This window comes from Vibrio sp. Isolate22, from assembly GCF_022398115.1.
Taxonomy (GTDB): domain Bacteria; phylum Pseudomonadota; class Gammaproteobacteria; order Enterobacterales; family Vibrionaceae; genus Vibrio.
On record NZ_JAKEUW010000030.1, the window covers coordinates 1 to 57,671 of the forward strand.

A 57,671-nucleotide genomic window follows, 5' to 3' on the forward strand; every position below is an offset into this window, starting at 1 on the left:
TGATACTCATGGATAGCCTCGGCTTCAAGACCGCAAAGGCATTTAGCCTCAGAGTTAGGTTTAAGAGTCAGTGTAATAAGTGATGCTGTCTGGTGAGACTTTACTATTTTAAAGCCTTCCCAGAATGAAGATAGGAAAGTATGATTCGGCATGAAAACGGTAGTTTGTGTATGATTTTTGTTTGGCGACTAAACCATATCACTTACTACCGTTTTTGTTTTTAGTTCCCGCTAATCCGCGATGAACCTATTTTTTCATGCATTAAGCACTAAAGATTTGAGATAGCTCTGTCGCACATAGGTGGTACTGACGAGGGCAGTTGCGCCATGTTGTTAGCATGCGACGGTATTTGTCTAGCATTGGCATTTGGCTATTGAAGTGGTGGTCCGCTTTATCGAACTGAGGGTAAAGTCCTTCAGAGTCAACAAGGAAACGTACGTAGTGTACGATTTGTGCTTCAGATGCAATGTCGAAACCTAGGAACTGCAGACGACGTTGATCAACCTCTTTACGCTCATCTTCTTCAAGCATTTTGTTCGACTCTTGCATTGCATGGTACATCTCCATGATGTCGATAATTTCGCGACATTCTGCTTCAGTTAAGCAACCAAACTCTTTGTTAAGCTCACGCATTTGGAGTTCGTAACCACGCTCTACAATCGTTTGTAGACGTTGGTATTTAGCAGAGTTCTCAGGATCCATTTGAGACATTAGGTAGTATTGATTTGATAGAATTAGACGCTGAGCATTGGTCATTTCCATGGGAGAAGCCTCACTAAAAAACTAAATGTTGTATTCTTTTGTTGAAGTAAGAGTAACAGCATTCCTACGAGTGGAAACATGATCTCAACACGGATTTAATATGATTTTTTGAATTGATAAACAAAAGTTGTAAAGAAAAATGAAGGGAATCTCTAGCCTATAAAAGAAAACGCCCCAATCGAAATTGAGGCGTTTGAAACAGGTTTTAAATACCGTTGGTATTAGTATTTTACGTTGGAGTGGTATTGGCTCAAAACCGCAACAATCTCATCCATTGTCTCTTTACTTGGCGGGTTTACGCCTTCAAGAGGGTAGTCTAAACCAAGAGCTTCCCATTTATGCGCGCCCAGTTTGTGGTAAGGAAGTAGTTCTACTTTTTCGATGTTGTCCATGTCTTTAATGAACTCACCAAGCAGGTGTGCATCTTCGGGTGTGTCTGTGTATCCAGGTACAATCACGTAACGGATCCAAGTCGTTTTACCAATCTTATGAAGGTAACGGGCAAAATCGAGAGTACGCTTGTTAGATACACCAATGAAATCATGGTGAATTTCATCACGCATATGTTTCAGATCGAGCATGACAAGATCAGCGGCGTCTAATACTTCATCAACCACTTCTGTGTGCTTACGAATATAGCCATTGGTATCAAGGCAAGTATGGATACCTTCAGCCTTAGCAGCTAGAAAGAAGTCACGGACAAACTCAGGCTGTAGCATTGCTTCACCACCAGAACAGGTGATACCACCGCCAGAAGCTTTCATGAAGTGACGGTAAGATTTCGCCTCGTTGATGATTTCTTCTACAGTGACTTCTTTGCCATCATGAAGGTCCCATGTATCGCGGTTGTGGCAGTACATACAACGCATTAAGCAGCCTTGAAGAAATACAATAAAGCGGATACCAGGGCCATCGACAGTACCACAAGATTCGTATGAGTGAATGCGACCAGTTGTAGACATGAGCTATTCTCGTAGAGGAATTTATGCCCTTTATTTTATTACAAAAACGGTACATAAAATAGGGTCAAATCGTAACGAGACCTTTAAAAATAAAGGCAATCACCACTGAAGATGATTGCCTTTACCAAACTTGAAAAGTAAATGTGAAAGCTTGAATGATTCGCTAGAAGAACGCGAACATTGTAATGCCACCGGTGGTGTATACAGATTCTCTCGCTTCTTTATAATCCGGAGTTTTTGCGGTTAGCGCGAAGGATGCACCAACGTATTGGTTGTACCAAGCCACACCCATGACAGCTGTTGCTTGTAGGTTCTCTAGAGTCACATCGTAGATAGCTGGATCTTCATTGTTTTTATTGGCGTATTCATCAACACCAGAGCGATCACCTTCAATGGTCAAGTCGTTGAAACGGTAACGACCTTCAAGGCCTGCATAAGTAAACCAACCGCTGTTCGATGCGCCAATCATACCTGGTCTAAATGGGTTTTCCGTGGTGATGTTAGCTGCACCAAAGTTACCACCTAGGTCAGTACCCCAACGGAACATAAAGCCTGTTGAAATATCACTTCTAAAGTTACCCACGTTAATCTCTGAAACGTTAGAAATCTCGAAATCAGTATTCGCCAACGCTTGATTACGCATGAGATTGAAGTGGCTTAGGTAACCAACGCTGCCTGCCCATTCATCATCAACTTGGTATTCCCAACCCAGAGGCTCATCTGATTTAGTGATTGAATGAACCAGTTTTTGAGCATCTTCAGAAAGCGCACGATCACCTGTTGTGCCAAACGTGATGTTAAAGCGCTGAGCTTGTTGCGGGTTCAAGCTGATGTAGTTGAATTCTGTATGTAAGTAACCTGCGTATGGGCGGTCATTCGCAAGCGGCTTTTCCACTTCAATGTCAGAAGGGGTATACATTTTGTGGCCAAGGGTGATTTCCCACTTATCTAAAGAGCTTGCGCCCCAGTAAGAAAGACTTAAAGGTTTTACCCAATCGTATGGGGTAATGCTTGACGATGTGTAACCCAGAAATAATCCATTGGTATAGTCTTGGTCGACACCAAAAATTCCATCATTGTCTAGTGCGAATGTGACGGTAGAGCGGTCGGACGCCAAAGATGAAAAAGAGAGAAGGATTAGGGGGAAACAACGAAGGTATTTCATGGAGCAGTTACTCTTAAATTATGAACCGCGATATTACCGTACTTTGCTTGAATTTGTGGAAAAAAAGTGAATAGAAAGCGCCTTTTTTGCTCAATCTAACATTTAGGGAGATGGAAGAAGTTGTTGGGATTGGTAACGAATATAAAAAAGCCTCGCACATTGGCGAGGCTAATTATTATTTACTGTCTATTTAGCGTGAGCTTATAGAGACTCAGTAAATGTACGTGCGATTACGTCAGCTTGTTGCTCTGCAGTTAGAGAGTTAAAGCGAACAGCGTAACCAGATACACGGATTGTTAGCTGAGGGTATTTCTCAGGGTGCTTAACTGCGTCTTCTAGAGTGTCGCGGTTAAGAACGTTCACGTTAAGGTGTTGACCACCTTCAATGCCAGCTTCGTGGTGGAAGTAACCATCCATTAGGCCTGCAAGGTTCGCTTTCTGACCTTCAGCATCTTTACCAAGAGCGTTAGGTACGATAGAGAACGTGTACGAGATACCATCTTGTGCATCAGCAAACGGTAGTTTACCTACAGACGTTAGTGACGCTACAGCACCTTTCTCATCACGACCGTGCATTGGGTTAGCACCAGGAGCGAAAGGAGCACCAGCACGACGACCGTCTGGAGTGTTACCTGTTTTCTTACCGTATACAACGTTAGATGTAATAGTAAGAACTGACTGCGTAGGGATAGAGTTACGGTAAGTCTTAAGCTTACGGATCTTGTTCATGAACGTAGAAACTAGTTCACAAGCGATATCATCTACACGAGCGTCGTTGTTACCGTATTTAGGGTAATCGCCTTCGATTTCGAAGTCAGTTGCGATGCCATCTTCGTCGCGGATTGGTTTAACAGTCGCGAACTTAATTGCAGATAGTGAGTCAGCTGCAACAGATAGACCAGCGATACCACAAGCCATAGTACGACGAACGTCACGGTCATGCAGAGCCATTAGAGACGCTTCGTAGCTGTACTTGTCGTGCATGTAGTGAATGCTGTTTAGTGCAGTCACGTATTGCTTAGCTAGCCAGTCCATGAATGTGTCTAGACGAGCCATTACGTCATCGTAGTTAAGAACTTCGTCAGTGATCTTGTCAGAAACAGGACCTACTTGAAGTTTTAGCTTCTCATCTACACCGCCGTTGATTGCGTAAAGCATTGTTTTCGCCAGGTTAGCACGAGCACCGAAGAACTGCATTTGCTTACCAACGATCATTGGAGATACACAACAAGCGATAGCGTAATCATCAGACTCTAGGTCAGGACGCATTAGGTCATCATTTTCGTACTGGATAGAAGAAGTATCGATAGATACCTTCGCACAGAAACGCTTGAAGCCGTCAGGTAGTTGCTCAGACCAAAGAACAGTGATGTTTGGCTCTGGAGAAGGACCCATAGTGTATAGAGAGTTTAGGAAACGGAAATTAGAACGCGTTACTAGCGTACGACCGTCGATACCCATACCACCCATAGACTCTGTTGCCCAGATTGGGTCGCCAGAGAATAGCTCATCGTACTCAGGAGTACGTAGGAAACGAACCATACGTAGCTTCATTACGAAGTGGTCGATCATTTCTTGAGCTTCAACTTCAGTGATCTTGCCAGCAGCGATATCACGCTCGATGTAGATGTCTAGGAAAGTCGAAGTACGACCTAGAGACATTGCAGCACCGTTTTGAGACTTAACAGCCGCTAGGTAAGCGAAGTAAGTCCATTGGATAGCTTCTTGAGCAGTTTGAGCTGGCTCAGAGATATCGAAGCCGTACTTAGCAGCCATCTCTTTGATTTGACCTAGAGCGCGGTGTTGCTCAGAGATCTCTTCGCGAAGTTGCATTGTTTCTGCTAGGTTTTCGCCGTTTTCGAATTGCTCTTGAAGAGAAGCAAACTGAGCTTGCTTGTCTTTCATTAGGAAGTCGATACCGTATAGAGCTACACGACGGTAGTCACCGATGATACGACCACGGCCGTAAGCATCTGGAAGACCAGTTAGAACACCAGACTTACGACATTTTAGGATGTCAGGTGTGTAGATATCGAAAACACCCGCGTTGTGTGTTTTACGGTATTCAGAGTAGATTTTAGAAACAGCTGGATCCAGAGTTTCACCGTATGCTTTACAAGAACCCTCAACCATACGAATACCACCGTTAGGGATGATCGCACGCTTAAGTGGTTTCTCTGTTTGAAGACCAACGATAGTTTCTAGATCTTTTTCGATGTAACCCGCATCATGAGAAGTGATGGTAGAGATAACAGAAGTATCGAAATCTACAGGTGCTTTAGTTGCGTTTTCCTGTTTGATACCTTCCATTACCGAAGCCCAAAGCTTGTTAGTAGCCTCAGTACCTTCAGAAACTAGGAAAGACTCGTCGCCTTCATACGGCGTGTAGTTCTTTTGAATGAAATCACGAACGTTTACTTCGCTTTGCCACTCACCTGCAGCAAAATCTTCCCAAGCTTTAGCAAATTGCTCTGCCATGACATACCTACCTTTTTAGTAGAAAAAACACGTACATTAACACTGTTGAGCCAGCGCCCCTCGTAAGGGTAGTACACTCTTATTAATAACAATATATATGAGCATATGTGCTTCATATGGTTATATATATTGTCACTACTTTTTATATGTTGTCTTTACTCTATGTAATCAAGACTACGCTAAAAAATTTCTGCAAACCTTAAACTAAATCAATAAATGCTAAAAAAAGTTGAAAAAATTTGAGTGACAGGGGTTGCCACCCAAACTTTTTTTTAATCCGGTTACTACTTTTGTGTAGTAAAGGAGATTATAGCCAAGCTTTTAGACCATATTGGCTTTCTAGCATACCAACTGCAAGCATTGCTACTAAACAGATAACCAAAACGCCAACTGGGATAACAATCTTGTCTACAAATGATAGACGCTTAGCACGCTCTTTATCACCAATTAGGCCGTTGTTATCTAGAAGCATAGTCAGTGCCCATGCTAGTACTGGGTTAACAACCGCTGAACCGAAGATACAGATACCAGCTGCTTGAGAGTCTTTTGAATCTTTAACCATCTGCATACCCGCTTCAAGTAGAGGTAGAGATACACCTACAAGTAGCGCAACACGCATCACTGGTGGCCATACTGCGACATCCATTGGGAAACCAAGAATCGCAACAATAATACATAGAGAGCCAAGCAAGATTGCGCCGCCAGGGATTGGACGTTTCGCGATAGCTGCTGGGATCATGTATGTACCCCAAGATGAAGTGATGTTACCACCACCAACTGCTGTACCTACCATTTGACGAACTGAACACATAGTCATTGTGTCATCAACATCCATCAGAACTTTTTCAGACTTTTTAGGGTAGTTCAGTTCTTGGAAGATACGGTGACCTAGGAAGTCTGGTGACCACATTGCTACCGCTAGGATTGCAAATGGTAGAGAAGCGATGAAGTGCTCAACGTTTGGTAAACCAAGCATCCAACCTTCTTCAGTAGAACCCCACCAGTAGATTGGGTTTAGGTTTGGAATGCCTGTTTCAGTTACGAATTTGATATCGAAACCTGCACCAAGAACTAAAGCAATAGCTAGACCAGTGAAAGCACAAACAGGGATTGCTAACCAACGCTTGTTCACTTTAGCAAGGAATGCGTATAGGCCGATAGTAACGGCAAGAACAATCAAACCAATGTAACCCATGCTACCAGCAGCAACAGTGTCAGACTGAAGACCAACAGCCCAAGTTTGAATAGAGTTGATTTGGCTCATGGTACCGGTTAGTCCCAAGAAGATGAGCAAGCCACCCGCAGTACCTTCAGAAGTCAGGTTGACGAGCTTAGACCCACCTTTTAGGAAGCTAAGGATAAGACCGAAGACACCGATAAGGATTGCCAATGCAAGAGGGTGAGCACCAGCAAGAGCGATGGTACCAATAAGAGGAATCATTGGGCCGTGGTTACCGGCGAGGTTTGCTTTAGGGTTGAAGAAACCAGAAGCAAGGATACAGAATAGCAGTGCAGGGATAAGCATTTCTACACGAGCAACTTCGATAGCAAACTCTTTACCAAGGTTTACGTGATCCCAAGCTTGAGTTAGACCTTCAGCCCAAGACATCATTACTGCAGAGTACATCGCGATGATACCAATGGTACCAGCCAGTGCAGGAACAAGGTCTTCGAGTTCAAAGCGGAAATCACGGCCTGGAAGGTTTAGACCAAAGCGACGAGGCTTCATGATTTGAAGTTCGTGATCTAGATAATCTGAGCGGTTCTCAAATTCAGAAGCAGGACGGTGTAGCTCTTTATAGCTTTTCTCTTCTACTTCAGAGTTCGCATTATTGACAACGTCTGACATAGATTCCTCATATTTTTATGTTAGTAATTCAAAATTGAATTCTATAATTTCGCGTAATTGTGTTATTTCTTAGTTATAACTCATTAACATTTTGTTGCACGTTATTGATGTGCCTTATGCAGCTAAGTTAAAAGAAATGTATGGCATTTTTGATGCCTTATTGTGTGTTGAGGAGTCTAACAAGCTTACCCTTTAGGGTGATTGATCTTGATCACTTTATGAGTGTATGTGAAAGAAAGCTACAGAATGCAGCGTTCCATTAACGTACCGTTGATAAATCGTGTAATTTTTTTTCACAAATTGACGTTTCCCTCCTTTTCTAAAGCATAGCTAATGGTGGGGTGCTCTGAATGACTGATTCTTATTGAGTTATTTCATTTTTACCTACCTTCCACGATACCCGGACCCACCGCTTACAATACAGTAGCCTTAAAATAATTGTGGCTCATAGAGTGTGTCGCATGCTGAATTCGTATTTATGGTTTTGTTGTTAACGACACTTCTTCGTTCACCAAACTTGTTTTTCTTGTGAGACGTTAGGCTACGAGAATCTCATTTTGGTTAACTTTATTTAAACAATGTAAGCGTTGGATTTATAGCTTATTGATAGAAGTCATTCATAAAATTGAGGTGAAAACGCTACCTTTTGCATAATAAGTCAGAGTGAAGTGCTATTTATTCCAAATTATTAGGTTAATAATTTGTTGCATGTTAATCCGTGTGGTGCTAGTTTGTATCGCATGAAAAGGTCGGAGTACCTTGCATTTTCACAAACTTGGGAGAGAAAGCGCATGAAAGATGTACCGGCGCTGGACATAAAGGATCTACACAAAACGTTTGGTCAAAATGAAGTTTTAAAGGGAATTTCACTTTCTGCGCATAAAGGCGATGTGGTATCGATTATCGGATCTTCAGGTTCGGGTAAAAGTACTTTCCTTAGATGTATCAACCTTCTAGAGACACCTACTGCAGGCGAGATTTGGGTTAATGGTGAATTAATTCAGATGAAAAATAACCGCCAAGGTGTGTCTGTCCCTGCTAATGAAAAACAAGTTCAACGAATCCGTTCTCGTTTGGCGATGGTTTTTCAGGGGTTCAATCTATGGTCTCACCTGACCGTTCTCGAAAATGTTATTGAAGCACCTGTTCATGTATTAGGTGTACCTAAAGCACAAGCTATTGAAAATGCAGAGCTACTGCTTAAGAAAGTAGGCCTGTATGAGCGTAAAGATTACTACCCAGGTCACTTATCTGGTGGACAACAACAACGTGCTGCGATTGCAAGAGCGTTAGCGGTTGATCCTGAAGTAATGCTGTTTGATGAACCAACATCTGCACTTGACCCTGAACTAGTTGGGGAAGTGCTTGGCGTAATGCGTGATCTAGCTGAAGAAGGAAGAACCATGCTTGTGGTAACACATGAAATGGCTTTTGCTCGTGACGTATCAAACCATGTGATGTTCCTACATCAAGGGTTAGTGGAAGAACAGGGCGACCCAGCTAAACTGTTTACGAACCCAGAGTCTGAGCGATTACAACAATTTATCTCCTCGATCTACTAATTGGTCTTGGCTGGTGAATGGCGAAGCAGAACAGAATTGAAACATTACTGCTAAGGTCAATGGCGGTGGTGTAAACAATGAAACACAACAACACAGCTCAATAAGCAAAACAATATTAAAACTAGCAAAACATAAAAACCTCAATCACAGGAGTAGGGATATGAAAAAGTGGTTATTAGTCGCGGCACTTGCTGCAACTGCGGCAACAGGCGTAGCTCAAGCGAAAGAATGGAAAACAGTACGCTTTGGTATTGAAGGTGCTTACCCTCCATTTAGCTGGACAGAAGCAGATGGCTCACTGAAAGGCTTTGACGTGGACATGGCTAACGCGCTTTGTACTGAAATGCAGGTGCAATGTAAGATCGTTGCACAAGACTGGGATGGTATTATTCCTTCTCTACTTGCTCGTAAATATGATGCGATCATCGCGGCAATGTCTATCACTGAAGAGCGTAAGAAGAAAATCGACTTCACTGGTAAATATGCACTTATCCCAAACAAGTTCATCGCTAAGAAAGGCGCTGGCCTTAACTTCGATGACCTAAGCGGTCAAAAAATTGCTGTTCAACGTGCAACAACTCACGATAAATATCTAACAGACAACTACGGCGACACGGTTGAAATCGTTCGTTACGGTTCTTTCGATGAAGCTTATCTTGATCTAGCAAACGGCCGTGTTGCCGCTGTACTAGGTGATGCTTCTGCTCTAGAAGAAGGTGTACTGAACAAAGCTGGCGGTGAAGCGTACGAGTTTGTTGGTCCATCACTAACAGATCCTAAGTGGTTCGGTGAAGGTTTTGGTATTGCTCTACGTAAGCAAGACAAAGACCTAACTAAGAAGCTAGATGCGGCAATCCTTTCTCTACGTGAAAAAGGCATCTACCAAGATATCGCGGCTAAATACTTCAACTACGACGTATACGGTCAGTAATCTCTAGCGTCAATTCTTAAGGGAGAGGCAATCCTCTCCCTGTCTTACCAACTTTTTCGCAGTTCTGTTGGAATTCATTATGTTTGATTTACAAGGATATGAAGTATCGATCCTGAAAGGGGCGTTGCTTACAATCGAAGTTGCTTTGCTGTCGCTCATTTTAGCTATGGTGCTCGGTATGTTAGGAGCCTTGGCAAAGCTTGCGCCATATCGCTGGGCTCGTGCTATTGCAACTCTTTACACAACCGTCATCCGAGGCATTCCCGATCTCGTATTGATGATGCTGATTTTCTTTGGTGGACAGATCCTTTTAAACAACAGTTTGTATTCCATCAATGAGTGGCTCAATGAATGGTTCTCATCCAGCGATCCTAACCATGAGTGGACTTCTTACTTACCAGATTATATTGATGTCAGCCCATTTGTTGCTGGTGTCTTAACCATAGGCTTCATCTTTGGCGCCTACATGGCAGAAACGTTCCGTGGTGCGATCATGGCTGTCGACAGCGGTGAAATGGAAGCAGCAAAGGCTTATGGTATGAGCCCTGTGTTAGCTTTCCGTCGTATTCTACTACCACAAATGATTCGTCACGCTTTACCTGGTTTTGGTAACAACTGGTTGGTTTTACTTAAAACCACGGCCTTGGTTTCCATTATCGGTCTAGAAGATATGGTACGCGTTAGCGCATTAGCAGCCGGTTCAACCAAAATGCCATTTACTTTCTACATGGCAGTGGCACTTATCTTCTTGTTCTTCACTAGTGTATCGACTGGTTTACTTAAACTTGTTGAACGCAAATTCAGTATCCACGCGAGGTAGTTATGGACTTTTCATTGATAATTGAAAGCCTGCCGATTTACCTTGGTGGTCTATGGACAACAGCTTGGATGGTTTGCGTCGCTTTGATTATTGGCTTGTTTGTTGCCATACCATTAGCTATTGCTCGTAACAGCCACAATATGTTGATTAACGCACCTGCGTGGTCGTTTATCTATTTCTTCCGCGGCACACCATTACTGGTACAGCTTTACTTAATTTATTACGGCATGGATCAGTTCTTCCCAGTGAAAGACACACTATGGGAAAACGCTTGGTTCTGTGCGTTGGTGGCATTCATCCTGAATACTTCTGCTTACACCGCTGAGATTATCCGTGGTGCAATCAACGGTTTACCGAAAGGTGAGGTGGAAGCGGCAAAAGCATACGGCATGAGTACACCGAAGACTTATCGTCGTATCATTTTACCAAGTGCTTTACGTCGTGCACTGCCGGCTTACAGTAACGAAGTTATCTTCATGCTTCACGGCTCTGCGGTAGCAGGTATCGTAACCATCATGGATTTAACAGGTGCAGCGCGTTTGGTTAACTCTCGTTACTACGCCCCATTTGAGTCTTTCCTAACAGCGGGTCTGTTCTATATGGCGCTAACGTTTATCATCATTGCGATCTTCAAATTCGCAGAGAAACGTTTCCTAGCTTACTTAAGACCCCTTAGCTAATTGCATTCTAAATAGTTAAAAAACGGCGCTCATTGAGCGCCGTTTTTTGTATCGACAGAAAAATCGGAGGTGGCTTTATGAGAGGTTTACTTAGGAGAGCCATCGATTGTTCAAAATAGTTAACTTGCTTCAAATTGCGTCCACATATTCATTAGAATAATTGCTTTAGATTTAACTATAGATAGACTCGGCGAAATTTTGTTGTTGTATGGAATAATGACGAAAAAGAGTAGCTTACTGTCTCACTTTGTTGTTTTTGTTATCGCGTTATCACTTTTAGGGTGTGGCGGTGGTAGCGGCAGTGAAAGTGTTCAAACTGGTTCTGGTGGTTCTGGTGGTTCTGGTGGTTCTGGTGGTTCTGGTGGTTCTGGTGGTTCTGGTGGTTCTGGTGGTTCTGGTGGTTCTGGTGGTTCTGGTGGTTCTGGTGGTTCTGGTGGAGGAGGTAATGACGGAGATGGAAGTAGTGATCCGGATATAACCCCAATCCCGCAAACTGCTGTGGAAAAAGCATTGGCGACAGGTAATGCTTCTTATGTCGTTAATCCCTCGGAGTTTGTTGAGGCAAGCCAAGCATTAGTTGCTCAATACAACGAAGACTACAATCAGATTAAACAAGCCTTATCTCAAAGCCCTGAAGGTGAGCCACTACGCAATCTCCACTGGGACCCAACCCATGGCACGGCCATCATCTTACCTACTTATGGCTTCAACGATGTTATCTTGAAAACGAATAAAGCGATGCAAGATGGCTACTCCGATCAAGAGTTGGTGGTTGGTGTTGCGGGTTATACTGCGACTAAAGGGCGTTATGCAGTACTTGCGAGTAACCCATTTAGAACGAAGCAACGTTTTCCTGATTCTGTTAATGAAGAGATGAACACTTGGCTGAAGAATCTGGTTACCTGGGTTTCAGGAACTGATGCGCCAAAAAATGTGGTGTTAGCTCAGCTCGATCAGTCTTATTACTTCCCGGATGATCAAGCGACAAGGAACTGGTTAACTGACAACATTAATGCCTCTGTGGTTGCCAACGCAGACGATGCTTGTGATGGCAGTCAATTAAGTCAGTGCCTTGAAGCCAATAGTCCTGATTTGGTGATTTTGTCTCAAAAATTGAACGCCGGCGATAGTATTGATGATGTTGTACAAGGGCTACGTTTAGCGTTTGATAAAAACATTCCGGTGCTTTACTTGCATCTCGATGGTGGTATGACGGACTTGGGTAATGCTTTGTTTGCTGAAATGCATATGGCTTATGTCGGTGACAATTATTGGCGCAAGCTTGGTCTGTCTAATTGGGATTCAACGCAGCTGATTAATCAGATACCGGATAATATTGTTCAACAGCAAGCGCTTTTACAAAGACTGAAAGACGACAGTTTCACCGTTGATTTAAGCACGTGTGATGACAAATCTTGCCCCGATGAATCCAATATGGATGAAGAGTTCTATACCGCAGCCAACAGCATTCGCGCACATCTAACGTCGCTGGATAGTAAAAAAATTGACCTGTTTGCAACGGATGATTATGAGTATGAAAAGCTGTTATTACTACTTGCTGACCATTACCGTCAAGATGTTCAGTACCCAATGGGCAAAGGTGTGACTGGGAGGATTGATTTTCTTCGTTCTTACTACAGTGATTACGTGGCATACAACAGTCGACTGTATAACGCGGCGCAACCAAGTTTAGGTAACTTTAGTACCAAGAGTTTTGATAACGTACCGCTCGTCACGAAAACCGTTGCCTTGGAGTCTAAAAGACATTTCCGATCCGCTGGTTTGTATGCCTTGCCGGGTAAGACAATCAAGGTGACTCGCTTAGACAATAACGGTGTGGCTACGTCTATTGCATTTAATACATTACGTAGCGGCGCGACACACGAGTTTTCGGGGAACGACGGTTACGCTCGGCCAAAGTTTTTAACCTCGGTAACCTATTCAGTGAAACCGGGAGAGACGATTTCTCTCACTTCAGCTTATGGCGGAACATTACAGGTTCACTTTGATACCAATGATATTGACGTGGAACTACGTTTTGAAAATGTCGCACAGCACCCCGTCTGGAGAAGTGAAGCGGACAATGACAGCTTTGTTGCACAGCTTGAAGAAGGAAACTTTGATTGGGCTGAGCTGATTACCCCAGGGTTTGAAGTTCACTCAAAGCTGGAAAAAATGAAGGAATCTATCGGTTCAGATGACTGGGCTCAGCCACATGACATGGCACTTGCAACGGAGCGTTATGTTCACAATTTTCCTCATGCGCTCGCTGGTTTTAAAGGCCCTGGGATTGATGAAATTGCTGAAATACAACAATACGGTGAAGACAAGGGCTGGCAGATCGAGACCATTGATATCGTAAAACACATGAACGCAGACCAAGCGAACTGTGGCTACGGTTGCTCAGGAAACCCTTATGATGCCTATTGGTCTTTTCATCCACTAGGGCATGGTGACCTTCATGAGTTGGGGCATGGCTTGGAGCGAGGCCGATTTAGATTTAGCGGTTGGGATGGACATTCAACAACGAACTACTACTCCTATTACAGTAAATCTCGTTACTATTTGGATACCAAGAGAGTGTCTTCTTGCCAGGGACTTGACTTTAAGGGGCAATATGAACTGCTACAAGAGAGCCGAAAACAGCCTGACCCCAATGCTTATATGGCGCAGCAGAATCAAACCAGTTGGAGTTGGGGAGCGCGTGTCTTTATTCAAATGATGATGTTGGCACAAGAGCAGGGCGTACTGGATTACGGCTGGCATATGTTAGGACGGCTTCACTTGATTGAACGTGAGTTTAACCGCCTTAAATCGAGTGATGAACTATGGAGTGCGAATAAACAAAACATCGGCTTTGATAACTACTCTCGCGATGAAGCAAACCAGATTTCCAATGATGACTGGTTGTTGATTGCATTAAGCTATGTGAATGAGCGCGACATGAGGAACTATTTAAACATGTGGGGCTTCAACTTCTCGGATAAAGCGAAGCAACAAGTAGCGACTATGAGTTTAGCACCAATGCCGTTAACCTATTTTGCAAGTTCAAACCAAGGGTATTGTGTTGATGAGTTTGCTAAGAGGCCAATTAGTGTGGATGGAGTGACGGCTTGGCCTCTTAACTAATCTAAAAAGGGGAACCGCGATAGTTCCCCTTTTCACTTAGCAATTCATTACTTAAACGTCGACCAAATTGGCGCGTGATCAGACGGCTTTTCGATACCACGCAGTTCGTAATCGATACCTGCTTCAGTACACTTCTCAGCAAGTTTTGGAGTAGCTAATACCACATCAATACGAAGGCCGCGGTTGTCTACAAAACCTTTAGAGCGGTAATCAAACCACGAATATTGATCGGTTACATCAGGGTGAAGCTGGCGGAACGTATCAACAAATCCCCAATCTAATAAGGTTTTCAGCCATTGACGCTCTTCTGGTTGGAACGAACATTTACCTGTTTTTAGCCAACGTTTCGCGTTTGGCTCACCGATACCGATATCTGCATCAATTGGGCTGATGTTGATATCACCCATAACAACAATCTGTTCGTCATTGCTGTGGTGATCGTTTAGGTAAGTCATTAGGTCTTTGTAGAACTGGCGTTTATATGGGAACTTAGTCTCGTGATTAATGTTGTCGCCTTGTGGGAAGTAACCATTTAGCACGGTTGTCTTTTCGCCATTATCATCTTCAAACGTCGCCATGATCATACGTTTTTGATGTTCTTCATTGTCTGTTGGGAAACCCTTCTGAACAGAGATAGGCTCTTGCTTACACAACATAGCGACACCGTAGTGTGCTTTTTGGCCGTGGAAGTAAACCTTGTAGCCCATTGCTTCAACATCAGCAATTGGGAAGGCCTCGTCGTGCACTTTGATCTCTTGTAAACCAATCACGTCAGGTTGGTGTTTGTCGATAACCGCTTGCAGTTGGTGAAGGCGAGCTCTTAGGCCATTGATGTTGAAGCTAATTACTTTCATTTATTTTTATACCTCTCGTAAACCTTTGCCTATAGTGCAGCAAAGATTATTTGATTTGGTGAGTTTCATAGTTAATCGTATTTAACCATGCTTAATAATGTATGTCGCCATTTGTAGAGACAAAATGGCGACATAAAACGACGTGGGTACTTGCGTTGAATCTATTGAGTCTTGAGCAAATCTAAAAAGAATGCGTATTCCAGTGTGTCTTCTTTTAATCGTTTAAATCGACCTGATGCACCACCGTGACCTGCTTCCATGTCGGTTTTGAACACAAGTACATTGTTGTCTGTTTTCATCTCACGCAACTTCGCTACCCACTTCATAGGTTCAAAGTATTGTACTTGCGAATCATGCAGACCGGTTGTCACTAACATGTTCGGGTAGTTTTGAGCTTTGACGTTGTCGTATGGCGAGTAACTCAACATGTAATCGTAGTAGGTTTTATTGTTTGGATTACCCCATTCGTCATACTCGTTAGTTGTAAGAGGAATTGATTCATCAAGCATGGTCGTTACCACGTCAACAAATGGAACATGAGCGCCAATGCCTCGATATAACTCAGGTGCTTGATTGATGATTGCACCCATCAACAGACCGCCAGCCGAACCGCCAACTGCAAATACTTTGTCTTTCGCGCCATAACCTTCTTCAACTAGGCCTTTGGTGACATCGATGAAGTCATTGAACGTGTTTTGTTTAGTCAGCTTTTTGCCATCTTCATACCAAGGGCGTCCCAACATCTCTGAACCTCGAATATGCGCGATAGCATAAACGAATCCGCGATCAAGTAGGCTAAGACGAGCTGAGCTAAAAGTTGGTTCGATTGTGTGCCCGTAAGACCCGTAGGCATATTGGTAGAGAGGGTTAGTACCGTCTTTCTTGAATAGATCTTTGCGATAAACCAAAGAGACTGGTACTTGCTTACCATCGCGAGCCGTGATCATGATTCGCTCTGATTGGTAATTATCAGCATCGAAATCACCTAATACCGGCGTTTGTTTCATGATCTCTGATTCACCTGTATTAAGGTCGAAATCATAGTAAGTGCCAGGAGTCGTTAGGCTGCTGTAATAGACTCGAACTTTAGAGTTATCTAACTCATAGTTACTTGTTAGATAGGCAGCAAAAGCGGTGTCGTTGAACTCAAGTGGAAATTCTTTGCCTGTAGAGAGTTGACGAACCTTTACTGTAGACAAGCCATTTGAACGCTGCTCGTAAACCAGATGATCATTAAATAGCTCAAAATCGACAAGCTGTACGTTGTCGTCAGCTGGAATGACATCGACCCATTTTGAACGGTCATGCATGTCTTCAGCCGTTGTTTTCATCAAACGGAAGTTGACCGCTTGGTAGTTGGTGTAGATGTAATACCAATCCTCTAGCTTGGCGATGCTGTACTCAATACCCGTTTCTCTTGGGTAGAAGGCTTCGGCTTTTGCATTTGGGTTATTGGCATCAATAATTGAAACACCACTGGTTTCAGTGCTCGAGTGCCAAATGTATACCTGCTCGCCATCTTTACTCTTACTGATGCTGGTGTAGTAAGCGCTGTCAGCTTCTTCGTAGATTAGTTCATCGCTTGTTTGAGGTGTGCCCAATACATGGCGGTAAACTTGATAACCAAGTAGAGTTTGTGGATCTTTCTTGATGTAGTAGAAGGCTTGGTTGTCGTTTTGCCACGCAATAGCGCTCGAAGCCCCTTCAATTTCATCCTTTAGGTACTCACCTGTCGTGAGGTCTTTAATCTTAATGGTGTAAATACGACGGCTCAGTGTATCTTCGCCATAGGCCAGCATATTTTCGTTCGGGCTCACTGATAGGCCACCAATGCTGAAGAATTCATGTTCTTTGGCGAGTTCGTTAACGTCTAAGATGACTTGTTTGTCTATTCCTAAAAAGTGTTTTTCGCGTAAATGAACTGGGTATTCGTTGTCACCTGTGACTTTATTTGAGTAGTAATAGCTACCTTTACGAACCGGTACCGAATTGTCGTCTTTCGCGATTCGGCTTTTGATCTCTTCAAATAATTGTTCTTGAGATGCTTCTGTGTGTTTCAGCACAGTCTCGGCATACTGGTTCTCTTGCTCGAGGTGCTGCAAGATCTCTGGATCTTGGCGTTCATCATCACGCATCCAATAATAATCATCAATTCGTGTGTCACCATGAGTCGTCATTGAATGAGGGACTTTCTTAGCAACGGGAGCTCGGGTTTGTTTAGCGACGAGTTGCGATGGAGAGTAATGGTTCATGGTTATTATTCCTTGATTGCTGCATCCGGCGACAAGCGCCACCGATACGGCTAATGTGGTTAAAGCGAAACGCATCTGTATATCCTTAGTGTGCACCTTACTCGTTTTAATGCCAGCATCCTTTTTAGTGGTTAGTTTTCTTCCAGTGATGTTATTTATAATTGGATTCTGGATATGCACTTTCATCGTAAGTGTCTGTTATTGTTTTTAAAAAATCAAAGTAATGTTTGATTAAATTGATGGAAGACATCAGGCGAGGGTAAACGGGCAATAAAAAAGGGACACGCCTTTCAGCATGTCCCTCTGTTTGTGAGGCAAGATTTGCGTTCTGCTTTAGATAGCCAATGGCATTTCGTTTGAGTGGTCAGGCTTACGATTAACCCAACGTAAACCAAGCATGGCGATAAGTGACATGGTAATCATCAAGCAACCCAATGGCAGTTGGTCTTGAGCTGGGAAGAACGATGCCAACAGTGTTGCAATACCGGCACCTAGGTTCTGCATACCGCCTAAGATCGCGCCACCCGTACCTGCGTGATATGGGAATGGCGAAAGTGCTCCCGTTGTTGCTGCTGGAAATAAGATACCAGCGCCCAAGAAGTAAATAGTTGCACCGCCAATTAAAGTTAATGCTGTTGTTTGACCAAACAGACCTGGGATAAGCACGACAGCTGAGCCAACCAAGATCGATACTAGGCCAACATTCAACGCGCGGCGTTCAGAACGGCGTTGTGCGATGTAACTCGATAGGCCTGCACCCACTAGGTAACCAGGAATTGGCAATACAAACAGCAAACTTACTGTGGTCGCTGGTAAGCCAAGCACACCGCCAAGCAATACGCCAGCTGCTGCCTCGAACACTGCTACGCCCGCAAATGTTGCCACCAGAACCAGTAAGAAACCTTGGAAGCGTTTGTCAGACAGAACGAATTTGTAGCTGTTGACGACCGATTCATTTTTGCGTCGCTCTTTTGGCAATGTCTCCATCATGCTCGTCATCATGGTGATCACAACAGCGATACCAAACAGTGCTAGAAACAAGTAGCTAGAACGCCAACCGAAAGCTTCAGTTAGGTAACCGCCCACTACAGGTGCCATCAATGGGGAGAAAATCACACACATGCTGATTAAGCTGTTTGCACGATGTAATTCAGCGCCCTCAAAACAGTCGCGAGTCAATGTACGAGACATCGCACCGCCACAACCAATGCCCAGTCCTTGAATAAAGCTACCCGCCAAGAACCATTCGTATTCATGAGCGAATAAGGCTACCAAGGTACCTAGGATATAGATGACTAAGCCTGCGACGATGATTGGTTTACGACCAAGGCGATCTGAAAGTGGACCGTAAACAAATTGCGACAAACCATAAGGGATCAGGTAACACGCCATCACTGCTTGAAGTGAAGACGCAGAAACCAAGAACTCACCTGCCATATGACCGATAGAAGGCACGTACATCGTTTGAGTCATTTGACCTACGGCTGTCAGAATAGCGATTAAAAAGGTAAGTTTCGCTAATGGAAACGAGGCGGACATTTGCGTATCTCTCCAAAAATTAAAACGTAAGAAGCCTTAGCGCTCCATTAGGGAGTGCCAATTGAATAAGGTGATTAGGGAATCTAGGCGCGAGATATTAAAGTTTGATTGTCGAATTAGCAATCAAAAAGTGTGAACTTGATCAAGATAAAAATCTATACCATTGATTAGAAAAACTAATCCAAATTGTTGCGTAATAAAGAGAGGCAGAGAGGGCTTCTTTTACAAATCAATGCTATGACTACTGTAAAGTTCTTAGAACAACGACGAGTCGTCCGTAGCACATGAGTAGATTGTTTTGAAATCACAGGGGCAAAAGGCCAAAGACACGGCTTGTTAACATTTATGTAAACTTTCGTTTTATATGTAAGCGATTTGTGCTGTAATTATTCGCTAAGCTATTCGTCTAACTTATCTACATTGTGTGCAGCCATTCGTTGTCGATGTGATAGTTATGGTTATGGAAGTCTTTTGGCTTAAATAAGGATATTAAATGCGTTCTCTATCGGTACAGTGGAAAATAACTCTATTAGCGGGTTGTTGTTTGATCATTACGTCACTGTCTCTTATTGGTTTCTCGATCTATAACGCGACGAGCAATCAACAAGTCATCAAATCTCAAAGCTCAGAATCAGTGATCAATAAAACTCAACAGTTGTTGGCGTCTGTTTCTCAGCTTAATGCCCAAGAAACTCAACGCTATGTTGACGAAGCGATTTATCGCGCAGAGATGCTTGCGGCCAGTGCTCAGTTTCTAAAGAACAATGCAGATGAAAACTTTACTCCGAGTGAAGAGCTTCGTACTGCATTAGACGAAATGGTGCGTCGCTCAGTTTTAAACTTCGATTCAATTCAAGGTGCTTATCTAGTATTCAAGCCTGACTTACTCGATAGTGAAGATGCGAACTATGTCGATGCTGATTATGTAGGTTCTAACGAGAAAGGACGTTTCGCTCCTTACTGGAAGGTAGCGGATAATGGCGAGAATGTTCTCTCGAACGTGCTTTCAGAATCAACATTGAATGACAACAGCAATAGCGAACGTTTTTACTGTCCGTTATCTTCAGGACAAACTTGTATCAGCACCCCACGAGTGGTGAACAGCGGCGGTACAGCATTATTGACGTCCTCTATTTCAGTTCCAATTTTAGTCGACGATGTTGCGATTGGTTTTCTTGGTATCGACTTAAGACTTGATGGCTTAACCAGTGTGATTACTCAATCTGACCAGAGTTTGTTTAACGGTGCAGGTAAAGCTTACGTGGTTAGCCTAGACGGCTCCGTTATCGCTTCTGAAGATTCAAATATTGCAGTCGGTTCTAAATTCCAAAGTGATAATACCAACAGTGACTTAATGACCGATTTTATCTTCGGCGGTGAAGTAACAACGCAGTGGAGTGAGAATGGTGAGTGGTTACTTGCGTTTGCACCTGTTGTTGCTGCTAACCAAACTTGGGGCGTGTTGTTTGAGATCCCAAGAGACAGTGTCGTCGCTGATGCAAATAAATTGGATTCCATCATTAGCACCAAACTAAGTGAAGGCATCAAAACAGAAGTCATTGCCGGTACGGTATTTATTATCTTTGGTTTAGCTATTATCGCATTTGCTTCGTTGTCTATCGTGAAGCCGATTCGTCAGGTAGTGGAAAGGCTGAATGACATCGCTTCTGGTGAAGGTGATTTAACCCAGCGCTTAGAAGTGAAGTCTCAAGATGAAATCGGTCAGTTGTCGAAAGGCTTTAATTTGTTTCTAGATAAGCTGCAACATACGATCAAAGAAGTCATTCAAACCACAGAGCAAGTGGCAAACACGACCAGTCAAGCGAAGGCATCAGCATCAAGTACTCGCGAAAGCAGCGAATCTCAATTTAAAGAAGTAGATTTGGTAGCTACAGCGGCTGAAGAGATGACTCAAACTGCGGGCTTAGTGGTACAAAACGCAGAAGTTGCGGTAGACGCAGCTTGTGAGGCAAATCGTTCAGCTCAGCAAGGGCAACAAGTTATTGAGCTTTCTGCAGGTGAAATGAGAAAGCTGGTGGAGCGCATGTCGAGTGCCGTACCTATTGTAGAAGAGCTAGCGAAGAACAACGGCAATATCACAGAGATCTTAAGCGTTATCGAGGGGATCTCTGAACAGACTAACTTGTTAGCATTGAATGCGGCGATTGAGGCTGCTCGTGCTGGTGAGCAAGGTCGTGGTTTTGCGGTCGTTGCAGACGAGGTAAGAAACCTAGCAAGCCGCACACAATCATCCGTTGGTGAGATCAGAGCGGTGATCGATAAGGTCCATGCGGGTACGCAAGATGTGGTGGAGGCGATCCAAGAAGGTAATATTCTTGCCAACGATACAGCGCTACATGTTCAAAATGCAGTAGAGGATCTCGGCTCGATCTTTACCTCAATTGAAGCGATTAGTGACATGAACAATCAGATCGTGAGAGCAGCAGAAGAGCAACAATCGGTTTCCGGTGAAGTGAATCAGAGCGTGGTTAATATTCGCGATTTGAGTGCGAAGATCTTGGAACAAGCGGCAGCTTCTGAACAAGTGGGTAATGAAATTGATCAGCTGTCTCAGCAGCAACAGAAATTGGTTAATCAGTTCAAGGTCTAAGCCTTAAACAATTCTTGGATAGAAAAAGGGACAAATGAAGATTTCATTTGTCCCTTTTTTAGTTGTTTCTTGAAAAGTAGGTTAATAAATAGCGTCTGACGCTGCTTACTCTTCGATGAACCAGTAGCCTTTGTTAACCAAATCAGTCATGACCGTTACGCCCGAAGGTGATAGGGCAGTAGCCGAGGTAATCACGGTCTCATCGCACAGTGTATTGAGTAATGAAGAATCCGCTTCATCAACCTTAACCACTTCGCCATTGATGTAAGCTGTGTTACTTTGATTTTCGTGGTAGAGCGCTTTCAAGCCTGATACTCGGTGGATTTCACCTTCTGAATCTAGGTGCTGGGCAATTTCTTCTTGAGTCCATAGTGGCTCAGGTGCAACGATCTCTAGCTGGTGGCGTGATTGGCTCAGTAAGCAACCCATGAAGTCGCTAACCGTCTCTGGTTGTTCAAGGGCTGATTTGAGCATATCAGTCAGGTTACTCAAATCTGACGAACGAATCTTGCCGTAGCCATCCTGCATTTTGAACTCAGGATCATGCAAGTGCACATCACCCATATCATGAGCAAGTACAAAGTCGGCAAAGTTACTGATCAGCTCTTGCTCTTTCGGAGAGCGGTAGCCAATGGAGTAGCTCATTGATGGTTCTAGCGTATTGCCTTCGTGTGGAAAGCCTGGCGGGATATAAAGGATATCGCCTGGTTCTAGGATTTCATCAATGATTGGCTCAAAGCCTTCGATTTGACGAAGAGCAGAAGCGCGGACGGTCTCTTTATATTGACCGATATCTTTTGCGCCGACTTTCCATTGACGCTTACCTTGACCTTGAGTGATGAATACATCGTATTGGTCAATATGCGGGCCAACACCACCTTCAGGTGCTGAGTAGCAAATCATCAGATCATCGAACAACCAGTTTGGTAATTGTTGGAACGCTTTCGTTAGCTCATTGGCACCTTGATGCCAATGGTTTGCTGCTTGAACGATCAATTGCCAGTGAGTTTCTGCTAATTCACCAAATTTTTCTTCGGCGAATGGACCATGCTCTGCTGTCCATTGGTTGTTGAGGTTAGAAACAAAGCGAGAATCCACTTCTTCTTCCATCGATAAACCAGCAAGTTCTTCCGGCGAAATTGGGTCGACGAAGTTTTGGAAGCCACCTTTTAAGATGGTTGGTTTCTTATGCCAATAATTTTCAAGAAACTCGGGCATAGAAAAGCTAAGTTGGTACATGTGAATCCTGTATGTTTTGATGCTAGTTGCTAGTTGCTAGTTGCTAGTTGCTAGTTGCTAGTTGCTAGTTTGGCTTGTAAATCTTGTTGGACAATCTTAATTGCTTCTAACGCAACCTTTGGGTCGATCTCGTTGCTTTCGAGTAGGTAGATCAAGTCGACAGCTAACTTAACTTCTTCAGGTGCGTTATCCAATGGTGATGATGTGTTATCAGTGCTCATTTCGCTTTGGGTTCTCTATATTAATCAGTCTTTCGATGTTCTTCATCGAGTCTTCACAGCGCTCCAAACGCTCTTTCGCTAACATCCAAGCGTTTTCTGCTTGTGCTTTACTATGACGTGGTGCGGAGTCTAGCGCTAACTTACGTCGTTTAACTAAATCAACTAAACGTCTTTGCCAATCTTGGTGCTGAGCCAAGTCATTATACAAATCGTTCAAGGTTTTCCCTGATTTACTTTTTCTGTCTAAGCGTAAATCGTGATTGGCGAGCTCGCGTTGCAAAGCCGCTATCTGGTTAGTTAATTTGTCGGTTAAGTAATTCGCGCGTGATGCAGAAAGTTGATTGGTGCTCTGTTCGCGAATAATGGTGTGATAAGTCGCTTGGGTTTCAAGTGCGTAGGGGAGTAGAGTCGAGGCGCCACATTTAAACAATGTTTTGTCGAAAAGCGCCTGATGATAAGAGCCTCGAGATTTATCTACCTGCGAACAGTGACCGAGTAAGGTATCAATGACACTTTTGATTTGTGAAAATTGACTCATTTTACTTCCTGTAATCCAATGGCTATAGGTTTACAAACCAAGCTTCGTAAGCCAGTTTTATCGCTAGTATACTGACAACCGTAACAAAGACTGGTCGTATAAACGTAGCACCAAATCGAATTGCGGAATGTGCCCCAACGAATGCACCTGCCATTAGACAAACGCCCATGGTTAACCCCAACACCCAATCAATATGACCAAGAATCGCGAAGGTCACCAAAGAAGTGAAGTTACTGGTAAAATTCATTGCTTTTGATAGGCCAGAAGCCAGCAGGATATTTAGGCGGTATAGTGCCATCGAGCTCACCGTCCAAAAAGCGCCAGTTCCCGGGCCTGCAACGCCATCGTAAAAGCCAAGAACGAAGCCTTGGTACTTTTGTTTCTTCTTAAGTACAGGACAAGGTTTTGGTGACACGTTGTGATTGGCATTCGGTGTCTTATGAAAAATGGTGTAGATGGCTGCTGCAAGAATGATCAGTGGCAGGACTTTCTCAAGCCATTGAGTGCTGATAGCGTCGACTGTTAGCGTACCTATGGTTGCGCCGATCAAGGTTGTTATAAATGCATTTATCCAACATTCTGGCTTAAACAGCTTTTTACGATAATAAGTAAAAGCCGCTGTTGATGAAGCGAACGTGGCTGCAAGCTTATTTGTACCAAGCGCGATGTGTGGCGGTAGTCCAAGGGATAACAATGCAGGGACTGTTAACATGCCCCCGCCACCGGCGACAGCATCAATAAAGCCTGCTGCAAATGCAACCAGCGCAAGTATAACCAACATGGTTGGTTCAATCATTTCCATAAATAGCTGTTGTTCTCGTTATTGGCCGTCAGAATAGCCGATGGGCTATTCGTGTTTGATTGTGAATGCAGGGGCCAAGCGATGACTGACCCACAACTGCTCTAAGGCAGAAAAGTTAGTATTTTATTGTTCTTTTAAAAGGCGGTAGTGAATCGAGTAGGGACTTGCCATATCGCTTCGTGACTATGCGTCGATCAAGGATCGTGACTTTACCAGAATCTCTTTCCTTACGCAGCAGTCGACCAACAGATTGAATAAGCTTTTTACTCGCTTCTGGAACAGTAATCTGCATAAAGGGATTACCGCCGCGTGATTCAATATATTCCGAATGCGCTTGCTCTACTGGTGAGGTTGGAACACCAAAAGGAATCTTGGTAATTACTAGGTTTTCAAGCAGCTCACCCGGCAAATCCAGACCTTCAGAAAAGCTGCCAGTTCCAAAAAGAACGCTAGTTTTACCTTGGTCTATTAGCTTTTTATGTTTTTTTAGAATTTCAGCGCGTGAAGTATCACCTTGCACCTGCAACGCCCATGATTTTTTAACGAAATCTGTTGCTAAAGCCTCTGCAACTTTATTCATTTGCCAGTAAGAAGAGAATAGAACGAGATTAGCTTTGTTGTCTTCTATTACCTTAGGCAAAATTTCAATAAGATATTCGGTAAACTGAGGCGCTTGCGGTTCGTATTTCATGGCTGGAACGATCAGCTCCGCTTGATTTTGATAATCAAACGGTGATGCTAAAGCCAGAAATTGCACGCCATCTTCTTCTTTTTGACTTATCCCCGCTTGGTGACAGAAAAAGCTGAACGAGTTGAGTGCTCTCATGGTCGCAGAAACAAGTACCGCGCCGACACAACGGCTCCAAATCTGTTGGTCAAGCTGCCAACCAACTTCGAGTGGAGAAACATTCACGACGAAATCGCCTTCACTCTCTTTATTGAGTTCAAGCCAGCGAGCTAAAGGCGCGCCTTTTTCGCGTTTAGGTTCGGCCATTAAGCGCCAAACTTGCGCTAGGTTTTCTGTTCTTTGTATATAGAAGCCGATTTCAGCAAGCGCGGGCTCAGCTAATTTCGCTGAAAGTTCTCCATCTTTAACACGTTCAGCAATAAGGTCTGCAATCTTCGCAACAGCCTGACTCGCTTTTTGACTCAATTGTTTGAGGTCTTTAGATTCGTTCTCTAACCATTCTGGTAAGTCACCATGTTGAAAACGGTACAATCCATCTTCAAAATGGGTGGCGTCAAACTGCTTGCTTAACTGAGTCAGAGTAGGAATCAGCTGTTGTACAGAATCCTGCAATTCATTTCTGAATCGACCCACTCGCTTTTCATCCGCCAAGCCTGAAAGCTTGGTGATGGATTGATTTAAACGCTCTAACCATGAAGCTGCACCTTTTAAACTTGCCGCCGCAGAAGAGTGATCTCTTGCTACGTGTGGTAAGTGGTGAGCCTCATCAAATATATAGATGCTGTTTTCTGGCTCAGGCAGTATCACGCCGCCACCTAAGTCAGCGTCTGCCATCACCAAGCTGTGATTGGCAATAATCACATCTGCCTTATCTAGCTCTGAGCGTGCTTTTTGGAAAGGGCAATCTCTATGAGTAGGCATACTGTTATTACAGCTGTGTTTATCACTGACAATCATTTGCCAAATCATGTTGTCGATTGGTTTCGGCCATGAATCACGGTCGCCATCCCATTTACCTTGAGTCAAGCTGCGGTACATGGTCTGTAATTGTTCGATGTCTTTTTGCTTTGGCTTGGATTCGAACATAGCCATCTGACCGCCATCAACCCCACAAGCAGCGGCTAGCTTTTCGGCACAGCAATAACGCTGTCTACCTTTGGCGAGTATAAAAGAGAACTCTCTATCAGTTAGTCTTCTATATAGAGGGAGATCTTTATTTACGAGTTGTTCTTGAAGTGCAACTGTCGCTGTTGAAATGACGATTTTTCGATTGTTGAGTACCGTAACCGGGATCGTCGCCATTAAATAAGCAAGTGATTTACCAATCCCCGTTCCTGCTTCAGCAACAATCATGCGATTACTTTTGTGGTATTGACCACAAAGTGTCTTCGCGATTTCTGCAACAAGGTAATTTTGAGCACGCCTAGGTACAAAGTTGTCCAACTGTTCTTGGAGGTTTTGATAACTGGTGCGAATAGAATTTTGAATTTTAGTAGTTAGCATACTGTGACCTACGTAACGGAGCGAGGATAGTAGCACATATCACTAGTCGGTACATTTACCGTGAAATAGCTTGCTTTTGAACCAAAGGTAGATCTTGTTCACAAAAAAAAACTGAACCATCAGGAACTTAACGATTTTATTTATCTTGCGAAATATAAATATTAAAAAAGACTGGCTTGTAGGTGTTAAATTCTGCTCTATGGTTGTTTTTTAGATTTCTGGTGGTTATTAATTCTGTTTTGTTGTTTTTTTGGATTATTATATTTCCTGATAAAACTAAGGATAACTTGCTCGTAAAACAATGAAAAAAAATGTAAGTGTTTGATTTTGATTGGTTTGTGTTTTTTTTAGGTTTGTTTTTAGTTTATTTGACACACAGGATAATCTTTTGCAATCTAGACCTCGAAATTTAGTGACGGTGATTAACCAACAAAGAGTGGTAATGACCAGTCATAAAAAATAAAAGGGAACCGGGCAAGGATCTCCCATTCTTAGAAAAGGCAGTGGATTTATTATGAAAAAGACTCTATTAGCGCTAGCTATCGCAGCGGTATCAACTTCTGCATTCGCAGTTGAAACAAGTTCTCAAAACTCTAAGCCAATGTTTGAGTTTGAAGACATGCACAAAGATCAATTCTCAGTATCTGGTGCATGGGGTGTTGGTGGTTACTACGATTCATACTCTGGTGCATTCTACGATGATTGGGCAACTGCTCTAACACTAGCAGTAAGCTACAAAAACAACCGCTGGGTTGGTTACTTCGAAACTGACCTAGAAATGAACTACATCTCTGACACAAACGAGTCAGCTAAAGTTGCTGAAGTTTACGACAGCATTGAGTCAGGTCCTACAACTGATGTAGACAAAGCATGGTTAGGTTTCGATACTGGTTTCGGTGTTGCATCTTTCGGTTGGGAAAATGACACAGCTCTAGATAAAGTTGATGGCGCTGGTGACATGACTTACGAATTTGGTGCTTCTGCTGGCGATGCTTCTGATGGTTTTAACGTAGTGAAATTCCAAGGTGCTACTTCAGGTGTTGCTTACGGTATCTCTTACTTCGAAACTAAAGATAGCCACAAAGCAGCTGACAAAGGTGTGAACGGTTACGTTGGTTTCGAACACGAAATTTTCAATATCTACGCTGGTTACGAAGACCGTGACGAAGCAGATTACACAGTAACTTCTGTATCTGGTAACGTTAAAATTGGTGATACTGTTAAGCTAGGCTTCAACTCTTGGATTGACGACGGTGAGAAAGATCCAAGCAAACTAAATCTTTTAAACAAGAAGAAGACTGGTTACTACCTATCAGGTGCATTTGATGCGTCTGAGCAAGTAACAGTTGCAGCTGGTTACGGTGCAAACACTACAGAACAAGATCGCCTTGCTGATGAAGACTACAGCTACATGAACGTTGCTGTTATGTACACGCACAGCGACCGTCTAGACATGGGTATTGATATCAAACAAGAACTTGACGTGTTTGATGGCGTTCGTAAAGAAAGCTCTGACGAAGAGACATTCGTATTCGCAGCTGCTTACTACTACTTCTAATAGTCTAACTCTTAGTTAAGTAACGCTGTAAAAGCCAGTCTTATGACTGGCTTTTTTGTGTCTGATATTTGTCAACGCATATAAAAATGGCCGCTCAAACTAGCGGCCATTTTTATATTCTCGATATTTCGACTTTAAATCTCTTTCCACTCACCAGGCTGAAGCTGACCTACGTTCATATTACCCATCGAATAGCGAATAAGGCGCAGGGTAGGGAAGCCGATGTTTGCTGTCATGCGTCTGACCTGACGGTTACGTCCTTCGATGATAGTAATCGCTAACCAGGTTGTCGGTATCGCTGCTCTAAACCTTACTGGAGGGGTTCTTTCCCAAACAGCAGGCTCGGACATTACTTCCACTTTAGCTGGCAGTGTCATGCCGTCTTTTAGCTCTACACCTTTTCTCAATTTATCTAAATCTTCCTCAGAAGGTGCGCCTTCAACCTGTACCCAGTAAGTCTTTGGTGATTTTGAGTTCGGTTGAGTCAGCTTAGCTTGAAATATGCCATCGTTGGTCAAGACCAATAACCCTTCGCTGTCACGATCAAGTCGGCCTGCGGCATAAACATCTTTAACTGGAATAAAATCAGCCAGTGTTTTTCTGCCTTCTCCATCAGTGAACTGGCTTAAGGTATCGAATGGCTTGTTGAACAAAATAACCTTGCGATCTTTGAGTGCAATTTTAGGTTTTGCGTTCGCAGGTTTCGCTTTGTATCTGTGTTTACTTGAGTGCGATTTCTTATGCGAATTACCAGTGTTATTTTTATCACCGTTTCGGCCTTGTCTGTTGCCGCTTTGTTTTAATGTGGCGCCAGAACGAGCGGGTTTGTCTGAACGAGATGCGCTGCGTGAGCGAGTAGACATGTTAACTACCTTGCAAAAATGTAAACGAAGTGTGCTGAAAAGTTTTCACTGAAACGGAATTGAGCTATCATTTGCGCGCCTAAAAGACACAAAATAGAACAAGTTTATGGACTCTTGAGCCTGAATTGTTTAATTATACCAACGTGTTTTATTATAACAACGCACTCACGGATTTGGTTCATGCTGTCATTAGATTGCATGAAAAATAAGATAGAGTACGACTATCGAGTAAGCAGTTTTCACTCTCAGAGTCGCTTACTGGTCAATTTATAACATTCTCACTATTCATGTGAGCTTGTAAGAACTATAGGGAAATTTCATGCCTACTGAAAAACCAACTATCATCTATACCATTACAGACGAAGCTCCGGCATTAGCAACTTATTCTCTACTGCCAATCATTCAATCTTTTACAGCTTCTTCAGGTATTGACGTTGATACTCGCGACATTTCACTTGCAGGGCGCATTATTGCCAACTTCCCTGATTACTTGAACGAAGAACAACGTATTGGTGATGCATTAGCAGAACTAGGTGAATTGGCTAAAACACCAGAAGCGAACATCATTAAGCTTCCAAACATCTCTGCATCAGTACCTCAACTACAAGCAACAATCAAAGAGCTACAATCAAAAGGCTACGCACTTCCAAACTACCCAGAAGAAGCAAACACTGACGAAGAGAAAGCAGTTAAAGCGACTTACGATAAGATCAAGGGTAGTGCAGTAAACCCAGTATTGCGTGAAGGTAACTCAGACCGCCGAGCACCGCTTTCAGTTAAAAACTACGCGAAGAAAAACCCGCACTCAATGGGTGCATGGTCAGCAGACTCTAAGTCGCATGTTGCAAGCATGGAAGATAAAGACTTCTTCGGTAGCGAAAAATCAACAACAATCAACGGTGCGACAGAAGTAAGCATCGAGTTTGTAGGTAAAGATGGTGCTAAGAAAACATTGAAGCCAGCATTTGCGCTACAAGATAAAGAAATCATCGATGCTTCAGTAATGAACAAAGCTGCTCTAGTAGCATTCTTTGAAAAAGAAATCGCATCAGCGAAAGAGCAAGGCGTACTGCTTTCTCTGCACATGAAAGCAACCATGATGAAAGTCTCTGACCCAGTGATCTTTGGTCATGCGGTCAAGGTTTACTACAAAGACGTTTTCGCTAAGCACGGTCAGCTTTTTGAAGAGCTAGGTGTTGATGTTAATAACGGTATCGGTGATGTATACGCTAAGATCGCGTCATTGCCTCAAGATCAAAAAGCGGCAATTGAAGCTGACTTACAAGCGGTTTACGAAACTCAGCCACCACTTGCGATGGTAGATTCAGACCGTGGTATTACTAACCTGCACGTACCAAGTGACATCATCGTTGATGCATCTATGCCTGCAATGCTGCGTTCTTCTGGCCAAATGTGGGACCCGGAAGGTAAGCAAAAAGATACTAAAGCAATGATCCCAGATCGTAGCTACGCGAGCATCTACCAAGCGGTAATTGATTTCTGTAAAAAGAATGGCGCATTCGACCCAACAACTATGGGTAGTGTTCCAAACGTAGGTCTAATGGCTCAAAAAGCAGAAGAGTACGGTTCTCATGATAAAACATTCATTCTAGAGGCTGCTGGTCAGGTTCAAGTGGTTGACGCTTCAGGTTCTGTACTTCTAGAGCAAGACGTAGAGGAAGGCGACATCTTCCGTATGTGTCAGGTTAAAGATGCACCAATCCAAGATTGGGTTAAGCTTGCTGTTACACGTGCTCGTGCATCAGCTACTCCAGCCGTATTCTGGCTAGACGAGTCTCGTGCACACGACGCAGAGCTTATTAAGAAAGTGAATACTTACCTACCTGAGCATGATACAGATGGTCTAGAGCTGAAGATTCTTTCTCCATTGGAAGCGACCAAGTTCTCTCTAGTTCGTATTAAAGAAGGTCTAGATACAATTTCAGTAACTGGTAACGTACTGCGTGATTACCTAACTGACCTGTTCCCAATCCTAGAGCTTGGCACATCGGCTAAAATGCTATCAATCGTTCCACTAATGAACGGTGGTGGTCTATTTGAAACGGGTGCTGGCGGTTCTGCTCCTAAGCACGTTCAACAAGTAGAGAAAGAAAACCACTTGCGTTGGGATTCTCTTGGTGAATTCTTGGCATTAGCTGCATCTCTAGAGCACCTAAGCGTGGTTACTGGTAACGCTAAGGCTCAAGTTCTCGCTGATGCGCTTGATAAAGCGACCGGTGAATTCCTAGACAACAACAAGTCACCATCACGTCGAGTAGGTGAGCTTGATAACCGTGGTAGCCACTACTACCTAGCGGCGTACTGGGCTAAAGCACTTGCAGAGCAAACTGCTGATGCAGACCTTGCAGCTGAATTTGCTGCAGTGGCAAGCCAGTTAGCTGAAAGCGAAGAAGCAATTGTAGCTGAGCTAAATAACGCACAAGGTGTTGCTGGTGACTTAGGTGGTTACTACCTATTTGATGATGCACTAGTTTCTGCACTGATGCGCCCAAGTGCTACATTAAACGCATTTATCGACGCTTAGAATGCAGCGTTTCTGTGAGTGCTTTCTAACGCGCGAACAGATGACATAATAAAAGACGCTTTAATGTAATCGTTAAAGCGTCTTTTTTGTTTCTGCCTATTTCACTGTCGAACCCGGTATCAAACTGCCTCTACGCAGAACATAGGTCTCACCCAAGATCAAAAAAACCGCTCATTTAACCTACGTATAGGTATTAAAGGAACGGTTTTCATAGTCTTTTAACGTTCTAATAGTGCTATTTAGGTCAACACGATATGGCAGCTTTGCCTATTTACTTGCACTGCCTTCTACAGGAACAACGGAGCTAGCGTGCGAGCCTTTAGGTCCACTTTCTACTTCATAGTCGACCTGCTGACCAGCCTTTAAGGTTCTGTAACCTTCCATTTGTATTGTGGAGTAGTGCGCAAAGATATCGCCTTCTTCACCTTCTGGACAAATAAAGCCAAACCCTTTGGCATTGTTAAACCATTTTACTGTACCTGTAGCCATGCTATACATCCCTCATGCATTTTGTTACTAACGTTGTTTACATCAAATCAATGTAAGTTCGATTGACATCATTCCCACCAACCAAAGTTGTTCAGTTGGCAGTTTGAATTTCAGACATTGCTTACGGAAATTAACACTGCCCTGCGTAATTATTCCTTATTGTTAAATTTTCAAGCGTGTTATGAAACTGTATTAGAAAAACCTTTTAGCTCCAATGTAGCTAATGATTGAGCACAGTCAATAGTAAATTGGTATAAAAGTGATCAATTTTAATAACAAATCACATTCGAGATTTACCACAAACTATTAACTAAATAGTAACTTAGAGCATTTCGTATCGTTATCGTCAATAGTTATGGCGTGTTTTTAATCAATCACATATGTTAATCCTGTGAATCGAGATCTTTTATTTGCAGCGATGGAAATGGTGGATTAGGCTCAGTATAGAGGAATATTTTTTGGTACTGTTTTTCGGTGCGGTTTCTTAGTACACCGTAAAGCGTGAATGTGGTAAATTTAAGTTACACAAACATTCACCACTTCCGAAAAATAACCCTTAGCAAAGCGATATGAGCAGAAACTTTGAATGGGCATCTCCAGGCTCAGATTTACTGGAGAAAGAAGCAACAAAAGTAAAGCCACCGGCAATGTATAACGTCGTACTGAATAACGATGATTACACGCCAATGGACTTTGTAATCGAGATCCTAGAGCGATTCTTCTCACTAGATATCGAAAAAGCAACGGAAGTGATGCTCAAGGTTCATTATGAAGGTAAAGCTATATGCGGCACATACAGTGCTGAAATAGCGGAAACAAAGGTAGCGCAAGTCACGATGTACTCAAAGGAAAATGAGCATCCGCTACTATGTACAATGGAGCAAGTATAAATTGCTCGAACAACACTGTTGTTCCCTTAGGAGGTACTTATGCTAAATAAAGAATTAGAGTCGAGTTTAAATGGCGCATTTGCTCGTGCGCGAGACAAGCGACATGAATTTATGACTGTCGAACACCTCCTACTAGCATTATTAGAAAATGATGCGGCTAAGGAAGCGCTCCAAGCTTGTCAGGCTGATCTCGATGCTCTTCGCAACGAGCTCGATATTTTTATTGATCAAACGACCCCACTTATCCCAGAAAGTGATGAAACTCGTGAGACCCAACCTACGTTGAGTTTCCAACGAGTGCTTCAACGTGCTGTTTTTCATGTCCAATCTTCGGGTCGTAGTGAAGTAACAGGTGCTAATGTGCTTGTTGCTATTTTCAGTGAGCAAGAGTCACATGCGGCTTATCTTCTTAAGAAAAATGACATTAGCCGTTTGGATATCGTTAACTTCATCTCACATGGTATTACTAAAGCCAGTAATGAAGGCGATAGTGCTTCATCATCAGACTCATTTGGTGGAGCAGAGAATGCCGAAGAAGCAAATTCAGAAGACCGCTTAGAAAACTTTGCGACCAACCTCAATGAAGTGGCGAAGCAAGGCAATATTGACCCACTAATCGGTCGAGACAAAGAGCTTGAGCGAACTATTCAAGTCCTATGTCGTCGCCGTAAAAACAACCCTCTGCTCGTTGGTGAAGCTGGTGTAGGTAAAACAGCTATTGCTGAAGGCCTTGCATGGCGTATCGTTGAAGGACAAGTGCCTGAAATTATTCAGAGTAGCGTGATTTACTCTCTAGATATTGGTTCACTGCTTGCGGGTACTAAATATCGTGGTGACTTTGAGAAACGTTTTAAAGCGATTCTTAAGCAACTAGAGAAAGAAGAAGACGCGATTCTGTTCATCGATGAGATCCACACCATTATTGGTGCGGGTGCTGCGTCGGGTGGGCAAGTTGATGCGGCTAACTTAATTAAACCACTACTAAGTAGCGGTAAGTTGCGCTGTATCGGTTCAACGACATATCAAGAATACAGCAGTATTTTCGAGAAGGAGCGCGCGCTATCTCGTCGTTTCCAAAAAATCGATATTGTTGAGCCTTCATTAGATGATACGACTAAGATTCTGATTGGCTTGAAGCCAAAATACGAAGCTCACCACGAAGTACGTTACACCAACAAGGCTTTACGTGCGGCTGTGGAGTTGTCTGCGAAATACATTAACGAACGTCATCTTCCTGATAAGGCGATAGATGTTATTGATGAAGCGGGTGCTCGTAGTCGTTTAGCTCCAGCAAGCCGTCGTAAGAAAACAGTTAGCGTGGCAGATATTGAGTCAATGGTTGCGAAAATGGCTCGTATTCCAGAGAAATCGGTCTCTTCTTCAGACAAAGATACGCTGCAGAAACTGGACGATCGCATGAAAATGTTGGTGTTCGGACAAGATCCAGCTATCGATGTATTGAGTGAAGCGATTAAGCTAACGCGTGCAGGACTTGGTGCTGACAATAAACCTGTTGGTTCATTCCTATTTGCAGGCCCTACAGGTGTAGGTAAAACTGAGGTGACGGTTCAACTATCTAAACTAATGGGTATTGAGCTACTGCGCTTTGATATGTCTGAGTACGGTGAGCGTCACTCAGTGAGTCGCTTAATTGGTGCTCCTCCTGGTTATGTTGGATACGATCAAGGCGGTCTGCTAACGGATGCGGTTATTAAAAATCCGCACTCGGTTGTACTGCTTGATGAGATCGAGAAAGCTCACCCTGATATCTTCAACCTATTACTTCAGGTGATGGATAACGGTACGCTAACGGATAACAACGGTCGTAAAGCGGATTTCCGTAACGTGATCCTTGTGATGACGACTAACGCGGGTGTGGCTGAGACAGAGAAGAAATCGATCGGCCTGATCCAACAAGATCACGCACCAGATGCGATGGGCGAAATTAAGAAAGTCTTTACTCCTGAGTTCCGTAACCGTCTTGATAACATCATTTGGTTCAATAGCCTTGATCCAAGTGTGATTAGCCAAGTTGTCGACAAGTTCATTGTTGAGCTTCAGGTTCAGCTGGATGCTCGTGGCGTATCTCTAGAAGTTTCTGAAGATGCTCGTCACTGGTTAGCAGACAAAGGCTATGACAAGACAATGGGCGCTCGTCCAATGGGGCGTGTGATTCAAGAGAAGCTTAAGAAGCCGCTTGCGAATGAACTGTTGTTCGGTAGCTTAGTTGATGGTGGTACGGTTAAAGTAACACTTAAAAAAGACGAACTTCATTTTGTCTATGTCGGTGCTAAAGAAGAAGTGATGCACTAACAAAGAGGCAGATAGCTCTATAGCATAGGCATAAAACGCATGACTTAGGTTGTGCGTTTTTTTTATGTTTTGAAGATACGAGATACTAAGAAAAGGGGTTAAGACAAAGTGGCAAACGGTAGGCAATAAAAAACGGAGCATTAAGCTCCGTTTCTTATCGTATTCGATAATTAAAAATTAACGAGCACGGAAGACGATGCGGCCTTTAGAAAGGTCGTATGGAGTCATCTCAACAGTTACTTTATCACCAGTAAGAATACGGATGTAGTTCTTACGCATTTTACCAGAGATGTGTGCTGTCACTACGTGACCGTTTTCAAGCTCAACACGGAACATTGTGTTTGGTAGAGTATCAAGGACAGTGCCTTGCATCTCGATTACGTCTTCTTTAGCCATCTAATCCTCTTTCGAAACTTGGCGGTTTTCAACGGCTTGATTGTGCCGTCAAAATCAAAATATGTAAAGTTGTGGCGTATTCTACCCTTGCCACCGCTGATTTACTAGCCTTTGATGACGTTGAAATCGTACTTTATAGTTCATAGCAGGGCATTCATCGATTTGATAACCCAAATATAGCCACTGTTTGTGTTCTTTCTGAGCATGTTGGATTTGGAATAAAACGCCAAGCGTCCCCATGGATATATCGATGTCCGGATCGAAAAAGGTATAAAACGCACTGGTACAGTGAGACATCACATCGGTCACAGCGATACCAACGAGATCGCTCTCGTTGTAAATATGCATAAACTTAGTGGTTAACCACTCATTTTTTGAAAATTGTAGAAACTCTTCTTTTTTAGGTGGGTACATAGTGCCTGAACGATGGCGAGCGGTGATATAACGGCTATATAAGTCAAACCAGTTATCATCCATTGTATCTTTGAGCTCCCAACGAAAGGTTTTCGCTTTGTTGAGAATTCTTCGCTGACTTTTGGAAAATTTAACGTCGGGAATTGAAAGGCGAATCGCCTGACATGCTGAACAATTGTCGCAATGTGGCTTATAGATGGTGGCACCGCTGCGACGAAAACCGTTCGCAAGCAGAACTTCATAATTTTCTGAGGTGTGCATGTGCTCATCAAGCGTAACAGCGACTCTTTCCTCGAGGTGAGGGAGATAACTACACGCGTGATTGTCTGTTAATCCAATTCTGATTTGTTGTAAATCTGGATTCATTAAGGCATTTCCTCTAGCCATTGGTTTTCAAAGCATACATCGTTAACAGGCTTATCTTTCAGTAATTGCAGAGAGCTGAGAAACTCTTCTCTTTCTACTTCTAATGCCCCCATAGACTCCAAATGAGGGTTCATGACTTGGCAATCAATGAGCTTGCCTCCAGACTGAGCAAAGTGGTGACAAAAATACCATAGAGCGATTTTAGAGGCATTGGTCTTTAAGCTAAACATGGATTCACCGCAAAAGACTTGTCCTCTTTGTAAGCCATACAGCCCACCGACTAGCTCGTCACCTTGCCATACTTCCACCGAGTGACAGAAGCCTAACGAAGCGAGCTCTCGGTAGGCGGCCTGCATGTCGCTGTTTAGCCAGGTCTCTTCTTCCGGTCTTAGCGATGAGCAATAACCGATAACTCTATTCGTCGCTTGGTTGATGCTGACACGATAATTATGTTTTCTTTGAAACTTTTTAAGACTTTTTGATGGTTTGAATGTCTTAGGATTAAATACCGCTCGTGGTGCTGGGCTCCACCAAAGTATAGGCTCACCTGGGCCATACCATGGAAATATACCGTGACTATAAGCATTTAAGATTCGCATTGGCGATAAATCTCCCCCAAAAGCAAGAAGGCCATTTGGCTCCTCCAGTGCATCGAAGGGAGATGGAAACTCTATACTAGTAGTATCGAGTTCAGTTAGGTATATAGTCATAAGTACCGCGTAACAGATTAATCACTGACCATGAGGTCATTAGGAGTTTTACCATGAAGAAGTTGCTTTGGATTTTACTTGTTTTGCCCATGTTGGCAAATGCAGCTTATAACCGAAATCAAGCTCGACCGGTGAATGAGGTTGTTTATGGTGAGATTGATACCGTGAGATATATTACTCAACAAGAGATAGTGGAATCGAAAGCGAGCGGCTGGGAGACCCTATTAGGTGCTGCGATTGGTGGTTTAATTGGTAACCAATTTGGTGGTGGTACAGGTAAAGAAGTAGCAACGGCTGTCGGTGCTGTTGCTGGGGCTGGAATCGCTCGTAACCGAGGTAATAGCCAATATCGCGTGGAGTATAAGTTGGTTGAACTGCTGGTTAAAACCAAAGATGACAAACTCGTCAATATCATCCAAGACGTCGATAGCACGATGTTGTTTAACCGAGGTGACGACGTGAGAATCCTCTATTTTTCAGATGGTGTTCGTGTTGATCTCGTGTACTAGTATAAAAATACGATTGGTTGGCTAATTAATCACCTTTTTGAAGGGGATTAGCTCTGGAGTTCATTGGAAAAGTTCGTTAGTCTGCAAGTACGAAGAATTATTCATCACCCGAAAATAAATACTCGCCAGTGACTTCGGGTGGTACAAGGACTAAAAGATTTAATGGAAAGCCTTACGTTACAACCAATTCAAAAAGTGAGTGGGGAAGTTAACCTACCTGGCTCTAAAAGTGTTTCTAACCGTGCGCTTCTTTTGGCTGCGCTTTCAACTGGAACGACTTGCCTAACCAACTTATTAGACAGTGATGACATTCGCCACATGTTGAATGCTCTGACCCAGTTAGGCGTTGATTATCAGCTATCAGCGGACAAAACCGTATGTGAAGTGACGGGCGTTGGTGGTGCATTCTCAAGCGATAAAGCACTCGAACTTTTCTTAGGTAACGCTGGTACTGCGATGCGCCCGCTTGCTGCTGCACTTTGTTTAGGTCATGGTGAATACGTTCTAACTGGTGAGCCGCGCATGAAAGAGCGTCCGATTGGTCACTTAGTGACTGCTTTGCGAGAAGCTGGTGCTGACGTTGAATATTTAGAAAATGAAAACTACCCACCGTTGAAAATCACAGGCACGGGTCTGAAAAGCGGTACGGTTTCGATCGACGGTTCTATTTCTAGCCAATTTTTGACGGCATTTTTGATGGCAGCACCGTTAGCAGAAGGTGAAGTGACCATCAAAATTGAGGGTGAATTGGTTTCTAAACCATACATCGATATCACGCTACACATTATGAAACAATTTGGTGTGGACGTGATCAATAACGATTACCAAGAATTTGTCATTCCAACGGGTCAATCATACAAAGCACCAGGTGATTTCCTTGTAGAAGGCGATGCATCTTCGGCGTCTTACTTCCTAGCAGCTGCTGCGATTAAAGGTGGTGAAATTAAGGTAACGGGTATTGGTAAAAACAGTATCCAAGGTGATATCCAATTCGCTGATGCACTTGAAAAAATGGGTGCTGAAATTGAATGGGGCGATGACTATGTTATCTCTCGTTGCGGTGAGCTGAAGGGCATTGATATGGACTACAACCATATTCCTGATGCAGCAATGACGATTGCGACAACAGCCCTATTTGCAAAAGGCACAACAGCGATTCGTAACGTCTACAACTGGCGCGTGAAAGAGACCGATCGTCTTGCGGCCATGGCAACCGAACTACGTAAAGTGGGTGCTGAGGTAGAAGAGGGCGAAGACTACATCATCGTTAATCCAGTGGCTGAATTGAAACATGCGGCGATTGATACTTACGATGATCACCGTATGGCAATGTGTTTTTCGTTGGTCGCGCTAAGTGATACGCCGGTAACGATTAATGATCCGGGTTGTACATCAAAGACATTCCCTGACTACTTCGACAAGCTGAAGATGCTGAGTCAATAAGAACGCTAAGTTGATAAAACTCAGGAAGTAAAAAAGCTTGCCTAAATGGCAAGCTTTTTAATTACTGCTGAAGCGTAAATTCTTTTGAAAGATGGTGCGCTAAGTATTTAAACATGTTAAATACTGCGGTTGTATTTTCTGTCGGCATCCCATTGCTGTCTAGGAAGTATTCGCCTTTGAAGACGAGCACATCGTCTTTCTCTACTACGCTGTTTGCGCGCATGCCTTCAATGTAGTCATCATGTGATTGGATAATTTGGTTTGCGATAAGCAGTAAATCAAATTCTGCTATTACTTTCTTTGTCATGAGTTTATCTCTGATAACTGAATATAACGTTGAGTTTATGGTGTCGAACTAGAAATTCAATGATTTCACAACCGATTAAGAGAGTCTTTTCGAATATCCACAATTTATTTTGTGATTTATGGCAAAAATAATGGAATGGGGCTCGCGTTCGATTCGTGGACAAGCTTAGTATGAGCCCGTTTAGAGTTAATGCCTGATGAATAGGCTCTTGCTAGTATTCTTTTCGAGTACTTTATAGCTTCTTTATATTGTGACCCTTTTATCTGTGAGTCGTCGAATTGTCGAGCGATCAGATCCAATTTTGAAAAAAGCGGTTGATCTTCTAGTAAACTCGCACAATAGTAAAAAAAGAAGCAATGAATTTAGAATATCATGCGTAAAAGCCCGCAAGTTAAATTGTTGGTGCTGAAGCATCGTGATTAAGGACGTTAGAGTCAATATGGGTAAATCGCTCGTTATAGTGGAGTCGCCGGCCAAGGCTAAAACTATCAATAAATACCTTGGCAAAGACTTTGTCGTTAAGTCGAGTGTAGGTCACGTACGTGATTTACCAACGGCAGGTCAAAGTACTGGTAAAAAGGCTGCTGCAGTTTCAACAAAGGGTATGAGCCCAGAAGAAAAAGCTCGTATCAAGAAAGAAAAAGATCGCAAAGCTCTCATTAAAAAGATGGGTATCAACCCATATAAAGAGTGGGAAGCAAATTACCAAGTATTACCTGGTAAAGAGAAAGTCGTTGCTGAATTGCAAAAACTGGCTGAGAACGCAGACCATGTTTATCTCGCAACCGATTTGGACCGCGAAGGAGAAGCTATCGCATGGCACCTTCGTGAGATCATCGGTGGCGATGAAACGCGATACAAGCGAGTGGTGTTTAACGAAATCACCAAGAACGCAATTCAACAAGCTTTTGAAACTCCGGGTGAGTTGAATATCGATGGCGTAAATGCACAGCAAGCACGACGTTTTATGGACCGTGTTGTTGGCTTTATGGTGTCACCTCTGCTTTGGAAGAAAGTAGCACGAGGCCTATCCGCTGGCCGTGTTCAATCAGTGGCTGTAAAGCTTCTTGTTGAGCGTGAGCGCGAGATCAACGCCTTTATTCCGGAAGAGTTCTGGGATGTGCATGCTGATACCAAAACAGCGGAAAAAACAGATTTTAGACTTCAAGTTGCACAAAAAGACGGTGTTGCGTTTAAACCTGAAAATGAAGCGCAAACACAAGCTGCATTGAGTGTTCTTGAGAAAGCACAGTACGAAGTATGTAAGCGTGAAGACCGCCCAACGAAGAGTAAGCCGTCTGCACCGTACATTACTTCAACGCTTCAACAGGCTGCGAGTACCCGTCTTGGCTACGGCGTAAAGAAAACCATGATGTTGGCGCAACGCCTATATGAAGCGGGCTACATTACTTATATGCGTACTGACTCAACTAACTTGAGTTCAGAAGCGGTAGAAGCAGCTCGTGAATACATCGGTTCTGAGTTTGGTGCAGAGTACCTGCCACCTAAAGCGCTAGTATACGGCAGCAAAGAGGGCGCTCAAGAGGCTCACGAAGCGATTCGTCCTTCAAGCGTTGATGTTAAGTCAGAAGATTTAAATGGCGTAGACGCAGACGCATACAAGCTTTACTCGCTGATCTGGAATCAATTCGTAGCGTGTCAAATGACCCCTGCGCAGTACGATTCAACAACAGTAAGCGTGAAAGCTGATGAGTACACCCTAAAAGCGAAAGGTCGTATCCTAAAATTCGACGGTTGGACTCGTGTTCAACGTCCGATGGGTAAAAACGAAGATACGATCCTGCCTGCAGTACAAATTGGCGATAAGCTGGATCTTATTGCATTGGATCCTAAGCAGCACTTTACTAAGCCACCTGCTCGTTTCACTGAAGCGGCGCTTGTTAAAGAACTTGAGAGACGTGGTATCGGTCGTCCTTCAACATACGCGTCGATCATCTCTACCATTCAAGATCGTGGTTACGTGAAAGTTGAGCAGCGTCGTTTCTATGCTGAGAAGATGGGTGAAATTGTTACTGACCGTCTAGACGGCAGCTTCAATGACCTAATGAACTACGATTTTACTGCTCGTATGGAGCAGAAGTTAGACCAAATCGCTGAAGGCGAAGCAAGCTGGAAAGGTGTGCTAGATAATTTCTTCAAAGATTTCACCGGTGATTTGGAAAAAGCCGATCTCGACGAAGATGCAGGCGGCATGAAGCCAAACCACATCGTTGAAACTGATATCGAGTGTCCAACTTGTGGCCGTAATATGGGTATTCGTACTGCTTCGACAGGCGTATTCCTAGGCTGTTCTGGTTATGCACTTCCACCAAAAGAGCGTTGTAAGACAACGATTAACCTTGGTGATGAAGAAGGGATTATCAACGTTCTTGAAGAAGATGTTGAAACCGCAGCACTTCGAGCTAAAAAGCGTTGCCCAATTTGTGAAACGGCAATGGACGCTTATCTGATTGATGACAAGCGTAAGATGCATGTATGTGGTAACAACCCGAACTGTGAAGGTTACGTGGTTGAACACGGCGAATTCAAAGTAAAAGGCTATGATGGCCCGCTTGTTGAGTGTGACAAGTGTGGTTCAGATATGGTTCTGAAGAATGGTCGTTTCGGTAAGTACATGGACTGTACGAGTGAAGATTGTAAGAACACTCGTAAGATTTTGAAAAACGGCGAAGTTGCGCCACCAAAAGAAGACCCAGTACATTTCCCTGAACTTCCATGTGAAAATTCAGATGCGTACTTTGTGCTTCGTGATGGTGCTTCTGGTCTATTCATGGCAGCAAGTAACTTCCCTAAATCACGTGAAACTCGTGCTCCTTTAGTGGAAGAGTTAGTTCGCTTTAAAGACCGTATTTCACCGAAGTTCCAATACCTGACGACAGCTCCAGTTGCTGATCCTGACGGTAAGCCGACAGTGGTTCGTTTTAGTCGTAAGACAAAAGAGAACTACGTTCGTACAGAAGTGGATGGTAAGCCTTCTGGTTGGACCGCCTTGTACATTGACGGTAAATGGGAAGTAACGGATAAACGTAAAAAGCCCAAAGAAAAGTAACTGAACGTTATTGATATAAAAAGCAGCCAATAGGCTGCTTTTTTTCGACTCATATATGACTAATTATGCAACTGATTGAAATTAAGTCTTAGTTGTAATCTTTTATTAAATTCATAGCGTAAAATAAATTAAGAGATTAATCACACTATCTTATGCAACTGTAACGAATGTGTAACTTAATTAGAATATTGTAACTCACAGATCAGTGTTTAGTTGTATACCTGATGTGTGTTGGGTGTTAATGTAATGTTTCGCTCAAACGGTGTAATGTGAGCTGCTTTAAGTCTTAGGAAAGCAATCAGCTTACGTAGCACAGAATGGCGTATTAAAAATTGAAATCGGCTGGAAAGTCGATAACGTATATAAAACCAAGTGCAAACAATAGTGCACGAAAAACAACGTTTGGCTTAGGATACTGTCACTGTATGTGAATGGATATTCGCTAAGTACCGAAATCATTGTCAGTGCTCATCCCCCAGAGGAAGATACCTCTACGAGTGCTGACATCGACAAGCTATAAATATATGGAGAATAAAATGGCTGGTGTATTGGGAATGATTCTTGCTGGTGGTGAAGGCTCTCGCTTAAGACCTTTAACTGAATCGCGCAGCAAACCCTCGGTTCCTTTCGGTGGTAGTTACCGCTTAATTGATTTCGCTTTAAATAACTTCGTTAACGCGGATCTAATGAAGATCTATGTATTAACGCAGTTCAAGTCACAGTCACTGTTCCACCATATGAAAAAAGGTTGGAATATCAGTGGTATAACAGATCGTTTTATCGATCCAATCCCTGCTCAAATGCGTACGGGTAAGCGTTGGTATGAAGGCACGGCAGATGCTATCTACCAAAACCTTCGCTTCATGCAGCTAGAAGAACCGGATCAAGTTTGTATCTTTGGTTCTGACCACATCTACAAAATGGATATTAAGCAAATGCTTGATTTCCACAAAGAGAAGAAAGCGGCACTAACGGTTTCTGCTCTACGTATGCCTTTGGCTGAAGCATCAGAGTTCGGTGTTATCGAAGTTGATGCGGAAGGCCGTATGATCGGCTTTGAGGAGAAGCCTGCAAACCCTAAACCAATTCCAGGTGACCCTGATTCCGCATTGGTTTCTATGGGTAACTACGTATTTGAAGCAAATGAGCTTTTTGCGGAGCTCGTTGAAGATGCAGATCGTGAAGGTTCTTCACATGACTTTGGTAAAGACATTATTCCTAACATGTTCCCACGTGGTGATGTGTTTGTTTATGACTTCAGCACCAACCGCATTACTGGCGAGAAAGAAGAAGTTTACTGGCGTGATGTAGGTACGATTGACGCGTACTGGCAAGCGCACATGGATCTTCTTGAGAAAGATGCACCATTCTCACTATACAACCGCAAGTGGCCACTGCACACTTACTACCCACCATTACCACCTGCGACGTTTACAGACTCAGCTAATGGTCGTGTTCAAATCATCGATAGCTTAGTGTGTAATGGTAGCTATGTTCGTGGTTCTCGTATCGAGAAGTGTGTACTTGGCTTCCGTAGCAACATCGCATCAGCATGTGATATCAGTGAGAGTATCTTATTAGGCGACGTAAAAGTGGGCGAGGGCTGTGTACTTCGTCGTGTTATCGTCGATAAAGATGCAGACATCGCACCGGGTACACAGATTGGTGTAAACCTGAAAGAAGACAAAAAGCATTACCACGTCTCTGACGATGGTGTAGTAGTAATCCCTAAAGGAGCACGAGTTGGTTACTAAGACTCTCTCGGTACTTTTTGTAGCGTCTGAAGTTGAAGGCTTAATTAAAAGCGGTGGCTTGGCTGATGTAGCCAAGGCACTGCCTAAAGCGTTACAAACACTCGAGCAGGACGTTCGAGTGACCATCCCCGCTTACCGCAACATCCCAAATATTGATTCTGCAGAAGTTGTTCTATCGACAGAACTCGATCATTGGCCGCATACGGCTTATCAAGTTAAGAAGTTAAGCGTTGAAGGCGTACAAGTGTTTGGTATTGAATGTGCTAAATACTTCGACCGTCCAGAAATGTACGCTGAAAATAATCAGGCTTATGCTGATAATGGCGAGCGCTTTTCGTTCTTCAGTGCAGCATGTTTGGATATGCTTCCTAAGCTTGGTTTCCAACCTGATATTATTCACGCGAACGATTGGCATACAGGTTTTGTTCCTTTCTTGCTTAAATCTCGCTACCAGCAGCATGACTTTTTTGAGAACACTCGTAGCGTAATTTCAATCCACAACGCGGTGTTCAAAGGCGTATTCTCATACGATGAGCTGCAATGTCTTCCTGAAATGCACAGTCGTAATGTTCCGGAAGCTGCGGTCAGTGATACGCACGTAACCATGCTTAAAGCTGGCGTGTTATGCGCAGATAAAGTGAACGCAGTAAGCCCTACGTACGCAGAAGAGCTAAAAACAGAGCTTGGTAGTCATGGTATGGCGGCTGAGTTTCAACGCAGAGCTTCAGACTTAGTCGGAATCCTAAATGGTTGTGACTACGGTGCTTGGAATCCAGAAACGGATGCATTTCTTCCTCGTAAATACAAAGCGACCAAACACAGCATGGCGCGTGGAAAATCAGCGTGTAAACAGAAGCTTCAACAAGAAGTCGGCTTACCGGTCATCGATTGCGCAGTGTATGGGATGGTTTGTCGCTTAACGAACCAGAAAGGCATTCACTATTTGTTGCCTATCATTGAACAATTCTTGAAGAACGATCTTCAGATTGTGATTGTGGGTACGGGTGACCCTGTTTTAGCGAGCCAACTTAAAGAGCTATCAGCGCTGCATTCAGAAAAGTTCTCTTTTGTAGAGGCGTACAACAATGAAGTAGCGCATCTGGTTGAAGCGGGTTCTGACTTTTTCTTGATGCCTTCTGAGTTTGAACCTTGTGGTTTAAATCAGATCTACAGTATGGCTTATGGCACCTTACCGATCGTTCGCTCTGTCGGTGGTCTAAAAGACAGTGTTAATGATTATGACGAGGACCCTGAGGTTGCGACTGGCTTTGCTTTTGAAGAGCCGACTCCGCAGGCTTTGTTGGCCGTTCTACATCGTTCGTTGTTGCTTTACGCACAAAACCCATCTGAAATTAAGCGTGTTCAGCTTTATGCAATGCAGAAAGATTTTAGTTGGGAAGATGCTGCAAAAGAGTATCTAGCAATGTACCACTCTGCTATGTAGCAGCGGTTTATCTAGACACTAAGATTGGCAAAGTAGATAAAATGAAATCACACAAGGCGCTCTGAGAATAGGGCGCCTTTTGTTTTCTGGTCCGAGCACATCGAGTATATTAAGACAAAGCTTGCAAACTCATTGTAGTTCGGTAGAAAAGGTAGTTAAGGTATTCACGAGGTTAATGATAGGTTTGACACTATTATCACCTAATCTTCTCAATTGCGTGATATCCTTAGTCATCGCCTTGTGATGAGGCATAGCTCCATATTAATAATTAAAGCGATAGGTATGTCTGAGAGTTTATTATTTCATAAAACATTTACTCACCCTACGAGCGATGAGTGGGTGGTATTTGTGCATGGCGCTGGAGGTAGCTCCTCAATCTGGTTCAAGCAGATCAAGGCGTATAAACAACATTTCAATTTGCTGCTCATTGATTTGAGAGGGCACGGTAAATCAGACAATATCCTTAAAGATCTGATGTTGAATCGTTACACATTTAAAGCCGTTACTCTCGATATTCTTAAAGTGCTCGATCATCTAAAAATTCGTTCGGCGCATTTCGTTGGCATGTCGTTAGGGACTATCATCGTCCGGAATATTGCAGAGCTAGCCGCAGGGCGTGTACGTTCAATGGTATTAGGTGGTGCGGTTACTAAACTCAATACTCGCTCTCAGGTATTAGTTAAACTCGGAAACCTAAGCAAACACATCATTCCTTACATGTGGCTTTATAGTCTTTTTGCTTACATCGTAATGCCACAAAAAAGTCAAAAAGAGTCTCGTCACCTGTTTATCCGTGAAGCTAAAAAACTGTGTCAAAAAGAGTTTAAGCGTTGGTTTATATTAACGGCTGATGTGAACCCTCTAATGAAGTACTTCAAAGACCGCGAATTGCCAATTCCAACCCTCTACTTGATGGGAGAGCGTGATTACATGTTCATCAAGCCCGTTAAAGAGATGGTTGAGGCGCATGAGTCGAGTGAACTGGTCGAAATTGCAAACTGTGGTCATGTTTGCAATGTTGAAAATCCAGAAGAGTTTAATCAGCACTCTATCGAGTTTATCCAAAAGCAAATTCAATGACTTTAAGTCAGTGAGCTGAACTAATATTTAATTGAAATAAAAACGGGAAGCTATTTGTAGCTTCCCGTTTTTGTTTAGAGGAGGTATTGGGTGAAGCAGCTAGGGCTTCATTAAGTTCATTTATTCGGGAGAGTTCGCACCGCACTGCCAGCAAGAACCAAATTGTGCTTCGTTCACTTCATGACATTCACTGCAGCGCCACTCTTCATAGATGATCGAATCTTGTTGCTTTTGATAGTCATTAACGATTGTGCGGGCTTTAGTGGCCATTTCTGGCTCATATAACCACACATAAGGGTCAGTTTCTTCCGAGAATGGAATTTCCCCTTTCAAACCAAACAAACCTTCACCACGGACTTCACACGCAATATTTTCACTTTCTAACAATCCGCAGATGATGTGCGCTTCTGTCGGATTCGATGCACTGAAGATTTTCATTGAAATTGAACCTTATTCGGCTATCTGTGTCATTTGTCTATTATAAATTATTCAGCAACAGGCGCTGAACGAAACTTACTCATCAACCATTTGGCAATAATTGGGAATACGCCCAGTAATGCAAATGACAATAGTACAGATGGTGAAACGATACCTGAAAGCGAATCAATTTCTGCGAGTTGAGTACCAGCATTTAAGAATACAGCAGTACCTGGCAACATGCCGATTTGGCTTGTTACGTAGTAGCGAGTCACCGACATCGGCGTCAAGCCCATTAGCAGGTTGATAAGGAAAAACGGGAACACAGGTATAAGGCGTAAAGAGAACAAGTAAAATGCGCCGTCTTTTTCGACACCTTTATTAATTGTAGACAGTTTGTCGCCAAACTTAGTTTGTATCCAGTCACGTAGCAAGTAGCGGCTACTTAAAAAGGCAAGAGTTGCGCCGATCGCACTGGCGAAAGAAACCAAAAGTAAGCTGTTCCAAAATCCAAATAGAGCAGCCCCAAGAAGGGTAACAACCGCTGCTCCTGGAATAGAGAAAGCGGTGATCAATACATACGCGATGAAGTAAGTCGCGGCAGCCACAATAAAGTTACTTTCTATATAGTCGTTTAACACGGCTTGTTGTGCTTTGGCGTTTTCCAGCGTGAGGTATTGACCAAAGTTGATGCCTAATAAAACAATCGTAACGACTAGCACAATACCCAATATCATTTTCTTACTCATTGATACTTCCTCAAATTTTCAATGCATACCATTAGTATAGATAGACAGGCAAAGCATAGATTAACTTTCATTAGATGATAAAAAACTATTTATTTTATGCGATTAGTAGAGTTTGAACGGTTAGCCCAACTGTTTGGCTTTGTGTAAGCGATAGGAATTCGCAGCATAAAGCTGGGAGAAGTATCCAGCGATTAAAAGATTATGAGTTTTTGCTAGAGGATTGTTTTATATAACTTAATCTAAGAGAAATAATTTGTACCACGTAAAAAGTGATAAAAAATTGAAAGAGTTTTGGTCTTGGTTCGTTCTATATACGTAACAATCGAGGCATGAAGATTGTTTTAGATAATTATTCAGGCAGACAACTAAGGAGCTAGCTATGAAATTATTATCAATGATGACGGTTATCGCTACAACAAGCCTTTTCTCTTTCCAAGCTATGGGTTCGGGTGTCTATCATAGAGCCGCTGTAGAATCTAAAATCTTTAAAGGGGATGTAGTTGCGAGCCAATCACAGGCTTACGAATCTGGTAAACAAATCTGGATGGAGATAAACGGCAAGGGTTCCTATGAACTCAGCAAAATCCTACCTCAAGCTTCTGAAAAGGTGGACGTGCGTTCGTTTGAAATCAGAAACGGGAGCATCAAAGTCAAAGAAATCATGAACTCATCTGGAGAGATTAACTTCGTTCCGATGGTCAAAGTCGACTTTAAGTATAATTATCGCCCATCTTTCTAGGATGTTGATAGGGTGCTAAAACAGCAAACTATCTAATGTTACTAATCGAAAAAAAAGCCGCAGAAATGCGGCTTAGTTGTATAAAAAAGGGTGTACTGACAATGTTAATTGACGCGACTGATAAGCTCTTCGCGACGTTGCTGTGGAATAACCGACCAATGCGTGCCATTGATCGCTCCTTCTAATGCCCAAAGCAGTTCAATACTGACAGAGGACGTATGAGATTCCTTGATGGCATTAAATGCGTTTACAGAGCCAGATTCATATAAACGTTCTACGGAATCAATCCCGGCCTTCTTCAACATGCGCTCAGTGGCAAGTCGAAGGTTAGGGAGGTCTTTCAGTCGAGTAGGCTTAGCAGCGGACTGTTCAGCTTTCTCTTCTTTTGCAAAACCCAGAGACGTAGTTGCAAGTTGTAAGATTTTCTCTTGGTCTTGCCACAGGCCTTCTGGTAAAGCGAAGTATTTAGTTACGACAGGGAAACCACGTTTTTTGTAGACGTACGGTTGAAACCCTTGTTGCTCGAACTGTTTTGTTGTGCCTTTGTCTGCTCGTATGTGCAACTGGTCATTAACAACCAGAGCAAACATAGTGTCATCAGCAAAAAGACCGAATCCACCAAACATTGAGCGTGATTTTATTTTTCCTAGGGGCTCAAATAACTTCATTGAGTCCTTTAGTATCGGTTTATCCATGTTATTTATCTCGGTGTATTTGAACTACGCCACCAAATAAGCAGGTCCGAGAGATTAGCAAAATGTTGCAATTACATTGTCAATAAGCCGTAAATTACTAAATTATTAGTAGTTACTGCATTTTGCCATCGGTAACCCCGCTACCATACCAACGAGTGGTTTAGGCCGGAAGCTTTGCGTCTCACCTTTTCAAGTGATTTGCCCTGTGCGTGACTGATTGAATAGAATAAAGTTTTTGTTGAATGAGGCTCACACTTGATATTTCAAAATGTGATATTGCTTCAATTAATGATCTTTATTATATGAAACTAGGTTTATTTTGTCTGCTGATAAAAAAAGCGCCCCCAAAGGTGCGCTTGATGAAAATAAACTCAATTTATCAGTTAATTTAACGTTTTAACTGTACTACGTTCAACAATTTCTGGGTGCATTTCGAAGACACGTTTTTCATGGTCTTTGTCTTTTATGCGCTCAAGCAGAATTTCGAATGCGTTCTTGCCGACACGACGCTTCGGTTGGTGAACGGTGGTCAATGGTGGAGAGAAGTACTCCGCCAATTCGATGTTATCGTAGCCAATGATAGAGATATCTTCTGGGATACGGATGCCTTTTTGCTGTAAGCGACTCATTAAGCCGAGTGCCATCGTATCGTTAAAGCAGAATACTGCCGTAGGGCGCTCTTCCATCTCAACAATTTTGTCTGCCGCAAGTACTGCTGTATCACACTCGAAGTTACCTTCGATGATCATATCGTCACTTGCAGTGATGTTTGCTTCTTCTAGAGCGCGCTTGTAACCAGCGATACGTTCAACACAGGCTGCTTTGTCTAAGTGGCCACTTAAACAAGCAATCTTTGAGTGACCGCGGTCGATTAGGTATTTAGTCGCTAGGTAGCCGCCTTCTTCAGAGTTATCAATGATTTTATCTGCTTGAGAACTCTCTGGGCCCCAATCCATGACTACTTTAGGGATGTCAGCATGACGATCTAACATCTCTCTCAGTTCTTCTGTTAGGTCTGAACACATAACTAAGATGCCATCTACACGTTTCTCTGCAAGCATTCGAATGTAGTCACGTTGCTTCTCATAGATACCACCAGTGTTACACAGGATCAAAGTGTAACCTTGACGGTAGCAGTAGCTCTCAACACCATCGATAACTTCAGAGAAGAATAGGTTTGTTGATTGAGTCACTAGCATGCCGATAGTTCGTGTTGAATTACACTTCAAACTACGAGCAACAGCACTTGGTGCATAGTTTAATTCGTCTACCGCTTTATTTACTTTTTCTTGAGTCGCTTCTGCAACAAAACGTGTTTTGTTGATTACGTGAGAAACGGTTGTGGTTGATACGCCTGCTAAGCGAGCGACATCTTTTATAGTGGCCATGGTTTTATCCTATTAGAAGCTACTTTCCCCAAAGTACGGAGTGAAGTAGCCGTTAAGCTACCTAACTAAGAGCTTAAATTTGTAGGGCTCTTTGGGTACTAAAGTGTTAAAAAACAAAAAACCGCTAGTGAGCGGCTTGTTTTAACACCGAAATGCTCTGAACTTAATAAGCATAGCATTTCGTGAATGTTTCATATTTTATCGTTTGCGGTCACAATTCTAGACTGACTAGAAAATACTCGCAATACAATTCACCCAGAAATCCGGGTGAATTGTCACATTCTACGGAATTTATTTACCTAGTCATCAGTTAACCTTATTCACCAGCTAAATATTGAGCATCTAATTGACAGAAAGCCATTAGCAGAGAAGAGACAGCAGCGTAGAAACCGAATTCATCAACATCGTGACACTTAACGTTGAATTTCGGGATCCAAGTTAATAGCTGTTGCTCGATAAATTGTTGCTGAACTTCGAACGATTTTTCTAGTTCTTCTTCTGATTCTGTTTCATTAGAGCGAATGATTAGGTTTCCTAAGAAGTCGAGTTCGATAGCGATGTGGTCTGCTGGTTCTTTTAGATCTTGGTTAACCACTAGGTTGTGCTTAGCCATGATCTCTTCCATCTTTTTCGCTGGTTTATCGTTTAATAGGCCAGTTTCACCGATGTACATTGAGGCATAAGGAAGGGCGCCATGCTTATCTGTCTTTAGGAAAAGGTCGCAAAAGTCAGCAGACAGTTCTAGTTGTGCATCTTCGCGAGTTTGTAGGCGGTTCAGTGCATCAACCAACTTATCAATAGCAGGCTTTAGAGTTTCATTTTCGCCTAAACCAGTTAAGAAAGAACGAATTTCAACAGAATGGTAGTGGTCAAGTTCGTCTTGAGTGAGCTCTTTGGCGAATAAGCTTGATAGCCACCAGTAAATTTCTGCTCTTTGCTCATTGAACGTTTTCGTATCTTTCATTACATAGATCCTGATTTAGTCTTGTGGTGTCTTTTCGCACACCAAGGCTGATGACGAGGTTATTTGCGAAATGCAAAGTTACTCGTTAGTAGTAATGCCTATATTGAATTGTGCTAGACGACAAATAGCAAGGTTTAAGATTGTCTTGTATCAAAAAAAATCCATGTTTCTGGCATTTATCTTCAGTACCACTAGAATTGTTACTAGTTATGAATAGAATAGTCACCGAAACTATTAAATAAGAAAAGTGGTGTAGATGAGCTATCACGTATTAGTCGTAGAAGATGATGTGGTGACCCGTAGTAAACTGGTTGGTTATTTCCAGAACGAAGGTTACACAGTGAGCGAGGCCGAAAGCGGTGCTCAAATGAGAAGCGTGTTAGAAGAAAACAACGTTGACCTCATTATGCTGGACATCAACTTACCAGGCGAAGATGGATTGATGCTAACTCGCGAATTACGCAGTCAATCTGACATTGGAATTATTTTGGTTACTGGACGCACGGATAGCATCGACAAAATTGTTGGCCTTGAAATGGGCGCTGACGATTACGTTACTAAACCTTTCGAACTTCGCGAGTTATTAGTTCGAGTTAAAAATCTACTTTGGCGCATTTCTGCTGCTCGTAAAACGACAGCAGGTGAGGCTGAAGAGTCACAAGATGAGTCAGTGGTTCGTTTTGGTGAATGGACATTTGATATCCCTCGTCGTGCGTTAAGCAAAAACGGTGAGCCGGTAAAACTGACGAAAGCTGAATATGAATTATTGGTTGCACTGTCTTCTTACCCTAATCAGGTATTGAGCCGCGAACGTATTCTTAATATGATCAGCCACCGTGTTGACGCGCCGAATGACCGTACTATTGATGTACTAATTCGACGTATGCGCGCAAAAATGGAGTTCGACCCTAAGAACCCACAAATTTTTGTGACAGTGCACGGTGAAGGTTACATGTTTGCTGGTGACTAAACTCTTTAAGAGCTCTTAGTCAGCAAGAGAACTCAAACTTAAAAAGCCGAGATATCATAGATATCTCGGCTTTTTTATTATTTTTTGGATTTTATGTCGTTGGCCTATTGAGGCTGTGCTGCCGAAATGGCGTTATCGTCTTCAGCTAAGCTAGAAGCTTCAGGTATTACGATTGGCTCTTCAGCAACATCGCTACTGGTGTCTAACCAGTCACGTAGGCTTTGCCAAATTAATCCCAGCGTCTCGTGCCAGTAACGTTCCGTCTGTTCCAGGTAAAGAGCTTTGGGCGTGTACTTTTTCCATGGCTCTACTATTCCTTCTTGAGCAAGATAGTTGGTTGGCGCTGGCAATGGTTTCATACCTGCTGCGTTAAATTCGTTAAGAGCACGTGTCATGTGGCTTGCTGAAGTCACTAACACCATCTTTTTGTTTTTCACGAACGCTGCTGCTTGGCGAGCTTCTTCCCAGGTATCTTTTGCTGTTTCCAGTAAAATGATGTCAGGTTTTGCCACTCCAAGTGCTAAGGCTACCTTAGCCATCATTCTTGCGTTACTGACCTCTGTACCAGCCCCGTAGCCAGACAAAATCAGTTTAGCGCCAGGGTAGAGGCGTAAAATACGAATTCCCTCACTTAAACGCATCAAGCCTGTACGGCTCAGTTCAGATGTTGGTGGGATCTGGTCATCAACAACGTGCCCGCTACCGAGAACCATCACGTAATCGACAGTCTCATCGACCGGTAAAAATGCAGTGTGCTGCCTTTCCATTGGCATTAATAGTTGACTAGAAACTGGTTGGAAAGCGATTAGGAAAATACCACAGAGGGCAGAGAGGGTAATTAAGCAACCAGTCTTTCTTTTAGTAGTAAACATCACTAGGGCTAAGCCCAGAAATGCGAGGATTAACATTGCAGGTAGTGGCATCAGTAATGAAGACACTACTTTTTTCAGCTCAAACATATCCGAATAGTCCGAAAAAACATCACTTAGTAGTAAAAAGAGACATCGCCTCTTTATTCCTGAAATTCCTGTGACAGAATAGCAGGCACGATAGGACATAATAACTCAAGTAGCTGTGACTGAAGACCGTAATTTCGACGATATTGCCCACAAATTTGCAAAAAATATTTACGGCTCCGACAAAGGAGAGATCCGTCAGATCATCGTATGGGAAGATTTAGAACAAGCTTTGAGCAAGTTTGAAGGTTCTGCTTCTCCATTGCATGTGCTTGATGCCGGAGGCGGGTTGGCACAGATGTCGCAAAAAATCGCGGCGCTTGGTCATAAGGTTTCTCTATGTGATCTGTCTTCTGAGATGCTAAAGCTGGCTCAAGAAGGGATCACCGAAGCGGGGCTGTTAGAGCAATATCAGTTTATCCATTCTCCGGTACAAAAAGTGGCAGAGCATCTCGATGATAAAGTCGATTTTGTGATGTTTCATGCCGTTATGGAGTGGCTGGTCAACCCTAAAGAAGCACTCGATTTGCTACTTGAACAAGTTAAACCGGGTGGCGTTGCCTCGATAATGTTTTACAACCACCACGGATTAGTCCTGAAAAATGTGATTTGTGGCAACATTCCTCATGTATTGAATGGGATGCCACATCGAAAACGGTTTAAGCTGCAACCACAAAAAGGCTTGAAGCCTGAAGAGGTTTATCAATGGATAGAAGACGCTGGTCTAGAAATCTGTGGTAAATCTGGCATTCGCTCCTTCAGTGACTACATAGGAAATATGGAGTACATGGGCGATTACCAATTTGAAGATGTATTGGAACTAGAAAAGCAGCTATGCCGCCAAGAGCCATATCTGTCACTAGGCCGTTATATTCACGTTTGGGCTCAAAAACCTGCGCAATAACAGTGATGAATGTGGTAAAAGAAGCCACAACATGCGCTATGCAATCGTAATAAGCCCGCGTTATAAAGAAATAGGCGTCATATCAAATGTATTCGATATGACGAAGAACAGTAACAGGAACCACAATGAGTGAAATGACTCAAACTGCCGAAGAGCAGCCAATTGATGAGTTGGTGGGCTGGGTCAAGCAGCATGATTTTTCATTAAACTTGCCGCCAGAGCGCTTAGCATTTTTGATTGCTATCGCAGTACTAAGCAATGAAAGGTTCGATGAAGAGTTGGGCGAGGGTGAACTGCATGATGCATTTACTATCGTCACTCGACTGTTTGAAGATACTGGTGAAGCGTCAGCGTTTCGCGCGAATAACGCAATCAATGAGTTGGTTAAACAGAAGTTGATTAGCCGCTTCACCAGCGAAATTACCGATGGCGCAAGCATCTACCGCTTGTCACCGTTGGCTATTGGTATCTCAGATTATTATTTACGTCACCGTCAGTTTTCTAAATTAAAACTGTCTATCCAACTTTCAATGGTTGCGGACGAAATGGCAAAAGCCATTGAAGCAGCCCAAAAAGGTGGAACGCCAGGGCATTGGAGAAAGAACGTTTACGGCGTGCTCAAGTATTCTGTTGGTGAAATTTTCGATCAGATTGATCTTAACCAACGTGTTATGGATGAGCAGCAACAGACTGTAAAACAGCAGATTGCCGACCTTCTTAATAAAGATTGGCGTGAGGCGATCAACAACTGTGAAGTCTTGCTATCAGAAACCTCAGCCACGCTAAAAGAGCTGCAAGACACCTTGCAAGCGGCAGGTGATGAACTGCAAACGCAGATCCTCGATATCCAAGAAATAGTCTACGGTGACGACGAACTTGAGTTTGTTGGCGAAACCCTGTTTGGTCTGCAAATGAAGCTCGACCGAATCACAAGTTGGGGCCAACAAGCAATTGATCTGTGGATCGGCTACGACCGTCACGTTCACAAGTTTATCCGTACCGCGATTGATATGGATAAGAACCGTGCCTTCAGCCAACGCCTACGTCAATCTGTGACTGAATATTTTGATGCGCCTTGGCTACTGACGTATGCCGACGCTGAAAAGCTAACCGACCTTCGTGATGAAGCACTAGTGCTTCGTGATGACGAAGTAACAGGACAAGCGCCACTCGACGTAGAGTACGAAGAATTTGAGCAAGTGAACGATCTGTTGTCTGAAAAAATCGCAGATATGTTGAAAGCTCACAAACAGCAAGGTGCGCCAATCGATCTTGGCCTTGTGTTACGCGATTACCTCGCTGAACACCCTCGCACACACCATTTTGATTTAGCCAGAATTGTTGTCGACCAAGCGGTGCGCTTAGGTTACTCAGAGTCTGACTATCAGGCTATTCAGCCAGATTGGCAGGCAATCAACGATTTCGGTGCAAAGGTACAAGCCAATGTCATTAACAAGTACTGATGATTACATGCCAGAGAAACTGGTAAAAGCGATAGCGAACCCACTGTTCCCTGCGCTAGATAGCATGCTGCGTTCAGGCAAGCATATTTCAACAGAAGACCTAGATAACCACGCGTTACTTTCTGATTTTGAAGTTGAGCTTCAGCATTTCTACCAACGCTACAACACAGAACTTGTGAAAGCACCGGAAGGTTTCTTCTATCTGCGTCCACGTTCTACGTCTCTGATCGGCCGCAGTGTGTTGTCTGAGCTAGACATGCTTGTAGGTAAGGTCTTGTGTTTCTTATACCTAAGCCCAGAACGTTTGGCTCACGAAGGTATCTTCACTAACCAAGAGTTGTTTGAAGAGCTAATGGCGTTAGCGGATGAGAAAAAACTCATGAAGCTAGCAACAAACCGTGCATCTGGTTCTGACTTAGACAAAGAAAAACTGTTTGAAAAAGTACGTACTTCGCTGCGTCGCCTGCGTCGTATCGGTATGTTGATTGCGATTGGCGAAACGGGCAAATTCCGTATCAGCGAAGCGGTATTCCGTTTTGGTGCGGACGTACGTGTTGGCGATGACATGAAAGAAGCTCAACTGCGTCTTATCCGTGATGGTGAGGCTGTGGTGCATACTCAAGAACCTAACCAAGGTAGCTTGTTGAATGAAGAGAAAGCTGAAGCTGCATCAGATGTAGATGAAAACGGTCAACAAGATATTTTTAACGATCAAGCTGACTTTGACCTTGAGTCAAACGATGGCGAACAAACAAAAGTAGAAGGTGAAGCATGATTGAAAGAGGTAAGTATCAATCATTAACCATGGTCAACTGGAACGGCTTCTTCGCGCGTACTTTTGATATTGATGGATTGGTTACAACGCTTTCTGGCGGTAACGGTGCAGGTAAGTCGACCACAATGGCGGCATTCATTACAGCACTTATCCCAGACCAAAGCCTTCTGCATTTCCGTAACACTACGGAAGCGGGTAGCTCACAGTCATCTCGTGATAAAGGCCTTTACGGTAAGCTTCAGCCAGGCGCATGTTATGCAGCGCTAGATGTGGTGAACTCTCGTAACCAACGACTACTGTTTGCAGTAAAATTGCAGCAAGTTGCTGGTCGTGACAAGAAAGTAGACATCAAGCCGTTCGTTATCCAAGGCCTTCCAAGCCATGTGAAACCAACTGATGTGCTTATCCAGAACGTTTCAGACAGCCACGCTCGTGTATGTCAGCTAAATGATGTAAAAGCAGCTGTTGCACAATACGAAGGCGCACATTTCAAAGCGTTCTCTTCGATTGTGGATTACCACTCACAGATGTTCGAATACGGTGTAGTACCGAAGAAACTGCGTAATAGCGGCGACCGTTCTAAGTTCTACCGTCTAATTGAGGCATCACTTTACGGTGGTATTTCGAGCGCGATTACACGTTCTCTGCGTGATTACCTTCTGCCGCAAAATGGTGGTGTGAAGAAAGCATTCCAAGATATGGAATCGGCACTGCGTGAGAACCGTATGACGTTAGAAGCGATCAAGACAACTCAGTCGGATCGTGACTTGTTCAAGCATTTGATCACTGAATCGACCAACTACGTGGCAGCAGACTATATGCGCCATGCCAACGATCGTCGTAACAAGCTTGATCAAACCATGAAGTTCCGTGGTGAACTGTTCGGTTCGCGCGAAACTTTACTTGAGCAGAACA

At 43.2% G+C, this 57,671-nt stretch carries 47 protein-coding genes and 1 riboswitch (1 of these 48 running past the window's edge); of the genes, 22 read left to right on the top strand and 25 right to left on the bottom strand.

Translation table 11 applies throughout. The annotated features are described in order from the left end of the window. Nucleotides 1–261 precede the first annotated feature (261 nt). The 5 genes from L1D55_RS16610 to L1D55_RS16630 form a co-directional block, all read right to left on the bottom strand. Nucleotides 262–762, bottom strand: a complete 501-nt coding sequence (locus tag L1D55_RS16610) for a YfbU family protein (protein ID WP_086713723.1) — start codon at nt 760–762, stop codon at nt 262–264. A 221-nt stretch (nt 763–983) separates the two neighbouring features. Then, nucleotides 984–1,724, bottom strand: a complete 741-nt coding sequence (gene pflA / locus L1D55_RS16615; protein ID WP_004737406.1) for a pyruvate formate lyase 1-activating protein — start codon at nt 1,722–1,724, stop codon at nt 984–986. 163 nt (nt 1,725–1,887) lie between these two features. Next, nucleotides 1,888–2,889 (bottom strand): lipid A-modifier LpxR family protein, encoded by a 1,002-nt coding sequence (locus L1D55_RS16620; protein ID WP_239918168.1) that lies wholly within the window; start codon nt 2,887–2,889, stop codon nt 1,888–1,890. Nucleotides 2,890–3,090: 201 nt separating this feature from the next. Further along, nucleotides 3,091–5,367, bottom strand: a complete 2,277-nt coding sequence (pflB, locus tag L1D55_RS16625) for a formate C-acetyltransferase (protein ID WP_128159967.1) — start codon at nt 5,365–5,367, stop codon at nt 3,091–3,093. A gap of 307 nt (nt 5,368–5,674) precedes the next feature. Further along, nucleotides 5,675–7,216 (bottom strand): DUF3360 family protein, encoded by a 1,542-nt coding sequence (locus tag L1D55_RS16630; protein WP_239918169.1) that lies wholly within the window; start codon nt 7,214–7,216, stop codon nt 5,675–5,677. 791 nt (nt 7,217–8,007) lie between these two features. Between L1D55_RS16630 and L1D55_RS16635 the strand changes: the two genes are divergently transcribed. The 5 genes from L1D55_RS16635 (at nt 8,008) to L1D55_RS16655 (ending at nt 14,338) form a co-directional block, all read left to right on the top strand. Continuing rightward, nucleotides 8,008–8,778, top strand: coding sequence for an ABC transporter ATP-binding protein (locus L1D55_RS16635; protein ID WP_061034198.1), 771 nt, complete (start codon nt 8,008–8,010; stop codon nt 8,776–8,778). A 160-nt stretch (nt 8,779–8,938) separates the two neighbouring features. Then, nucleotides 8,939–9,709, top strand: a complete 771-nt coding sequence (locus L1D55_RS16640; RefSeq protein ID WP_004737411.1) for an ABC transporter substrate-binding protein — start codon at nt 8,939–8,941, stop codon at nt 9,707–9,709. A gap of 79 nt (nt 9,710–9,788) precedes the next feature. Continuing rightward, nucleotides 9,789–10,529, top strand: coding sequence for an ABC transporter permease (locus L1D55_RS16645; protein WP_239918170.1), 741 nt, complete (start codon nt 9,789–9,791; stop codon nt 10,527–10,529). A 2-nt stretch (nt 10,530–10,531) separates the two neighbouring features. Next, nucleotides 10,532–11,209 carry an ABC transporter permease gene (locus tag L1D55_RS16650; RefSeq protein ID WP_102426428.1) on the top strand — a complete coding sequence of 226 codons (678 nt, stop codon included), beginning with the start codon at nt 10,532–10,534 and terminating at the stop codon, nt 11,207–11,209. A 216-nt stretch (nt 11,210–11,425) separates the two neighbouring features. Beyond that, nucleotides 11,426–14,338: an ImpA family metalloprotease gene (locus tag L1D55_RS16655; protein ID WP_239918171.1), complete on the top strand. Its 2,913-nt coding sequence runs from the start codon at nt 11,426–11,428 to the stop codon at nt 14,336–14,338. 47 nt (nt 14,339–14,385) lie between these two features. Here L1D55_RS16655 and xthA read toward each other — a convergent pair whose 3' ends face one another. The 3 genes from xthA to emrD all read right to left on the bottom strand — a co-directional run bounded on the left by xthA (nt 14,386) and on the right by emrD (nt 18,983). After that, nucleotides 14,386–15,192, bottom strand: a complete 807-nt coding sequence (xthA, locus tag L1D55_RS16660; RefSeq protein ID WP_239918172.1) for an exodeoxyribonuclease III — start codon at nt 15,190–15,192, stop codon at nt 14,386–14,388. Nucleotides 15,193–15,353: 161 nt separating this feature from the next. Further along, nucleotides 15,354–17,444 (bottom strand): S9 family peptidase, encoded by a 2,091-nt coding sequence (locus L1D55_RS16665; protein ID WP_239918190.1) that lies wholly within the window; start codon nt 17,442–17,444, stop codon nt 15,354–15,356. Nucleotides 17,445–17,777: 333 nt separating this feature from the next. Further along, on the bottom strand, nt 17,778–18,983 hold the full coding sequence (gene emrD / locus L1D55_RS16670) for a multidrug efflux MFS transporter EmrD (protein WP_239918173.1): 1,206 nt from the start codon (nt 18,981–18,983) through the stop codon (nt 17,778–17,780). 493 nt (nt 18,984–19,476) lie between these two features. Between emrD and L1D55_RS16675 the strand changes: the two genes are divergently transcribed. Next, entirely contained in the window at nt 19,477–21,594 is a 2,118-nt protein-coding gene (locus L1D55_RS16675; protein ID WP_239918174.1) for a methyl-accepting chemotaxis protein, read from the top strand. A 105-nt stretch (nt 21,595–21,699) separates the two neighbouring features. On the opposite strand, the gene L1D55_RS16680 is transcribed toward L1D55_RS16675, so the two are convergent. The 5 genes from L1D55_RS16680 to dinG all read right to left on the bottom strand — a co-directional run bounded on the left by L1D55_RS16680 (nt 21,700) and on the right by dinG (nt 26,585). Continuing rightward, nucleotides 21,700–22,833 carry a cupin domain-containing protein gene (locus L1D55_RS16680; protein WP_239918175.1) on the bottom strand — a complete coding sequence of 378 codons (1,134 nt, stop codon included), beginning with the start codon at nt 22,831–22,833 and terminating at the stop codon, nt 21,700–21,702. A 50-nt stretch (nt 22,834–22,883) separates the two neighbouring features. Further along, nucleotides 22,884–23,054 (bottom strand): pleiotropic regulatory protein RsmS, encoded by a 171-nt coding sequence (rsmS, locus tag L1D55_RS16685; RefSeq protein WP_004737421.1) that lies wholly within the window; start codon nt 23,052–23,054, stop codon nt 22,884–22,886. Continuing rightward, nucleotides 23,044–23,592, bottom strand: coding sequence for a primosomal replication protein (locus L1D55_RS16690; protein WP_198778486.1), 549 nt, complete (start codon nt 23,590–23,592; stop codon nt 23,044–23,046). The genes rsmS and L1D55_RS16690 overlap by 11 nt, the downstream gene beginning before the upstream one ends. Nucleotides 23,593–23,614: 22 nt before the next feature. Next, the gene (locus L1D55_RS16695; protein WP_239918176.1) at nt 23,615–24,394 is read right to left on the bottom strand and encodes a TSUP family transporter; all 780 of its coding nucleotides are present in this window, start codon (nt 24,392–24,394) and stop codon (nt 23,615–23,617) included. 115 nt (nt 24,395–24,509) lie between these two features. After that, a complete protein-coding gene (gene dinG, locus L1D55_RS16700) occupies nt 24,510–26,585 on the bottom strand; it encodes an ATP-dependent DNA helicase DinG (RefSeq protein ID WP_239918177.1) in 2,076 nt (691 codons plus the stop codon). A gap of 514 nt (nt 26,586–27,099) precedes the next feature. Here dinG and L1D55_RS16705 point away from each other — a divergent pair. After that, entirely contained in the window at nt 27,100–28,143 is a 1,044-nt protein-coding gene (locus L1D55_RS16705) for a porin (RefSeq protein WP_239918178.1), read from the top strand. Between the two features lie 134 nt (nt 28,144–28,277). On the opposite strand, the gene L1D55_RS16710 is transcribed toward L1D55_RS16705, so the two are convergent. Then, nucleotides 28,278–29,006, bottom strand: coding sequence for a pseudouridine synthase (locus L1D55_RS16710; RefSeq protein WP_239918179.1), 729 nt, complete (start codon nt 29,004–29,006; stop codon nt 28,278–28,280). 319 nt (nt 29,007–29,325) lie between these two features. Between L1D55_RS16710 and L1D55_RS16715 the strand changes: the two genes are divergently transcribed. Next, nucleotides 29,326–31,551 carry an NADP-dependent isocitrate dehydrogenase gene (locus tag L1D55_RS16715; protein WP_239918180.1) on the top strand — a complete coding sequence of 742 codons (2,226 nt, stop codon included), beginning with the start codon at nt 29,326–29,328 and terminating at the stop codon, nt 31,549–31,551. Nucleotides 31,552–31,818: 267 nt separating this feature from the next. Here the strand turns inward: L1D55_RS16715 and cspD are convergent, their stop codons facing one another. Then, the gene (gene cspD, locus L1D55_RS16720) at nt 31,819–32,040 is read right to left on the bottom strand and encodes a cold shock domain-containing protein CspD (protein ID WP_004737429.1); all 222 of its coding nucleotides are present in this window, start codon (nt 32,038–32,040) and stop codon (nt 31,819–31,821) included. A 569-nt stretch (nt 32,041–32,609) separates the two neighbouring features. Here cspD and clpS point away from each other — a divergent pair. Both clpS and clpA read left to right on the top strand, forming a co-directional pair. Beyond that, nucleotides 32,610–32,930: an ATP-dependent Clp protease adapter ClpS gene (gene clpS, locus L1D55_RS16725; protein ID WP_004737430.1), complete on the top strand. Its 321-nt coding sequence runs from the start codon at nt 32,610–32,612 to the stop codon at nt 32,928–32,930. A 39-nt stretch (nt 32,931–32,969) separates the two neighbouring features. After that, on the top strand, nt 32,970–35,243 hold the full coding sequence (clpA, locus tag L1D55_RS16730; protein ID WP_004737431.1) for an ATP-dependent Clp protease ATP-binding subunit ClpA: 2,274 nt from the start codon (nt 32,970–32,972) through the stop codon (nt 35,241–35,243). A 177-nt stretch (nt 35,244–35,420) separates the two neighbouring features. On the opposite strand, the gene infA is transcribed toward clpA, so the two are convergent. The 3 genes from infA to aat form a co-directional block, all read right to left on the bottom strand. Next, the gene (gene infA / locus L1D55_RS16735) at nt 35,421–35,639 is read right to left on the bottom strand and encodes a translation initiation factor IF-1 (protein ID WP_001040192.1); all 219 of its coding nucleotides are present in this window, start codon (nt 35,637–35,639) and stop codon (nt 35,421–35,423) included. Nucleotides 35,640–35,720: 81 nt separating this feature from the next. Then, nucleotides 35,721–36,419, bottom strand: a complete 699-nt coding sequence (locus tag L1D55_RS16740) for an arginyltransferase (protein WP_239918191.1) — start codon at nt 36,417–36,419, stop codon at nt 35,721–35,723. After that, nucleotides 36,419–37,129, bottom strand: a complete 711-nt coding sequence (aat, locus tag L1D55_RS16745) for a leucyl/phenylalanyl-tRNA--protein transferase (RefSeq protein WP_239918181.1) — start codon at nt 37,127–37,129, stop codon at nt 36,419–36,421. Before aat ends, L1D55_RS16740 begins: the two co-directional genes overlap by 1 nt. 53 nt (nt 37,130–37,182) lie before the next feature. On the opposite strand from aat, the gene L1D55_RS16750 reads away from it, so the two are divergent. Together L1D55_RS16750 and aroA are read left to right on the top strand one after the other, a co-directional pair. Beyond that, a complete protein-coding gene (locus L1D55_RS16750; RefSeq protein ID WP_004737434.1) occupies nt 37,183–37,638 on the top strand; it encodes a glycine zipper 2TM domain-containing protein in 456 nt (151 codons plus the stop codon). 162 nt (nt 37,639–37,800) lie between these two features. Beyond that, nucleotides 37,801–39,081, top strand: a complete 1,281-nt coding sequence (gene aroA / locus L1D55_RS16755) for a 3-phosphoshikimate 1-carboxyvinyltransferase (protein WP_239918182.1) — start codon at nt 37,801–37,803, stop codon at nt 39,079–39,081. Between the two features lie 61 nt (nt 39,082–39,142). Here the strand turns inward: aroA and L1D55_RS16760 are convergent, their stop codons facing one another. Continuing rightward, nucleotides 39,143–39,388, bottom strand: a complete 246-nt coding sequence (locus L1D55_RS16760; protein ID WP_004737436.1) for a YciN family protein — start codon at nt 39,386–39,388, stop codon at nt 39,143–39,145. Between the two features lie 439 nt (nt 39,389–39,827). On the opposite strand from L1D55_RS16760, the gene topA reads away from it, so the two are divergent. The 4 genes from topA to L1D55_RS16780 all read left to right on the top strand — a co-directional run bounded on the left by topA (nt 39,828) and on the right by L1D55_RS16780 (nt 46,736). Then, the gene (gene topA, locus L1D55_RS16765; protein ID WP_239918183.1) at nt 39,828–42,458 is read left to right on the top strand and encodes a type I DNA topoisomerase; all 2,631 of its coding nucleotides are present in this window, start codon (nt 39,828–39,830) and stop codon (nt 42,456–42,458) included. Between the two features lie 524 nt (nt 42,459–42,982). Then, the gene (gene glgC / locus L1D55_RS16770) at nt 42,983–44,212 is read left to right on the top strand and encodes a glucose-1-phosphate adenylyltransferase (RefSeq protein ID WP_083803037.1); all 1,230 of its coding nucleotides are present in this window, start codon (nt 42,983–42,985) and stop codon (nt 44,210–44,212) included. Beyond that, nucleotides 44,202–45,656 (top strand): glycogen synthase GlgA, encoded by a 1,455-nt coding sequence (gene glgA / locus L1D55_RS16775; RefSeq protein ID WP_239918184.1) that lies wholly within the window; start codon nt 44,202–44,204, stop codon nt 45,654–45,656. Before glgC ends, glgA begins: the two co-directional genes overlap by 11 nt. A gap of 282 nt (nt 45,657–45,938) precedes the next feature. Then, nucleotides 45,939–46,736, top strand: coding sequence for an alpha/beta hydrolase (locus L1D55_RS16780; RefSeq protein WP_239918185.1), 798 nt, complete (start codon nt 45,939–45,941; stop codon nt 46,734–46,736). Nucleotides 46,737–46,856: 120 nt separating this feature from the next. Here L1D55_RS16780 and L1D55_RS16785 read toward each other — a convergent pair whose 3' ends face one another. Both L1D55_RS16785 and L1D55_RS16790 read right to left on the bottom strand, forming a co-directional pair. Further along, nucleotides 46,857–47,174, bottom strand: coding sequence for a DUF2007 domain-containing protein (locus L1D55_RS16785; RefSeq protein ID WP_128159998.1), 318 nt, complete (start codon nt 47,172–47,174; stop codon nt 46,857–46,859). A 47-nt stretch (nt 47,175–47,221) separates the two neighbouring features. Next, nucleotides 47,222–47,902, bottom strand: a complete 681-nt coding sequence (locus L1D55_RS16790; protein ID WP_171366651.1) for a TVP38/TMEM64 family protein — start codon at nt 47,900–47,902, stop codon at nt 47,222–47,224. 379 nt (nt 47,903–48,281) lie between these two features. On the opposite strand from L1D55_RS16790, the gene L1D55_RS16795 reads away from it, so the two are divergent. Continuing rightward, nucleotides 48,282–48,641, top strand: a complete 360-nt coding sequence (locus L1D55_RS16795; RefSeq protein ID WP_128160002.1) for a DUF3316 domain-containing protein — start codon at nt 48,282–48,284, stop codon at nt 48,639–48,641. Nucleotides 48,642–48,745: 104 nt separating this feature from the next. Here the strand turns inward: L1D55_RS16795 and L1D55_RS16800 are convergent, their stop codons facing one another. The 3 genes from L1D55_RS16800 to torD form a co-directional block, all read right to left on the bottom strand. Next, nucleotides 48,746–49,336 (bottom strand): TfoX/Sxy family DNA transformation protein, encoded by a 591-nt coding sequence (locus L1D55_RS16800; RefSeq protein ID WP_004737443.1) that lies wholly within the window; start codon nt 49,334–49,336, stop codon nt 48,746–48,748. Between the two features lie 127 nt (nt 49,337–49,463). After that, a riboswitch (cyclic di-GMP riboswitch) is annotated at nt 49,464–49,549 on the bottom strand. 170 nt (nt 49,550–49,719) lie between these two features. Further along, nucleotides 49,720–50,724, bottom strand: a complete 1,005-nt coding sequence (gene purR / locus L1D55_RS16805; RefSeq protein WP_102425138.1) for an HTH-type transcriptional repressor PurR — start codon at nt 50,722–50,724, stop codon at nt 49,720–49,722. A gap of 316 nt (nt 50,725–51,040) precedes the next feature. Beyond that, the gene (torD, locus tag L1D55_RS16810; RefSeq protein WP_239918186.1) at nt 51,041–51,688 is read right to left on the bottom strand and encodes a molecular chaperone TorD; all 648 of its coding nucleotides are present in this window, start codon (nt 51,686–51,688) and stop codon (nt 51,041–51,043) included. A gap of 256 nt (nt 51,689–51,944) precedes the next feature. On the opposite strand from torD, the gene torR reads away from it, so the two are divergent. Beyond that, the gene (torR, locus tag L1D55_RS16815) at nt 51,945–52,658 is read left to right on the top strand and encodes a two-component system response regulator TorR (RefSeq protein WP_004737446.1); all 714 of its coding nucleotides are present in this window, start codon (nt 51,945–51,947) and stop codon (nt 52,656–52,658) included. Nucleotides 52,659–52,762: 104 nt separating this feature from the next. On the opposite strand, the gene elyC is transcribed toward torR, so the two are convergent. Then, the gene (elyC, locus tag L1D55_RS16820; RefSeq protein ID WP_239918187.1) at nt 52,763–53,617 is read right to left on the bottom strand and encodes an envelope biogenesis factor ElyC; all 855 of its coding nucleotides are present in this window, start codon (nt 53,615–53,617) and stop codon (nt 52,763–52,765) included. Nucleotides 53,618–53,732: 115 nt separating this feature from the next. Here elyC and cmoM point away from each other — a divergent pair, with 115 nt between their 5' ends. From cmoM to mukB, 4 genes are all read left to right on the top strand, one after another. Continuing rightward, nucleotides 53,733–54,518, top strand: a complete 786-nt coding sequence (cmoM, locus tag L1D55_RS16825; protein ID WP_239918188.1) for a tRNA uridine 5-oxyacetic acid(34) methyltransferase CmoM — start codon at nt 53,733–53,735, stop codon at nt 54,516–54,518. A gap of 125 nt (nt 54,519–54,643) precedes the next feature. Next, nucleotides 54,644–55,981, top strand: coding sequence for a chromosome partition protein MukF (gene mukF, locus L1D55_RS16830; RefSeq protein ID WP_128160010.1), 1,338 nt, complete (start codon nt 54,644–54,646; stop codon nt 55,979–55,981). Further along, nucleotides 55,962–56,756, top strand: coding sequence for a chromosome partition protein MukE (gene mukE, locus L1D55_RS16835; RefSeq protein WP_105025265.1), 795 nt, complete (start codon nt 55,962–55,964; stop codon nt 56,754–56,756). Before mukF ends, mukE begins: the two co-directional genes overlap by 20 nt. After that, nucleotides 56,753–57,671: the beginning of a chromosome partition protein MukB gene (gene mukB, locus L1D55_RS16840; RefSeq protein ID WP_239918189.1), read on the top strand. 3,539 nt of this gene lie beyond the right edge of the window; 919 of the gene's 4,458 nt are visible here — the first part of the coding sequence; its start codon is at nt 56,753–56,755; the stop codon falls past the right edge of the window. The genes mukE and mukB overlap by 4 nt, the downstream gene beginning before the upstream one ends.

Coding starts and splice junctions, on each gene's coding strand:
- L1D55_RS16790 (WP_171366651.1), bottom strand. CDS start 47,902: ATGAGTAAGAAAATGATATTGGGTATTGTGCTAGTCGTTACGATTGTT.
- L1D55_RS16675 (WP_239918174.1), top strand. CDS start 19,477: ATGCGTTCTCTATCGGTACAGTGGAAAATAACTCTATTAGCGGGTTGT.
- mukF (WP_128160010.1), top strand. CDS start 54,644: ATGAGTGAAATGACTCAAACTGCCGAAGAGCAGCCAATTGATGAGTTG.
- L1D55_RS16650 (WP_102426428.1), top strand. CDS start 10,532: ATGGACTTTTCATTGATAATTGAAAGCCTGCCGATTTACCTTGGTGGT.
- L1D55_RS16795 (WP_128160002.1), top strand. CDS start 48,282: ATGAAATTATTATCAATGATGACGGTTATCGCTACAACAAGCCTTTTC.
- L1D55_RS16610 (WP_086713723.1), bottom strand. CDS start 762: ATGGAAATGACCAATGCTCAGCGTCTAATTCTATCAAATCAATACTAC.
- L1D55_RS16640 (WP_004737411.1), top strand. CDS start 8,939: ATGAAAAAGTGGTTATTAGTCGCGGCACTTGCTGCAACTGCGGCAACA.
- L1D55_RS16655 (WP_239918171.1), top strand. CDS start 11,426: ATGACGAAAAAGAGTAGCTTACTGTCTCACTTTGTTGTTTTTGTTATC.
- L1D55_RS16750 (WP_004737434.1), top strand. CDS start 37,183: ATGAAGAAGTTGCTTTGGATTTTACTTGTTTTGCCCATGTTGGCAAAT.
- dinG (WP_239918177.1), bottom strand. CDS start 26,585: ATGCTAACTACTAAAATTCAAAATTCTATTCGCACCAGTTATCAAAAC.
- mukE (WP_105025265.1), top strand. CDS start 55,962: ATGTCATTAACAAGTACTGATGATTACATGCCAGAGAAACTGGTAAAA.
- rsmS (WP_004737421.1), bottom strand. CDS start 23,054: ATGAGCACTGATAACACATCATCACCATTGGATAACGCACCTGAAGAA.
- L1D55_RS16785 (WP_128159998.1), bottom strand. CDS start 47,174: ATGAAAATCTTCAGTGCATCGAATCCGACAGAAGCGCACATCATCTGC.
- clpA (WP_004737431.1), top strand. CDS start 32,970: ATGCTAAATAAAGAATTAGAGTCGAGTTTAAATGGCGCATTTGCTCGT.
- infA (WP_001040192.1), bottom strand. CDS start 35,639: ATGGCTAAAGAAGACGTAATCGAGATGCAAGGCACTGTCCTTGATACT.
- clpS (WP_004737430.1), top strand. CDS start 32,610: ATGAGCAGAAACTTTGAATGGGCATCTCCAGGCTCAGATTTACTGGAG.
- pflA (WP_004737406.1), bottom strand. CDS start 1,724: ATGTCTACAACTGGTCGCATTCACTCATACGAATCTTGTGGTACTGTC.
- L1D55_RS16800 (WP_004737443.1), bottom strand. CDS start 49,336: ATGGATAAACCGATACTAAAGGACTCAATGAAGTTATTTGAGCCCCTA.
- purR (WP_102425138.1), bottom strand. CDS start 50,724: ATGGCCACTATAAAAGATGTCGCTCGCTTAGCAGGCGTATCAACCACA.
- L1D55_RS16645 (WP_239918170.1), top strand. CDS start 9,789: ATGTTTGATTTACAAGGATATGAAGTATCGATCCTGAAAGGGGCGTTG.
- aroA (WP_239918182.1), top strand. CDS start 37,801: ATGGAAAGCCTTACGTTACAACCAATTCAAAAAGTGAGTGGGGAAGTT.
- L1D55_RS16620 (WP_239918168.1), bottom strand. CDS start 2,889: ATGAAATACCTTCGTTGTTTCCCCCTAATCCTTCTCTCTTTTTCATCT.
- L1D55_RS16780 (WP_239918185.1), top strand. CDS start 45,939: ATGTCTGAGAGTTTATTATTTCATAAAACATTTACTCACCCTACGAGC.
- pflB (WP_128159967.1), bottom strand. CDS start 5,367: ATGGCAGAGCAATTTGCTAAAGCTTGGGAAGATTTTGCTGCAGGTGAG.
- torR (WP_004737446.1), top strand. CDS start 51,945: ATGAGCTATCACGTATTAGTCGTAGAAGATGATGTGGTGACCCGTAGT.
- L1D55_RS16665 (WP_239918190.1), bottom strand. CDS start 17,444: ATGAACCATTACTCTCCATCGCAACTCGTCGCTAAACAAACCCGAGCT.
- L1D55_RS16690 (WP_198778486.1), bottom strand. CDS start 23,592: ATGAGTCAATTTTCACAAATCAAAAGTGTCATTGATACCTTACTCGGT.
- L1D55_RS16715 (WP_239918180.1), top strand. CDS start 29,326: ATGCCTACTGAAAAACCAACTATCATCTATACCATTACAGACGAAGCT.
- emrD (WP_239918173.1), bottom strand. CDS start 18,983: ATGTCCGCCTCGTTTCCATTAGCGAAACTTACCTTTTTAATCGCTATT.
- L1D55_RS16740 (WP_239918191.1), bottom strand. CDS start 36,419: ATGAATCCAGATTTACAACAAATCAGAATTGGATTAACAGACAATCAC.
- elyC (WP_239918187.1), bottom strand. CDS start 53,617: ATGTTTGAGCTGAAAAAAGTAGTGTCTTCATTACTGATGCCACTACCT.
- L1D55_RS16760 (WP_004737436.1), bottom strand. CDS start 39,388: ATGACAAAGAAAGTAATAGCAGAATTTGATTTACTGCTTATCGCAAAC.
- xthA (WP_239918172.1), bottom strand. CDS start 15,192: ATGAAAGTAATTAGCTTCAACATCAATGGCCTAAGAGCTCGCCTTCAC.
- torD (WP_239918186.1), bottom strand. CDS start 51,688: ATGAAAGATACGAAAACGTTCAATGAGCAAAGAGCAGAAATTTACTGG.
- glgC (WP_083803037.1), top strand. CDS start 42,983: ATGGAGAATAAAATGGCTGGTGTATTGGGAATGATTCTTGCTGGTGGT.
- L1D55_RS16695 (WP_239918176.1), bottom strand. CDS start 24,394: ATGGAAATGATTGAACCAACCATGTTGGTTATACTTGCGCTGGTTGCA.
- topA (WP_239918183.1), top strand. CDS start 39,828: ATGGGTAAATCGCTCGTTATAGTGGAGTCGCCGGCCAAGGCTAAAACT.
- aat (WP_239918181.1), bottom strand. CDS start 37,129: ATGACTATATACCTAACTGAACTCGATACTACTAGTATAGAGTTTCCA.
- L1D55_RS16635 (WP_061034198.1), top strand. CDS start 8,008: ATGAAAGATGTACCGGCGCTGGACATAAAGGATCTACACAAAACGTTT.
- cspD (WP_004737429.1), bottom strand. CDS start 32,040: ATGGCTACAGGTACAGTAAAATGGTTTAACAATGCCAAAGGGTTTGGC.
- L1D55_RS16710 (WP_239918179.1), bottom strand. CDS start 29,006: ATGTCTACTCGCTCACGCAGCGCATCTCGTTCAGACAAACCCGCTCGT.
- L1D55_RS16705 (WP_239918178.1), top strand. CDS start 27,100: ATGAAAAAGACTCTATTAGCGCTAGCTATCGCAGCGGTATCAACTTCT.
- L1D55_RS16630 (WP_239918169.1), bottom strand. CDS start 7,216: ATGTCAGACGTTGTCAATAATGCGAACTCTGAAGTAGAAGAGAAAAGC.
- L1D55_RS16680 (WP_239918175.1), bottom strand. CDS start 22,833: ATGTACCAACTTAGCTTTTCTATGCCCGAGTTTCTTGAAAATTATTGG.